This window comes from Nocardia thailandica NBRC 100428 (assembly GCF_000308795.1).
Classification (GTDB): Bacteria; Actinomycetota; Actinomycetes; order Mycobacteriales; family Mycobacteriaceae; genus Nocardia; species Nocardia thailandica.
This window is the reverse complement of the sequence record NZ_BAGK01000091.1, coordinates 1-55181: the sequence shown is the minus strand read 5'-3', so window position 1 is coordinate 55181 and position 55181 is coordinate 1. Positions and strand designations below refer to the sequence as shown.

Annotated in this window: 59 protein-coding genes, 1 tRNA gene and 2 pseudogenes; 23 read left to right on the top strand and 39 right to left on the bottom strand. The window is 71.8% G+C overall.

Features of this window, described 5'->3' with window-relative positions; genetic code table 11:
- Positions 1 to 93 precede the first annotated feature (93 nt).
- Positions 94 to 924, bottom strand: a complete 831-nt coding sequence (locus ON36_RS09415; RefSeq protein ID WP_043650452.1) for a helix-turn-helix domain-containing protein — start codon at positions 922 to 924, stop codon at positions 94 to 96.
- A gap of 89 nt (positions 925 to 1013) precedes the next feature.
- Here ON36_RS09415 and ON36_RS09410 point away from each other — a divergent pair, with 89 nt between their 5' ends.
- Entirely contained in the window at positions 1014 to 1481 is a 468-nt protein-coding gene (locus tag ON36_RS09410; RefSeq protein ID WP_043650450.1) for a VOC family protein, read from the top strand.
- Positions 1482 to 1486: 5 nt separating this feature from the next.
- On the opposite strand, the gene ON36_RS09405 is transcribed toward ON36_RS09410, so the two are convergent.
- Positions 1487 to 2446, bottom strand: a complete 960-nt coding sequence (locus ON36_RS09405) for a GlxA family transcriptional regulator (protein WP_043650448.1) — start codon at positions 2444 to 2446, stop codon at positions 1487 to 1489.
- A 107-nt stretch (positions 2447 to 2553) separates the two neighbouring features.
- Between ON36_RS09405 and ON36_RS09400 the strand changes: the two genes are divergently transcribed.
- Positions 2554 to 3186, top strand: coding sequence for a hypothetical protein (locus ON36_RS09400; protein WP_052313805.1), 633 nt, complete (start codon positions 2554 to 2556; stop codon positions 3184 to 3186).
- A 4-nt stretch (positions 3187 to 3190) separates the two neighbouring features.
- Here the strand turns inward: ON36_RS09400 and uvrB are convergent, their stop codons facing one another.
- Entirely contained in the window at positions 3191 to 5374 is a 2184-nt protein-coding gene (uvrB, locus tag ON36_RS09395; RefSeq protein WP_043650446.1) for an excinuclease ABC subunit UvrB, read from the bottom strand.
- Positions 5375 to 5610: 236 nt separating this feature from the next.
- On the opposite strand from uvrB, the gene ON36_RS09390 reads away from it, so the two are divergent.
- Together ON36_RS09390 and ON36_RS09385 are read left to right on the top strand one after the other, a co-directional pair.
- On the top strand, positions 5611 to 6219 hold the full coding sequence (locus ON36_RS09390; protein WP_083885023.1) for a ribonuclease FAU-1 family protein: 609 nt from the start codon (positions 5611 to 5613) through the stop codon (positions 6217 to 6219).
- 74 nt (positions 6220 to 6293) lie between these two features.
- Positions 6294 to 6818, top strand: coding sequence for a ribonuclease FAU-1 family protein (locus tag ON36_RS09385; protein WP_043650443.1), 525 nt, complete (start codon positions 6294 to 6296; stop codon positions 6816 to 6818).
- A 57-nt stretch (positions 6819 to 6875) separates the two neighbouring features.
- Here the strand turns inward: ON36_RS09385 and ON36_RS09380 are convergent, their stop codons facing one another.
- Positions 6876 to 7301 carry a hypothetical protein gene (locus tag ON36_RS09380; protein ID WP_043650440.1) on the bottom strand — a complete coding sequence of 142 codons (426 nt, stop codon included), beginning with the start codon at positions 7299 to 7301 and terminating at the stop codon, positions 6876 to 6878.
- A 142-nt stretch (positions 7302 to 7443) separates the two neighbouring features.
- Positions 7444 to 8592: a dephospho-CoA kinase gene (coaE, locus tag ON36_RS09375; RefSeq protein WP_043650439.1), complete on the bottom strand. Its 1149-nt coding sequence runs from the start codon at positions 8590 to 8592 to the stop codon at positions 7444 to 7446.
- 172 nt (positions 8593 to 8764) lie between these two features.
- Here coaE and ON36_RS09370 point away from each other — a divergent pair, with 172 nt between their 5' ends.
- Positions 8765 to 8974: a hypothetical protein gene (locus tag ON36_RS09370; protein ID WP_043650438.1), complete on the top strand. Its 210-nt coding sequence runs from the start codon at positions 8765 to 8767 to the stop codon at positions 8972 to 8974.
- 345 nt (positions 8975 to 9319) lie between these two features.
- Here the strand turns inward: ON36_RS09370 and rpsA are convergent, their stop codons facing one another.
- Complete coding sequence (gene rpsA / locus ON36_RS09365; protein ID WP_043650436.1) at positions 9320 to 10786, bottom strand: 30S ribosomal protein S1; 1467 nt, start codon at positions 10784 to 10786, stop codon at positions 9320 to 9322.
- Between the two features lie 288 nt (positions 10787 to 11074).
- Between rpsA and ON36_RS09360 the strand changes: the two genes are divergently transcribed.
- The gene (locus ON36_RS09360) at positions 11075 to 11947 is read left to right on the top strand and encodes a class I SAM-dependent methyltransferase (RefSeq protein ID WP_043650434.1); all 873 of its coding nucleotides are present in this window, start codon (positions 11075 to 11077) and stop codon (positions 11945 to 11947) included.
- On the opposite strand, the gene ON36_RS09355 is transcribed toward ON36_RS09360, so the two are convergent.
- The 4 genes from ON36_RS09355 to ON36_RS09345 form a co-directional block, all read right to left on the bottom strand.
- Entirely contained in the window at positions 11931 to 12542 is a 612-nt protein-coding gene (locus tag ON36_RS09355) for a hypothetical protein (RefSeq protein ID WP_245558019.1), read from the bottom strand. The two genes, ON36_RS09360 and ON36_RS09355, sit on opposite strands and share 17 nt — an antisense overlap.
- 95 nt (positions 12543 to 12637) lie before the next feature.
- On the bottom strand, positions 12638 to 12808 hold the full coding sequence (locus ON36_RS34640; RefSeq protein ID WP_157224824.1) for a type II toxin-antitoxin system antitoxin: 171 nt from the start codon (positions 12806 to 12808) through the stop codon (positions 12638 to 12640).
- A 12-nt stretch (positions 12809 to 12820) separates the two neighbouring features.
- On the bottom strand, positions 12821 to 13705 hold the full coding sequence (locus ON36_RS09350; RefSeq protein WP_043650429.1) for an SPFH domain-containing protein: 885 nt from the start codon (positions 13703 to 13705) through the stop codon (positions 12821 to 12823).
- Positions 13706 to 13734: 29 nt separating this feature from the next.
- Complete coding sequence (locus ON36_RS09345; RefSeq protein ID WP_052313803.1) at positions 13735 to 15123, bottom strand: FAD-binding oxidoreductase; 1389 nt, start codon at positions 15121 to 15123, stop codon at positions 13735 to 13737.
- Positions 15124 to 15193: 70 nt separating this feature from the next.
- Here ON36_RS09345 and ON36_RS09340 point away from each other — a divergent pair, with 70 nt between their 5' ends.
- On the top strand, positions 15194 to 16105 hold the full coding sequence (locus ON36_RS09340) for a LysR family transcriptional regulator (RefSeq protein WP_043650428.1): 912 nt from the start codon (positions 15194 to 15196) through the stop codon (positions 16103 to 16105).
- Positions 16106 to 16111: 6 nt separating this feature from the next.
- Here the strand turns inward: ON36_RS09340 and ON36_RS09335 are convergent, their stop codons facing one another.
- From ON36_RS09335 to ON36_RS09320, 4 genes are all read right to left on the bottom strand, one after another.
- Positions 16112 to 16864 carry an amino acid ABC transporter ATP-binding protein gene (locus tag ON36_RS09335; protein WP_085999595.1) on the bottom strand — a complete coding sequence of 251 codons (753 nt, stop codon included), beginning with the start codon at positions 16862 to 16864 and terminating at the stop codon, positions 16112 to 16114.
- Positions 16865 to 16872: 8 nt separating this feature from the next.
- Complete coding sequence (locus ON36_RS09330) at positions 16873 to 17790, bottom strand: amino acid ABC transporter permease (protein WP_043650423.1); 918 nt, start codon at positions 17788 to 17790, stop codon at positions 16873 to 16875.
- The gene (locus tag ON36_RS09325; protein ID WP_052313802.1) at positions 17790 to 18695 is read right to left on the bottom strand and encodes an ABC transporter substrate-binding protein; all 906 of its coding nucleotides are present in this window, start codon (positions 18693 to 18695) and stop codon (positions 17790 to 17792) included. Before ON36_RS09325 ends, ON36_RS09330 begins: the two co-directional genes overlap by 1 nt.
- Before the next feature lie 92 nt (positions 18696 to 18787).
- Entirely contained in the window at positions 18788 to 19855 is a 1068-nt protein-coding gene (locus ON36_RS09320; RefSeq protein WP_043650505.1) for an isocitrate/isopropylmalate dehydrogenase family protein, read from the bottom strand.
- Positions 19856 to 19934: 79 nt separating this feature from the next.
- Here ON36_RS09320 and ON36_RS09315 point away from each other — a divergent pair, with 79 nt between their 5' ends.
- Together ON36_RS09315 and trxA are read left to right on the top strand one after the other, a co-directional pair.
- A complete protein-coding gene (locus tag ON36_RS09315; RefSeq protein WP_043650421.1) occupies positions 19935 to 20447 on the top strand; it encodes a 2'-5' RNA ligase family protein in 513 nt (170 codons plus the stop codon).
- Between the two features lie 53 nt (positions 20448 to 20500).
- On the top strand, positions 20501 to 20881 hold the full coding sequence (gene trxA / locus ON36_RS09310) for a thioredoxin (protein WP_043650419.1): 381 nt from the start codon (positions 20501 to 20503) through the stop codon (positions 20879 to 20881).
- Between the two features lie 113 nt (positions 20882 to 20994).
- On the opposite strand, the gene ON36_RS09305 is transcribed toward trxA, so the two are convergent.
- On the bottom strand, positions 20995 to 21417 hold the full coding sequence (locus ON36_RS09305) for a 2-isopropylmalate synthase (RefSeq protein ID WP_043650416.1): 423 nt from the start codon (positions 21415 to 21417) through the stop codon (positions 20995 to 20997).
- 341 nt (positions 21418 to 21758) lie between these two features.
- On the opposite strand from ON36_RS09305, the gene ON36_RS09300 reads away from it, so the two are divergent.
- A complete protein-coding gene (locus ON36_RS09300; protein WP_043650504.1) occupies positions 21759 to 22088 on the top strand; it encodes a DUF6191 domain-containing protein in 330 nt (109 codons plus the stop codon).
- A gap of 46 nt (positions 22089 to 22134) precedes the next feature.
- On the opposite strand, the gene ON36_RS09295 is transcribed toward ON36_RS09300, so the two are convergent.
- Positions 22135 to 22905, bottom strand: a complete 771-nt coding sequence (locus tag ON36_RS09295) for an acyl-[acyl-carrier-protein] thioesterase (protein WP_043650415.1) — start codon at positions 22903 to 22905, stop codon at positions 22135 to 22137.
- Between the two features lie 203 nt (positions 22906 to 23108).
- On the opposite strand from ON36_RS09295, the gene ON36_RS09290 reads away from it, so the two are divergent.
- Positions 23109 to 23468 (top strand): group I truncated hemoglobin, encoded by a 360-nt coding sequence (locus tag ON36_RS09290; RefSeq protein WP_043650412.1) that lies wholly within the window; start codon positions 23109 to 23111, stop codon positions 23466 to 23468.
- On the opposite strand, the gene ON36_RS09285 is transcribed toward ON36_RS09290, so the two are convergent.
- Positions 23469 to 23810, bottom strand: coding sequence for a hypothetical protein (locus ON36_RS09285; RefSeq protein ID WP_043650411.1), 342 nt, complete (start codon positions 23808 to 23810; stop codon positions 23469 to 23471).
- A gap of 100 nt (positions 23811 to 23910) precedes the next feature.
- Positions 23911 to 26646 (bottom strand): DNA polymerase I, encoded by a 2736-nt coding sequence (gene polA / locus ON36_RS09280; RefSeq protein WP_043650409.1) that lies wholly within the window; start codon positions 26644 to 26646, stop codon positions 23911 to 23913.
- Between the two features lie 174 nt (positions 26647 to 26820).
- On the opposite strand from polA, the gene efeU reads away from it, so the two are divergent.
- From efeU to efeB, 3 genes are read left to right on the top strand one after another with little or no spacing between them, the layout of a single operon-like run.
- Positions 26821 to 27717 carry an iron uptake transporter permease EfeU gene (gene efeU / locus ON36_RS09275; protein WP_043650503.1) on the top strand — a complete coding sequence of 299 codons (897 nt, stop codon included), beginning with the start codon at positions 26821 to 26823 and terminating at the stop codon, positions 27715 to 27717.
- Positions 27718 to 27730: 13 nt separating this feature from the next.
- Positions 27731 to 28861 carry an iron uptake system protein EfeO gene (efeO, locus tag ON36_RS09270; protein ID WP_043650407.1) on the top strand — a complete coding sequence of 377 codons (1131 nt, stop codon included), beginning with the start codon at positions 27731 to 27733 and terminating at the stop codon, positions 28859 to 28861.
- Positions 28845 to 30122, top strand: a complete 1278-nt coding sequence (gene efeB / locus ON36_RS09265) for an iron uptake transporter deferrochelatase/peroxidase subunit (RefSeq protein ID WP_043650405.1) — start codon at positions 28845 to 28847, stop codon at positions 30120 to 30122. Before efeO ends, efeB begins: the two co-directional genes overlap by 17 nt.
- A 44-nt stretch (positions 30123 to 30166) precedes the next feature.
- Here the strand turns inward: efeB and ON36_RS36065 are convergent, their stop codons facing one another.
- From ON36_RS36065 to ON36_RS09235, 7 genes and pseudogenes are all read right to left on the bottom strand, one after another.
- On the bottom strand, positions 30167 to 30862 hold the full coding sequence (locus ON36_RS36065) for an ABC transporter ATP-binding protein (RefSeq protein WP_245558021.1): 696 nt from the start codon (positions 30860 to 30862) through the stop codon (positions 30167 to 30169).
- A gap of 120 nt (positions 30863 to 30982) precedes the next feature.
- Positions 30983 to 31936 (bottom strand): annotated as a pseudogene (locus ON36_RS36060) (ABC transporter ATP-binding protein); the annotation flags it as partial.
- Positions 31933 to 33342 carry a branched-chain amino acid ABC transporter permease gene (locus ON36_RS09255; RefSeq protein ID WP_043650402.1) on the bottom strand — a complete coding sequence of 470 codons (1410 nt, stop codon included), beginning with the start codon at positions 33340 to 33342 and terminating at the stop codon, positions 31933 to 31935. The pseudogene ON36_RS36060 and the gene ON36_RS09255, both read right to left, overlap by 4 nt.
- Positions 33339 to 34376: a branched-chain amino acid ABC transporter permease gene (locus tag ON36_RS09250; protein ID WP_043650399.1), complete on the bottom strand. Its 1038-nt coding sequence runs from the start codon at positions 34374 to 34376 to the stop codon at positions 33339 to 33341. Before ON36_RS09250 ends, ON36_RS09255 begins: the two co-directional genes overlap by 4 nt.
- Positions 34377 to 34463: 87 nt before the next feature.
- Entirely contained in the window at positions 34464 to 35690 is a 1227-nt protein-coding gene (locus tag ON36_RS09245) for a branched-chain amino acid ABC transporter substrate-binding protein (RefSeq protein ID WP_373281789.1), read from the bottom strand.
- 222 nt (positions 35691 to 35912) lie between these two features.
- The gene (locus ON36_RS09240) at positions 35913 to 36530 is read right to left on the bottom strand and encodes an ANTAR domain-containing response regulator (RefSeq protein ID WP_043650394.1); all 618 of its coding nucleotides are present in this window, start codon (positions 36528 to 36530) and stop codon (positions 35913 to 35915) included.
- Between the two features lie 257 nt (positions 36531 to 36787).
- Positions 36788 to 36874, bottom strand: a tRNA-Leu gene (locus tag ON36_RS09235).
- Between the two features lie 311 nt (positions 36875 to 37185).
- Between ON36_RS09235 and ON36_RS09230 the strand changes: the two genes are divergently transcribed.
- Together ON36_RS09230 and ON36_RS09225 are read left to right on the top strand one after the other, a co-directional pair.
- A complete protein-coding gene (locus tag ON36_RS09230; protein WP_043650391.1) occupies positions 37186 to 37803 on the top strand; it encodes an arsenate reductase/protein-tyrosine-phosphatase family protein in 618 nt (205 codons plus the stop codon).
- Between the two features lie 155 nt (positions 37804 to 37958).
- The gene (locus tag ON36_RS09225) at positions 37959 to 38330 is read left to right on the top strand and encodes a hypothetical protein (RefSeq protein ID WP_083885021.1); all 372 of its coding nucleotides are present in this window, start codon (positions 37959 to 37961) and stop codon (positions 38328 to 38330) included.
- Between the two features lie 336 nt (positions 38331 to 38666).
- Here the strand turns inward: ON36_RS09225 and ON36_RS09220 are convergent, their stop codons facing one another.
- The 9 genes from ON36_RS09220 to ON36_RS09180 all read right to left on the bottom strand — a co-directional run bounded on the left by ON36_RS09220 (position 38667) and on the right by ON36_RS09180 (position 48470).
- Positions 38667 to 39566 (bottom strand): acyl-CoA thioesterase, encoded by a 900-nt coding sequence (locus ON36_RS09220; protein ID WP_373281788.1) that lies wholly within the window; start codon positions 39564 to 39566, stop codon positions 38667 to 38669.
- Between the two features lie 2 nt (positions 39567 to 39568).
- Positions 39569 to 40987 (bottom strand): pyruvate kinase, encoded by a 1419-nt coding sequence (gene pyk / locus ON36_RS09215; RefSeq protein WP_174377554.1) that lies wholly within the window; start codon positions 40985 to 40987, stop codon positions 39569 to 39571.
- 172 nt (positions 40988 to 41159) lie between these two features.
- Positions 41160 to 41600, bottom strand: a complete 441-nt coding sequence (locus ON36_RS09210; protein ID WP_052313800.1) for a TM2 domain-containing protein — start codon at positions 41598 to 41600, stop codon at positions 41160 to 41162.
- A 225-nt stretch (positions 41601 to 41825) separates the two neighbouring features.
- Entirely contained in the window at positions 41826 to 43073 is a 1248-nt protein-coding gene (lgt, locus tag ON36_RS09205; RefSeq protein WP_083885019.1) for a prolipoprotein diacylglyceryl transferase, read from the bottom strand.
- Positions 43074 to 43146: 73 nt separating this feature from the next.
- Positions 43147 to 43947, bottom strand: coding sequence for a tryptophan synthase subunit alpha (trpA, locus tag ON36_RS09200; RefSeq protein WP_043650382.1), 801 nt, complete (start codon positions 43945 to 43947; stop codon positions 43147 to 43149).
- The gene (gene trpB / locus ON36_RS09195) at positions 43944 to 45209 is read right to left on the bottom strand and encodes a tryptophan synthase subunit beta (protein WP_043650379.1); all 1266 of its coding nucleotides are present in this window, start codon (positions 45207 to 45209) and stop codon (positions 43944 to 43946) included. Before trpB ends, trpA begins: the two co-directional genes overlap by 4 nt.
- Positions 45206 to 46027, bottom strand: coding sequence for an indole-3-glycerol phosphate synthase TrpC (gene trpC, locus ON36_RS09190; RefSeq protein WP_043650371.1), 822 nt, complete (start codon positions 46025 to 46027; stop codon positions 45206 to 45208). The genes trpB and trpC overlap by 4 nt, the downstream gene beginning before the upstream one ends.
- 164 nt (positions 46028 to 46191) lie before the next feature.
- Positions 46192 to 46926: a TIGR02234 family membrane protein gene (locus ON36_RS09185; RefSeq protein ID WP_083885018.1), complete on the bottom strand. Its 735-nt coding sequence runs from the start codon at positions 46924 to 46926 to the stop codon at positions 46192 to 46194.
- Positions 46923 to 48470, bottom strand: a complete 1548-nt coding sequence (locus ON36_RS09180; RefSeq protein WP_043650368.1) for an anthranilate synthase component I — start codon at positions 48468 to 48470, stop codon at positions 46923 to 46925. Before ON36_RS09180 ends, ON36_RS09185 begins: the two co-directional genes overlap by 4 nt.
- Positions 48471 to 48605: 135 nt before the next feature.
- Here ON36_RS09180 and ON36_RS09175 point away from each other — a divergent pair, with 135 nt between their 5' ends.
- The 4 genes from ON36_RS09175 (at position 48606) to ON36_RS09160 (ending at position 50681) form a co-directional block, all read left to right on the top strand.
- Entirely contained in the window at positions 48606 to 48881 is a 276-nt protein-coding gene (locus ON36_RS09175) for a hypothetical protein (RefSeq protein ID WP_052313799.1), read from the top strand.
- 102 nt (positions 48882 to 48983) lie between these two features.
- Complete coding sequence (locus ON36_RS09170) at positions 48984 to 49451, top strand: peroxiredoxin (RefSeq protein WP_043650486.1); 468 nt, start codon at positions 48984 to 48986, stop codon at positions 49449 to 49451.
- A 69-nt stretch (positions 49452 to 49520) separates the two neighbouring features.
- Positions 49521 to 50096 (top strand): hypothetical protein, encoded by a 576-nt coding sequence (locus ON36_RS09165; protein WP_043650366.1) that lies wholly within the window; start codon positions 49521 to 49523, stop codon positions 50094 to 50096.
- A 174-nt stretch (positions 50097 to 50270) separates the two neighbouring features.
- A complete protein-coding gene (locus tag ON36_RS09160) occupies positions 50271 to 50681 on the top strand; it encodes a MarR family winged helix-turn-helix transcriptional regulator (RefSeq protein ID WP_083885024.1) in 411 nt (136 codons plus the stop codon).
- Here ON36_RS09160 and hisI read toward each other — a convergent pair.
- Both hisI and ON36_RS09150 read right to left on the bottom strand, forming a co-directional pair.
- Positions 50678 to 51022, bottom strand: a complete 345-nt coding sequence (gene hisI / locus ON36_RS09155) for a phosphoribosyl-AMP cyclohydrolase (RefSeq protein WP_043650356.1) — start codon at positions 51020 to 51022, stop codon at positions 50678 to 50680. The two genes, ON36_RS09160 and hisI, sit on opposite strands and share 4 nt — an antisense overlap.
- Positions 51019 to 51453, bottom strand: a complete 435-nt coding sequence (locus tag ON36_RS09150; protein ID WP_218001182.1) for a MarR family winged helix-turn-helix transcriptional regulator — start codon at positions 51451 to 51453, stop codon at positions 51019 to 51021. The genes hisI and ON36_RS09150 overlap by 4 nt, the downstream gene beginning before the upstream one ends.
- 70 nt (positions 51454 to 51523) lie before the next feature.
- On the opposite strand from ON36_RS09150, the gene ON36_RS09145 reads away from it, so the two are divergent.
- Both ON36_RS09145 and ON36_RS09140 read left to right on the top strand, forming a co-directional pair.
- Positions 51524 to 51868: a DMT family transporter gene (locus ON36_RS09145; RefSeq protein ID WP_043650351.1), complete on the top strand. Its 345-nt coding sequence runs from the start codon at positions 51524 to 51526 to the stop codon at positions 51866 to 51868.
- A gap of 28 nt (positions 51869 to 51896) precedes the next feature.
- Positions 51897 to 52214, top strand: coding sequence for a DMT family transporter (locus ON36_RS09140; protein WP_043650348.1), 318 nt, complete (start codon positions 51897 to 51899; stop codon positions 52212 to 52214).
- Between the two features lie 49 nt (positions 52215 to 52263).
- On the opposite strand, the gene hisF is transcribed toward ON36_RS09140, so the two are convergent.
- The 3 genes from hisF to priA are packed head-to-tail and all read right to left on the bottom strand — an operon-like array spanning position 52264 to position 54597.
- A complete protein-coding gene (gene hisF / locus ON36_RS09135; RefSeq protein ID WP_043650345.1) occupies positions 52264 to 53037 on the bottom strand; it encodes an imidazole glycerol phosphate synthase subunit HisF in 774 nt (257 codons plus the stop codon).
- Positions 53034 to 53861, bottom strand: a complete 828-nt coding sequence (locus ON36_RS09130; protein ID WP_043650483.1) for an inositol monophosphatase family protein — start codon at positions 53859 to 53861, stop codon at positions 53034 to 53036. Before ON36_RS09130 ends, hisF begins: the two co-directional genes overlap by 4 nt.
- A gap of 4 nt (positions 53862 to 53865) precedes the next feature.
- Entirely contained in the window at positions 53866 to 54597 is a 732-nt protein-coding gene (gene priA / locus ON36_RS09125) for a bifunctional 1-(5-phosphoribosyl)-5-((5-phosphoribosylamino)methylideneamino)imidazole-4-carboxamide isomerase/phosphoribosylanthranilate isomerase PriA (protein ID WP_043650342.1), read from the bottom strand.
- A gap of 265 nt (positions 54598 to 54862) precedes the next feature.
- On the opposite strand from priA, the pseudogene ON36_RS09120 reads away from it, so the two are divergent.
- Positions 54863 to 55181, top strand: a pseudogene (locus ON36_RS09120) (hypothetical protein); the annotation flags it as partial.

The window sequence follows — 55181 nt, the reverse complement described above, 5'->3', positions numbered from 1 at the left end:
TAACCGGTTCTACCTGGGCGGACACTGCCGGACCTGCGGCGCGCTGTGACCTACCCCAAAGTAACCAACGGTGCTCCGGCCGTACGGCATTCGTCACATCCCGGCCGCGCGCCCGCCCGCTCCGCGCGCGTATTCGAGGGGCGGCACGCCGATCTCCGCGGCGAATTCCCGGCTGAAATGCGCCTGGTCGAAATAGCCGAGGTCGGCGGCCAGCCGGGCCAGATCGGTGACCTCGCCGCCCGCGAGCAGGTCGGCGCCGTCCTGGAGGCGGTAGCGGCGCAGCACCCACTTGGGGCCCGCGCCGATGTAGCGGCGGAACAGCCGCTGCAGGGTGCGCATGGGCACGTCGAACTCCTGCGCGACCTCGTCGACGCGGGTGAACCGCTGCGGTTCGGCCATCGCGGCCACGATCCGGCGGACCAGCAGATACTGCGGATCGTCGCCGCTCGCCCGGACCGCGAGCGCCGCCTCGACGACCGCGCGGCGGCCCTCGTCGTCGCCCACCGCGAGCACCCGCGCGCACAGGTCGTCGCCGAGGCCGGGCAGCACCCGCGCGAGCGGGGCCGAATCGTCGCGCAAGACAGCCACATCGATCCCGGTGAACGCGCCGAACCCGCCCGGCGCGAAGCGCAGGCCGAAGGTCTCCCCCTCCCCGGTCAGCTCCCGGACGTAGCGGTGGGTGCACACGCCGGTGACCCAGGCCCCGCTGCGCTGGGCGCTGCGTTCGAAGGTGATGTTCACGCACGGATGCGACAGCACCTGGGCGGCAAAGGGTTCGCGCTCGCGCAGGTCCCAGCGCACGCTCCAGTACCAGTCGGCGAACGGGGCGAGCGCGGGCCCGACCGGGATGCGGCGCAGGCCGGTGCGCGCGGCCTGCGCCCGCGGATAGAGGATCCCCTTCACCTCGGGACCGGGGCCGTTCACGCCGCGCCCGCCCGGTCCCCGCGCCCATCCGGCGCCGCTGTCGCGTTCTTACAAGACCGCGGGGCGGGTGGCCGGGCAGGCTGGGTGTCATGAGCGACGTATCCCCCATCCCCGAGAACTACCACTCCATCACCTGTTTCCTCGCGGTCCCCGATGGCAACGCGGCGATCGAGTTCTACCGCGCCGTCTTCGGGGCGACCGTCGTCTCCCGCAACGATCTGCCCGACGGGCAACCCGCGCACGCCGAACTGCGGATCGGCGATTCGACGCTGCAGCTGGGCATGCCGATGCCCACGAACGGGGTGCTCGCTCCCACCGGTGACTGGGTCCACACCAGCATCGTGCACTACTGCCCCGACGTGGACGCGGTGGTGGCCCGGGCCACGGCCAACGGCGCGCGGTCGGTGGAGGAACCGCAGACCTTCGTCACCGGCGACCGCTTCGGCGTGGTGATCGACCCGTTCGGCCATCGCTGGGCGGTCATGACCCGGGTCGAGGAGGTCTCCCCCGAGGAGGCGCACCGCCGCGTCGAGGAGTGGATGGCCACCCAGGGCTGAGCGGCTCACCGGCGGCGCGCGCCCGCCCGGAACCGGCTCGGCGCGACGCCGTAGGCGGCGGTGAACGCCTGGCGCAGCGTCTCGGCCGAGGCGAAGCCGCAGTCGGCGGCCACCCGCTCGAGCGCCAGGTCGCCGGTCTCGAGCAGGTGCGCCGCCGCCTCCAGCCGGACGGTGCGCACGTACCGGGCGGGCGAGGTGCCGAGGTGCTCGGCGAACAGCCGGGTCAGCTGGCGTTCGCCGACCCCGGCGACCGCGGCGAGCCCGGCGGTGCTGAGGCGTTCGGCGAAATGGGCGGCGACGTGGTCGGTGGCGGCGCGCAAGGCGTTGTGCCCCACCGGCTCCCGCCGCGTGAACATGCTCATCTGGGCCTGGTTGCCGGGCCGCTGCAGGTAGGTGACCAGCCCGCGCGCGGCGTCGCGGGCCAGCGCGGGCCCGTGATCCTCGGCCACGAAGTCGAGCATGAGGTCGATACCGCTGGTCACGCCCGCCGCGGTGGAGACGTGCTCGCCGCGGATGAACACCGGGCGCGGGTCGACGGCGACCCGCGGGTGTTCGGCGGCGAGGCGGTCGGCATAGATCCAGTGCGTGGTCGCCCGCTGACCGTCGAGCATGCCCGCGGCGGCCAGGATCCCCGCGCCGGTGCACACCGAGGCGACCCGGCGGCTGTCACGGCCGAGCCTGCGCACGTGGGCGAGCAGGCGCGGATCCGCCGCCGCCTCGGCGTGCCCGAGCCCGCCCGCGACGACGAGCGTGTCGAACGGGCCGCGCGCCCGCTCCAGCGCGCCCTGCCCCTCGAGGCGGAAACCGTTGTCGCAGGTGATGGTTCGCCCACCCCGGGTGAGCAGCTGGAACCGGTAGGGCGGATCGGCCCCGAACCGGTTCGCGGCGTCGAGGGGCCCGGTGATGCCCGCGATGTCGAGCATCTCCGCCCCGTCGTAGGCCACCACCGCGACCCTGCGTTCCATGGGCCGAGCGTATCGGCGCCCCAGCCGGGCGGACGAGTATCCCAGCGCAACGGACACGACCGTGACCGGAGCGTGTCCCCGGACCGGCCGGACCCGACGCTGGACGGATGAGCGACGAGATCTCCGGCGCGCGCGGTCCGTCGACCACGCGCGGACCCCTGACCGATGGCAGCGGCGAGCGCGCGTCCGGCACGACGCGGCGGGTGCCGTGGTCCGTCCGGCTGCTCGCGCGGTGGCCCGCCGCGCTCGGCGTCGGCCTGGTGCTGCTGATGGGCCCGCACGGGGACCCGGCCCTGGTGCCGGTGCTGGCCGAGTTGCTCGTCGTCCTCGCGCTGATCTACCTGTGCACGGCCGTGCTGGGGCGACCCGACCGCACCTGGGTGGTTCTCGCGGCCCTGTTCGCGCTCTTCGCGGCGGCGCGGATGCAGCCGTGGGTCCCGCCCGTGGCGCTCCTGCTGGGACTCGGCGCGGCGGTCACCGCGGCGGCGGCCGCGGCGGGCCGGCTCGACCGGGGCGTCGGGCCGCAGGTGGCCGCCACCGCCGGATTCGGCGCGCTCGCCGTCACGGCGCTGCTCGCCGGGCCCGGACCCGCCCGCCTGCTGGTCGCGGCGGGCTGGATCGGGCACGGGCTGTGGGACCTCGCGCACCATCGCGCGAACCGCACCGTCGCCCGGTCGTTCGCCGAGTTCTGCGCGGTGGCCGATCTCGGCGTCGGCCTCGGCGTGCTGGTGCTGCCGTGACCGCTCAGCTCAGCCCGGCCGCGTCCATGCCGCGCAGTTCCTTCTTCAGATCGGCGATCTCGTCGCGCAACCGGCCCGCCAGCTCGAACTGCAGCTCCCGGGCGGCGTTCATCATCTGGGCCGTGAGCTCCTTGACCAGGTCGGCCAGTTCGGCCCTCGGCATGGACTTCACGTCGCGGTCGACCACCACGCCGGCGCTCACCGCACGGCCCGGCTCGCCCTGGGCGCGGCGGCCGCGGCTGGCGTTGCGGCCCGATCCGCCGACGGCCACCTCGTCCTCGGCCTCCTGGTAGACCTGGTCGAGGATGTCGGCGATCTTCTTGCGCAGCGGCTGCGGGTCGATCCCGTTGGCCTCGTTGTAGGCGATCTGCTTGGCCCGGCGGCGGTCGGTCTCCTCGATCGCGTGCCGCATGGAGTCGGTGACCTTGTCCGCGTACATGTGCACCTCGCCGGAGACGTTGCGCGCCGCGCGGCCGATGGTCTGGATGAGGCTGGTGCTCGACCGCAGGAAGCCCTCCTTGTCCGCGTCGAGGATGGCGACCAGCGACACCTCGGGCAGGTCGAGACCCTCGCGCAGCAGGTTGATGCCGACCAGCACGTCGTACTCGCCCAGCCGCAGCTGGCGCAGCAGCTCGACCCGGCGCAGGGTGTCGATCTCGGAGTGCAGGTAGCGCACCCGGACCCCGAGCCCGAGCAGATAGTCGGTGAGGTCCTCGGCCATCTTCTTGGTGAGGGTGGTCACCAGGACGCGCTCGTCGCGCTCGGTGCGCACCCGGATCTCGTGCACGAGGTCGTCGATCTGGCCCTTGGTCGGTTTCACGACGACCTGCGGGTCGACCAGGCCGGTCGGGCGGATGACCTGCTCGACCACCTCACCGCCGGTCTGCCCGAGCTCGTACGGGCCGGGCGTGGCCGACAGGTAGACCGCCTGCCCGATCCGGTCGGCGAACTCCTCCCAGGTCAGCGGGCGGTTGTCCACCGCCGACGGCAGCCGGAACCCGTACTCGACCAGGTTGCGCTTGCGCGACATGTCGCCTTCGTACATGCCGCCGATCTGCGGCACCGTCACGTGCGACTCGTCGATGACGAGCAGGAAGTCGTCGGGGAAGTAGTCGAGCAGGGTGGCGGGTGCGGAGCCCGCCGGGCGCCCGTCGATGTGGCGCGAGTAGTTCTCGATGCCCGAGCAGAAGCCGACCTGTTTGATCATCTCCAGGTCGTACTCGGTGCGCATGCGCAGCCGCTGTGCCTCGAGCAGCTTGCCCTGCTTCTCCAGGTCGGCCAGGCGCTCGGCGAGTTCGGCCTCGATGTCGGTGACCGCGCGGGCCATCCGGTCGGGGCCCGCCACGTAGTGGGTGGCGGGGAAGATGCGCAGCGCGTCGACCTTGCGGACCACGTCGCCGGTGAGCGGGTGCAGGTAGTACAGCGCCTCGACCTCGTCGCCGAAGAACTCGATGCGGACGGCGAGCTCCTCGTAGGAGGGGATGATCTCCACGGTGTCGCCGCGCACCCGGAAGGTGCCGCGGGTGAAGGCCATGTCGTTGCGGGTGTACTGCACGTCGACCAGCAGCCGCAGCAGGGCGTCGCGGTCGATCTCCTGGCCGACCTCGAGCTGCACGGAACGGTCCAGGTAGGACTGCGGGGTGCCGAGGCCGTAGATGCACGACACCGAGGCGACCACGACCACGTCGCGGCGCGAGAGCAGGCTCGAGGTCGCCGAGTGCCGCAGCCGTTCGACGTCGTCGTTGATCGAGCTGTCCTTCTCGATGTAGGTGTCGGTCTGGGCGATGTAGGCCTCGGGCTGGTAGTAGTCGTAGTACGAGACGAAGTACTCGACCGCGTTGTGCGGGAGCATCTCGCGCAGCTCGTTGGCCAGCTGGGCGGCCAAGGTCTTGTTCGGCGCCATCACCAGCGTGGGCCGCTGCAGCCGCTCGATCAGCCACGCCGTGGTGGCCGACTTGCCGGTGCCGGTGGCGCCGAGCAGCACCACGTCCTTCTCCCCCGCGGTGATGCGCCGCTCCAGCTCGGCGATGGCCGCGGGCTGGTCACCGGCCGGATTGTGCTCGCTGACCACCTCGAACCGGCCACCGGTGCGCTCGATCGCGCCGACGGGGCGATGCTCGGAGTGGGCCAGGGGCGTACTCCCCCGCTCCTCGTAGCCCTCGGTGGGGACCTCGGTTGCGAATGCCATGACACCAGCCTAGGCGCGCCCACCGACAAATCCGCCCGGCCGAGACCCCGGCCACGACGGCGGGCTGCGGCCACCGGGGCGCCCGGTCGCGCCGCGCTGTCGGGGTTCGTCCGGAATGTCTGGTGTGGCAACGAAATTCACGCGCGCGGCCGGTGCACGTACCGCGCGGGACGCCGACCTCGCGCGTACCCTGGAGAGGTCGTCCGCCTGAGGGTGATCGTCGTAAGGAGAAGGCCATGAGCGTCCTGCTTCCCTTGCTCGCCGCCGCGCCCGCGGTGACCGGCCTGGCCGGTTACTACGCCCGCGACATCCGCGGCCCGCAGACCCTACCGGCGGCGCCCCCGACGGCGCGTCCCCTGGTCGAGTACTTCGATCTGGCCGATCTCACCAGCACCGACACCCGCGGATTCGTCCGGCCGGTGGAACGCTACGAGGTCCAGCCGTGGGGGCTCTACGTGTCGCGGGTCACCCCCGATCCGCGGCAGCGCTACGTCGAATCGTGGCTGCTGCCCGCCCAGGGCGTGCGGGCCACGGTCGCCCACGAGCGGCCCGGGCACCACCGTGCCCGCGACCTGGTGCTCGACATCGGCGACTACGAGCAGGTCGGGCCCAAACGCTGGCGGGCGACGGACCACTACCTCGACGTCGCCGTGCGGCACGGCCACTCCTCGCGCCTGCGCGGGTCGAGCGAGCTGCTGGCCGCCCACGCGGCGGGCGCGGTCGACACCGCGCGGGCCGACCGCGCGTTCGCCCTGGCCACCGCCGTGCTCGAGGGACTCTCCGCGCACGGCCACGACGTCGACCGCTGGCTCGGCGCCCACGGCATCGCCCTGACCTGGATGTGACCGCCCGCCGGCGGCCGGCCCTCCGCCGGTCGCCGGGCGGTGCGCGCGGGCGGATGCCGGTAGATTCTGCGGCTATGACGCAGGCCGCCACCGTGGATGTCCACCCGCCCAAAGTCGAGATCTTCGACGTCGCCGCCTACACCAACATCGACCCCAAGGGGTTCGTGCGCGCCGTCGAGGTGTATCGGGAGGAGCCGTGGGGGCTCTACATGGGCAGGCACTCCGACCACCGGGAGTTCCACTACCTGGAATCGTGGCTGCTGCCCGCGCAGTCGCTGCGGGTGACGCGGTTCCACGACACCCCCGGCCACGGCCGCCACTACGCGTTCTACCTCGACGTCGGCACCTTCACCCGCGAGACGCCGCAGCGCTGGCGGTCCGTCGACCACTATCTCGACCTGCTGGTCTCCCCCGGCCGCGCGGTGGAGCTCGTCGACGTCGACGAGTTGTTCGCCGCGCACGCCGCAGGCCTGCTCACCCTCCCCGAGGCCCAGCGGGCCGTCGCCACCGCGACCGCGACCATCGAAGGTCTTGCCGCGCACGGCTATTCGCTCGACGCGTGGCTGGCCGAGGCCGGCATCACCCTGACCTGGCGCTGAGACGCGAAACCGCCCGGAACCCGAGGGAGGGGGTTCCGGGCGGTCGCGCCGGCTCGTCTAGCCCGCCGAGCCGGGGATCAGGTCGCCCAGGCCACCGCCGCAGGTGGCCGAGCCGGTGCCGTCGGAGGCGGCCACCGTCACGGTGACCGAATCGCTGATGAGCAGCTGCCGCGCCTCGATCTTGTGCTGACCGGCGGTGGTCGGCTTCCAGGTGATGCTCACGGTGCCCGAGAGCAGCGACGGCGACACCGGGCTGCCCGGGATGTCGGCGCCGTTGTCGGTGAACTTCACCGAGGTCAGCCGGTCGACCTCCACCGAGGCGGTGACCTTGTAGCTGCAGCCGACCTTGTGGTTGGTGCCGGAGACGGCGACGTTGCCGACCCACGCCGAGGCATGAGGGGCGGCGAGCACGAGGCTCGCACCGATCGCGCCGAGAGCGGTGATCCCGAAGCCCGCGCGGCCCAGGTGACGATGTGTAGTCATACGCACTTCAACTTCCCTGTGAATCGAGCCACTCCTTGGTGACTCGCCACAATCTACACAGCGCGCCCGGCCGCCCGGCCATTTTTTGAAACATCGTTGTTTAACAAATTTGTCTCGGGATCCGGACCCGGCCGGAATCCTGTCACGCCTCGACGCGAGCGCGCACCGATTCGCACCATTCCCGCTCGACGGCGCGGTACGCCTTCGCCGCCTGCGCCCCGCTCAGCCCGGCCGCGGCGGCCTCGGCCGCGCGCTCGGCGCCGGCGTAGTCCGCGCGCAGCTCCGCGTCGGCGCGCAGCCGATCCCGCAGCGCCAGGGCGAACCGCTGAGCCGGGGTGTCGCGGACCCGCACGTGGACGACGGCCGGGCGGCCGGGGTCGGCGCTGCCGTGCAGAAGCCCACCGGCCTCGGCCGGGTCGGCGTCGCCGTCGGCGACGGGCGGGAAGCCGGCGGCGGTCAGACCGGCGGCGAGCGCGGCCGCCGCCGGAGCGTCGGCGACGGTGATCTGCAGGTCGAGGATGTCGGGGGCGTCCAGGCCGGGCACCGCGGTCGGCCCGACGTGGTCGATCGCGACCGCGCCCGCGCCGCAGGCCAGCCACAGCCGGGCCGTCACGCGGCGGGCCTGCGCGGCCCACGCGTGCTCGGCGGAGACGACCCGATAGTCCGGCTGCGCGGCGACCCCGGCACGCAGGTTCGCCTCGAACGGGACCAGCCGCTCGGTCCACAACGCGCGCACCCGTTCCTCCACCCGGCCGGGCTCGCCGCCGTTGTCGAGCCACACGTCGGCGGCCGCGCGCCGCTGGTCGTCGGTGGCCTGGGCGGCGATGCGCGCCCGCGCGTCGGCCTCGTCGACCCCGCGCGAGGTGACCAGCCTGCGGACCCGCTCCTCCTCCTCGGCGTGCACGATCAGCACCAGATTCATCAGCGGGGCGAGCCCGTTCTCCACGAGCAGCGGAACATCCTGCACCACAACGGCATCCGCGGGCGCCGCGGCGATCAGTTCCGCGGTCCGCGCGCCGACCAGCGGGTGCACGATCCCGTTGAGCCGGGCGCGGGCCGCGTCGTCGGCGAAGGCGACGGCGGCCAGCGCGGGCCGGTCGAGGCTGCCGTCGTCGGCCAGCACGCCCGGGCCGAACGCCTCGGCCAGCGCGGCCAGACCCGGGGTGCCGGGTGCCACCACCTCCCGGGCGATGACATCCGAATCGACCAGCACCGCCCCGAGCCGCACCAGCTCACGCGCCACCGTCGACTTGCCCGCTCCCATGCCTCCGGTGAGGCCGACCCGCAACATGGGCCCAGTCTCGCATCCCGGCCGCGCCGCCGGGTGAGCCCCCCGGCGCGCCGACCGGCCCGCGTCCGACACGCCGGAGTGTCCGGAGCCGCTCAATCCGGGGTTCGGCCACCGCGGTCGGATACTGTCGCCTCGGCGAGAAGGCCGGCAACCTGCGAGCGAAGGAACACTCATGAGCACCAGCGACCACCGGGCGGCCCGCCACCGCCTCGGCCTGCCGGGAGGCGTGCACTGCCTCGAGATCCCCGCCGTCGCGGCGATCTTCTCCGAACGTCGCCGCTCCTGGTTCGCCGCGTGGTTCACCCCCGCCCGCCACGCCGCGGGCGCCCGCCCCGCCGTGTCCGCGCCCGCCCCGCAGTGGGTCCCGGTCACCGCGAGCTGACGCCTCGACCGGGTTCGCCCCGTCTGCGGCCCGCCGTCGCGCGATCCCCTCGGCCGCAACCGATCCGGTGCCGCCCGGTTCGTCGTTCCCCGAGCACGCGACCGGCCTGACCGGCCCGATACGGCCCGACCTCTACACAAAGGAACGGCAGCACGTTCCCGCCCGGCCGCCGCACCGGATTCCTCGGCGCAGAACGATCTTCGCTGCTCCACCGCGGGGTAGCGAGCGTGCCGAACCTGCGGGCGCGCCCACCCCTGGCGGAACGACCTCGGCCGCGCCCACCCCCGAAAAGCCCGAAGGCCCCGATCCGTGCGGATCGGGGCCTTCGGTCGTACTGCGTGCGTATCAGGCGTTGCCCGACAGCTTCTCGCGCAGCGCCGCCAGCTGGGCGTCGCTGGCCAGGGAGCCACCGGCCGACTCGGCCGCACCGGAGGACGCCTGCGAACCGCTCTCGGAGGAGTAGTTCGAGGAGCCGCCGCCGTTCGCGGCCTCGGCCGCGGCGTCGGCCGCCATCTTCTCCATCTGCGCGGTGTGCATCTTGTGGCGACGCTCCGCCTCGGCGTAGCGGCCTTCCCACTCCTCGCGCTGCTTGTCGAAGCCCTCGAGCCATTCGTTGGTCTCGGGATCGAAGCCCTCGGGGAAGATGTAGTTGCCCTGCTCGTCGTAGCTGTCGGCCATGCCGTACTTCGACGGGTCGAACTCGGCGTGGTAGTCCTCGTTCGCCTGCTTCAGCGACAGCGAGATCCGGCGACGCTCCAGGTCGATGTCGATGACCTTGACCATCGCGTCGTCGCCGACGGCCACGACCTGGTCCGGGACCTCCACGTGGCGCTCGGCCAGCTCGGAGATGTGCACCAGGCCCTCGATGCCCTCCTCGACGCGGACGAACGCGCCGAAGGGAACCAGCTTGGTGACCTTGCCCGGCACGATCTGGCCGATCGCGTGGGTGCGGGCGAACTGACGCCACGGGTCTTCCTGCGTCGCCTTGAGCGACAGGGAGACGCGCTCGCGGTCCAGGTCGACGTCGAGGACCTCGACGGTGACCTCGGTGCCGACCTCGACGACCTCGGACGGGTGGTCGATGTGCTTCCAGGACAGCTCGGAGACGTGCACCAGACCGTCGACGCCGCCCAGGTCCACGAAGGCACCGAAGTTGACGATCGAGGAGACCACACCCTTGCGGACCTGGCCCTTCTGCAGCTGGTGCAGGAACTCGCTGCGGACCTCGGACTGGGTCTGCTCCAGCCAGGCGCGACGCGAGAGAACCACGTTGTTGCGGTTCTTGTCGAGCTCGATGATCTTGGCCTCGATCTCCTTGCCGACGTACGGCTGGAGGTCGCGGACACGACGCATCTCGACCAGGGAGGCGGGCAGGAAGCCGCGGAGGCCGATGTCGAGGATCAGGCCGCCCTTGACGACCTCGATGACGGTGCCCTTGACGGCCTCGTCCTTCTCCTTGAGCTCCTCGATCGTGCCCCACGCGCGCTCGTACTGCGCCCGCTTCTTCGACAGGATCAGGCGGCCTTCCTTGTCCTCCTTGGTGAGAACCAGGGCCTCGACCTCATCGCCCACGGAAACGACCTCGTTGGGGTCGACATCGTGCTTGATGGAGAGCTCGCGGGACGGGATGACGCCTTCGGTCTTGTAACCGATGTCGAGCAGGACCTCGTCACGATCGACCTTGACGATGGTTCCCTCGACGATGTCGCCATCGTTGAAGTACTTGATCGTGGCGTCGATGGCGGCGAGGAAATCCTCGGCGGAGCCGATGTCGTTGACGGCTACCTGCGGCGAGGTGACGGTGGTGGGCATATGTGGGTTTGCTCCGGACGGATTGTGGTCGGTTGCGGACAATGGAACGGGTACTTTCGGTACGCTGCGTGATCACCGCGGCAGGACGGGCGATGGATACTATGAAAGTACCCCACCGACCGCGATCACCGCTGAGCGATCTCGGTGCGCCCACCCGCGAAACCGGACGATTGACGACAAACGCCGACAATCGCAGCTGATCTCGGCGGACACGCGCGATCAACAGCGTACGCGAGTCGTCTCCGGCCGGGCAAACCACCCCCTCGGCGCGCCGATACCCTGATCCCCGTGCCGGAACAGTCTGCCACCCCCACCGACCCCGACGAGCGCCACGCGCAGGCCAACGCCCTGCTCGGCACCGCCGCCACCACCCGGACCCGGGTCTCCTCCGCCGACAGCGAACGGGCCAGCAGGCGCTGGTGGGACGCCGACGCCGACCAGTACCACCGCACCCACGCCGACTTCCTCGGCGTCGACTCCCCCGGCGGCGAGTTCGTCTGGTGCCCGGAGGGGCTGCACGAGGGCGACTACGGCTTCCTCGGCGACGTGACCGGCAAGCGGGTGCTCGAGATCGGCTGCGGGTCGGCGCCGTGCTCGCGCTGGCTGGCCGGCCGGGGCGCGTACCCGGTGGGGCTCGACCTGTCGATGGGCATGCTCGCGCGCGGCGTGGCCGCCATGGAGCGCGGCGGCCCGGTGGTGCCGCTGGTGCAGGCGGGCGCGGAGGCGCTGCCCTTCGCGGACGCTTCGTTCGACCTGGCGTGCTCGGCCTTCGGCGGCGTGCCGTTCGTCGCGGATTCGGCGCGGGTGATGCGCGAGGTCGCGCGGGTGCTGAAGCCGGGCGGGCGGTGGGTCTTCTCGGTCAACCACCCGATGCGCTGGATCTTCCCCGACGATCCGGGCGAGAAGGGCCTGGTCGCGTCCATCCCCTATTTCGACCGCACCCCCTACGTGGAGGTCGACGGCGACGGGGTGCCCACCTACGTGGAGCACCACCGCACCGTGGGCGATCGGGTGCGCGAGATCGTCGCCGCCGGGCTCACGCTGGTCGACCTCGTCGAACCCGACTGGCCGGAGTGGCTCGACCGCGAATGGGGTCAGTGGTCGCCGCTGCGCGGGGAGATCTTCCCGGGCACCGCCATCTTCGTCACCGAGAAGCGCTGAGCTCGGCGGGCGGCACGAATGCGGGCAGCGAGGCGAAGCCGGGATCGACCCGCACGGCGGGCACGGTGTCGGCGATCCAGCGCCGGGCCCGGGTCAGCGGGTGGTCGGGGAAGACCTCGTCGAAGCGCAGGTCGTCGGCCAGCGTGTAGGGCAGCCGACCGCGCAGCCCGGGCGCGTACGGGTGGGCCGGGAACATCTCGTCCCGGCTGACCCGGCCGCCGATCGCCGCCTCCCGCGCGCCGGGCCTGCCGGTCTCCGGGCAGATGATCTGGAAGACCGCGCTGCATCGGTCACGCGGCACGACGATCGAGGCGGCGAAGACCTGGCCGGGACGGCCGCCGGGCATGGGGGTCTTCTCGACCCGCAGCAGCGCGGGCAGCCGGTCCACCCAGACCACGAACGCCTCGATGAGACAGCCGGTGCGGCTGTGGTGTTCGGCCAGCCGCCTGCGCAGCCGCGGCAGGTCCTCGAGCCGGGCGGGCAGGTCGGGAACGGTGTCCACATAGGTCAGGGCGACCACGTCGCGCGTGGCCGGATCGCCCCAGGTGGTGGCGTCCAGCTGATGCATTCCCCTGATGTCGAAGGATATGGGCACCGTCACACTGTACTGGCCGGTACCGAGTTGCCCTGCGCCCCTGGATCATCGAGGACCGCGGCCGCCCGCACCCGGGCGTCGGGTGCGGGCGGGGGTCAGTCCGTCTTCGGCGCGCGGCCGGCCTGTTTGAGCGCCATCCGCAGGGCGTATTCGATCTGGGCGTTGACGCTGCGCAGATCGTCGGCCGCCCACCGCGCGATGGCTTCGTGGACGGCCGGGTCGAGCCGCAGCAGCACCTTCTTCGGGTCCTTCTTCGGCGCTGTCATGGCGGATGAACCCTACGAGTACAGCGATCCGGCGTTCACCACGGGCTGGGTCGCGCGGTCCCCGCAGAGGACGACGAGCAGGTTGGAGACCATGGTGGCCTTGCGTTCCTCGTCCAGTTGCACCGTGCCCTGCTCGGCGAGGCGATCCAGCGCGAGCCCGACCATGCCGACCGCGCCCTCCACGATCCGGGTCCGGGCCGCGACCACCTGCGCGGCCTGCTGGCGGACCAGCATGGCCTGGGCGATCTCCGGCGCGTAGGCGAGGTGGGTGATGCGGGCCTCGATGATCTCGATGCCCGCGGTCTCGGTGCGGTCGCGCAGCTCGGTGGTGAGTTCCCCGGCGACCTCGGCGCCGTCGCGCAGGCTGGTGCGGTCCGGGTCGTGGGCGTCGTAGGGGTGCGTGGTCGCCAGGTGCCGCACGGCGGCCTCGGACTGGGTCTCCACGTACTCCTCGTAGTCGTCGACGGCGAAGGCGGCCTTGAAGCTGTCGACCACCTTGTAGACCACGACGGCCGCGATCTCGACCGGGTTGCCGTCGGCGTCGTTGACCTTCAGCTTCTGGGTCTCGAAGTTGCGCACCCGCAGCGAGATGGTCTTGTTCTCGGCCAGCGGAACCACCGAGACGAACCCGGGTTCGCTCACCGAGCCGACGTAGCGGCCGAAGAACGTGACGACCTTGGCCTCGTTGGGGGCCACCACGATCAGGCCGGTGCAGCCGATCAGCACGGCGAGCACGAGCACCGACGCGACGATCCCGCCCGCGATCGCGAGCGGCCCGCCACCGTGGGCGGCGCCGATGAACGCGGCGGTCGCGGCGCCGCCGAGCGCGAGCGCGAGCACCAGGCCCGCTCCCGCGACCAGGAATCCGTTGACGTGTGTGGCGGGCCGAAGCTCCATGACATCCTCCCGATATCTGAGTGATATCACTATGCTAGCGGCTCGGGCCCGCTCGCGGCAACAGTCCGGGCGGGGCGGATGTTGCGGTTGCACCGGAACAGGTTGCGCGGGTCGTGTTCCGCCTTCAGGGCGGCGAGCCGGGCGTAGGTGGCCGGGGCGTAGCCGGCCCTGGTCTGCGCCTCGTCCGCGGCGGCGCCCGCGCCGTAGAGGAAGTTCAGGCTGTGCCCGATCGTCCACGGCGCCAGCGCCTCCCGGACCCGGGCGAGCCCGGCGGGCGCGCGCTCGCCCTCGGCGCCGGTGATGACCCGCACCGCGTAGGCGGCGTCGCGATGGTCGACGGCGAGGCGGGCCGGGCCGCCGCGCAGCGCCCCGCCGAGGTGGCGGATGTCGACGACCGCCTCGACCTCGCGACCCGGCGCGGTCGTGTCACGCAGCGCCGCGACGGTTTTCGCGGTCAGCTCGGACAGCAGCGCGTTGGTGGCGGCGTAGGCGTGCGGGAAGTCGGGGTCGCTGTAGATGGTGTGCGAGTCGGCGTAGGGCAGCACGCGCAGGTCGTCGCGCAGGCGCTCGCCGACGGCGCGCAGCGGCGCGACCAGGCGCTCGCCCTCGGCCGCCGGGCCGTGGAAGGCGACGCGGATCGCGGCGACGTGCCTGCCGCGCAACGGCTCCGGCAGCGCCGGGAGGTCGGGAAAGGTGAGCACGGCGACCGACGAGGTGAGCGTGTCGGGCACGGCGGCGGTCCAGACGCGCCAGGCCTCGAGGGCATCCTCGACCAGGTCCGTGTCGAAGATCAGCTGCCCGCCGTAGATCTCGGACACGGGAAGCAGGTCCAGCTCGACGCCGGTGACGACGCCGAAATTGCCGCCGGAACCGAGGACGGCGCCGAAGAGCTCGTCGGCGGGGGTCAGCGTGCGGCGGCGCGCGTCGGCGGTGACCAGCTCGACGGACCGCACGTGGTCGGCCGCGTACCCGAACTCCCGCGCGAGCAGGCCGAGCCCGCCGCCGAGCAGGTAGCCGACGACGCCGACCGACAGCGAGGAACCGTTGAGCGGCGCGAGGCCGTGCGCCGCGGCGGCCGTGACGAGCGCGCCCGCCCGCACGCCCGCACCGACGCGGGCGGTTCGGGCGACCGGGTCGACGGCGACGGTGTCCATCCGGCCGGTGGTGATCAGGACACCGTCGCGGACGGGCACCGACAGGCCGTGCCCGGTGGCCTGGACCGCGATCGGCAGCCGGTGCCGCGCCGCGAACGCCACCGCGGCGCGCACGTCCTCCGCGTGCGCCGCGCCGACGACCAGCGCGGGCCGGTGCGTGTAGGCGGTCTGGAATCCGGCGATCTCCTCGGCGTAGCCGGGGTCGCCGGGACGGAAGAGCGGGCCGGTGGTGACGGGCAGGTCGGTGAGCGGGTTCTCGGTCATACCTCGACCCTGCCGCCCGGCGAGTGAGAAGTGAAACAGATAGTTCTTCGCGATGCCATAATCCACTGTTATGGAACTGCGGCAGCTGCGCTACTTCGTCACCGTCGTCGAGGAGGGCGGCTTCACCCGGGCCGCCGAGCGGCTGCACCTCACCCAGCCGGGGCTCAGCGCCCAGATCAAGCAGCTCGAGCGGGCCCTCGGCCAGCAGCTCCTCGATCGCGGCCCCCGCACCGTCACCCCGACCGCCGTCGGGGCGGCGGTCCTCGAGCACGCGCGCGCCGCCCTCGCCGCCGCCGACCGGATCGAGGCCACGGTGCAGGAGTTCACCGGGCTGCTGCGCGGACACGTGCGCCTCGGCGTCATCTCCGGCGCGGCCGGCGAGGAGTTCGACGTGGCCGCGGTGCTCGCGGGATTCCACACCGATCACCCGGCCGTCGGCATCAGCCTCACCGAGGACACCGCCGAGGCGATGCTGGCCGCCCTCGATCGCGGCGACCTCGACATCGCCCTCGTCGGGCTGACCGGGGCGGCGATGGCCCCCACGGTCGGCGTCGAGACCGTCCTCGAGACCCCGCTCGTCGCCGCCGTCGCCGCGGACGCACCGCCGGGTCCGGGCGAGCACGCGGGCACGATCCCGCTGCGGGCCCTGCGCGAGCACCGCCTGATCTGCCTGCCGCCGGGCACCGGCCTGCGCGGGGTCTTCGAACGCGCCTGCGCCGCCGCCGGTTTCACCCCGGACATCGCCTTCGAGGCCGCCGCGCCCCCGCTGCTGCTCCGCCTGGCCGCGCACGGCCTCGGCACCGCCGTCGTCCCGGGACTCACCCCCGCCGAGGCCACGGCCGCCGGCGTCCGCGCCCTCGACCTCGTCGACCCGCCCCTGCGCGGCAGGCTGGCGCTGGTGTGGCGGACCGACCGCACGGGCAATCCGGCGGCCCGTGCCCTGCTCGGCCAGCTCCGCCTCGCCCTGGCGCCCCGCCCCTGACGCGGCCTACAGCAACCGGGACAGGAACGCCTTGGTCCGTTCGTGTTCCGGGTTCGCCAGCATCTCGCTCGGCACCCCCGCCTCCACGACCACGCCGCCGTCCATGAAGACGAGCTGGTCGGCGACCTCGCGGGCGAAACCCATCTCGTGGGTGACCACCACCATGGTCATGCCCGAGGCGGCGAGTTCGCGCATGACGGTGAGGACCTCGCCGACCAGTTCGGGATCGAGCGCCGAGGTCGGCTCGTCGAAGAGCATGAGTTTGGGGTCCATGGCCAGGGCGCGGGCGATGGCGACGCGCTGCTGCTGACCGCCCGAGAGCTGGGCGGGATAGGCGCCCGCCTTGTCCGCCAGGCCGACCCGGTCGAGGAGTTCCTCGGCCCGGCGCACCGCGTCGGCCTTGCGGACCTTCTTCACCTGCGTCGGCGCCTCGATGACGTTCTCGAGGGCGGTGCGGTGCGGGAAGAGGTTGAAGTGCTGGAACACCATGCCGATGTCGCGACGCTGGCGCGCGGCCTCGCGCGGGTGCATCTCGTAGAGCTTGCCGTTGCGTTCGGTGTAGCCGACCAGCTCGCCGTCGACGTAGAGCCGGCCCGCGGTCACCTGTTCGAGATGGTTGATGCAGCGCAGGAAGGTGGACTTGCCTGACCCCGAGGGCCCGATCAGGCACAGCACGTCCCCCGGACTCGCTTCCAGGGTGATGCCCTTGAGCACCTGGAGGGCCCCGAAGCTCTTGCACACCCGGTCCGCCCGGATCATCGGTTCGCTCATTTCGCCTTCACCGCCGCCTGTGCCGCGGCCAGTTCCTGCAGCTGTTTGGCCGACAGCTGGCGGGACGCGCCGCGGGAGAAGTGCCGTTCCAGGTAGTACTGCCCGACCATCAGGATGCTGGTGATCGCCAGGTACCAGGTGGCGGCGACCAGCAGCAGCGGGATGGGTTCGAAGTTCACGCCGTAGATGTCGCGGGCGCGGCCGTAGAGGTCGGTCGAGAGCGGGATCGCCGCGACCAGCGAGGTGGTCTTGAGCATGCCGATCAGTTCGTTGCCGGTCGGGGGGATGATCACCCGCATGGCCTGCGGCAACACCGTGCGGCGCATGGTCTGCGACCAGGACATGCCCAGCGCGGTGGATGCCTCGTACTGGCCCTCGCCGACCGAACCGATGCCGGCGCGCACGATCTCGGCCATGTAGGCGGCCTCGTTGAGGCCGAGCCCGATCACCGCGAACAGGAACCCCGCCTGCAGGTCCTGCACGTCGATGTGGAAGAACTGCGGCCCGAACGGGACACCGAGGTCGATGTTCTTGTACAGCGAGGGCACCAGGCCCCAGAACACGAGCTGCACGAACACGGGCGTGCCACGGAAGATCCACAGGTACACCCAGGCCACCCACCGCAGCACCGGGTTGGGCGACAGGCGCATCACCGCCAGCACCGTGCCGAGCACCACCGCGATGAGCATGGCCAGCACCGTGAGCTCGAGGGTGACCACCGCGCCCTGGCTGATGCGCTCGTCGAACAGGTACTTGGCGTAGACGTCCCAGCGGTAGGCCGGATTGGTGATCGCGCCGTAGACGAACAGGCCGACCAGGATCAGGATGACCGCCGCGGCGATCCAGCGACCCGGCCTGCGCAGGGGGACCGCCTTGATGGGTTCCGGCTCGGACGCCGGTTGTCGTGTCGTCATCAGCTCACCGCACCGTTGATCACCGAGGTGCTGATCGCACCGTCCTGGACTCCCCAATTGCGGGTGATCTGCAGGTAGACACCCGTGTCGATCAGATGCTGCAGGGCCTGCTGCAGCGGCCGCGCCAGCGGCGAACCCTTGGCCACGGCCCAGCCGTAGGGCGCGGATTCGAAGACCGGGCCCGCGGGCTCGATGCGCCCCTCGGTCCGCTTGATGGCGTAGGCGGTGACCGGCGAATCGGCCGACATCGCGTCCACCTGACCCAGCACCAGCGCGTTGGTGGCGCCGCTCTGCTCGTCGAAGGCCTTCATGTCGATCGGCGGCCTGCCCGCCGCCACGCAGGCCGCGGACTTGGCCGGGACCTCCTCGGTGTGTTCGACCGTGGTCGACTGGACCGCGACCCGCTTGCCGCAGGCGTTCTCCGGATCGACCGGCTCGTCCGGCCGCTGCGCCCACTGGATCCCGGCGTTGAAGTAGGTGACGAAGTCGACCTGCTTCTCCCGCTCCCGGGAATCGGTGATCGAGGACATGCCCATGTCGTAGGTGCCTGCCTGGACTCCGGGAATGATCTTCTCGAACGAGGACTCCACGAACTGGGCGCGCACCCCGAGGACCCCGGCGACCGCGTCGACGAGATCGACGTCGAATCCGACGATCTGGCCCTTGGCGTTGCGGTATTCGTTGGGCTGATACGGCACGTTGACCCCGACGACGATCCGCCCCGACGATCGCACGGAGTCGGGTAGCGCGGCCGCGATGTCGGGCACCACGGTCACCGGAACCTTGGGCACGGGCGGATCCTCGTCGTCGGTGTTGTCGACGCAGCCGCCGACCGCCAGCACCGCGACAACGGCCAGGCACAGCGACCAGCGCGACCGCGCCCGTCGCGCGGGGCGAGCACCCACACCAACCTCCGATCCGCGCCGAGCGGGCCACCGAGCGAACTGCGTGTTCTCGCACCCTAGACCACCAGGGGCGGCCCGGGGCGGAACCGCGCTCAGCGGCGGTGCACGCGGGCGCGGACCTGTTCGGTGAACTCGGAGGTCGAGGCGAGGCCGCCCAGGTCCGCGGTCGCGACCCCGGCCGCCAGGGTGGCGGCCAGCGCCCGATCGATGCGGTCGGCGGCCTCGGTCAGCCCGTGGTCGCCGCGGCGGGCGCCGAGCCAGCGCAGCAGCATCGCCGCCGAGGCCTGCAGCGCCACCGGGTTGGCGCGGTTGCGCCCGGCGATGTCGGGCGCGGCGCCGTGGACGGCCTGGGCCATGGCCACGGTGTCGGAGCAGTTGATCGACGGGGCCAGCCCGAGCGAGCCACTGAGCTCGGCGGCCAGATCGGACAGGATGTCGCCGAAGAGGTTCTCGGTGACCAGCACGTCGTAGTCGTCGGGGTCGCGCACCAGGTGCGCGGCGACGGCGTCGACGTGCTCGTCGTCCACGCGCACGTCGGGGTAGTCCGCGGCGACCGCGTAGCAGACGTCGCGGAACAGGCCGGTGGTCATCGGCAGCACGTTGGCCTTGTGCACCACGGTGACCCGCTTGCGCCTGCCCCGGGCCAGCCGCAGCGCCTGGTGGGCGATGCGCTCGCACGCCTGACGGGTGATCAGCGCGACGGCCATGGCGACGTCCTCGGTCGGCCGGAACTCCCCCGAGCCGGCGAACATGTTGCGGTCGGCGTAGAAGCCCTCGCTGTTCTCCCGCACGATCACCAGGTCGATGCCCGGCGCGGTGGCCCGCACACCCGGGAACGCCCTGGCCGGACGGATGTTGGCGTAGAGCCCGAAGTGCTTGCGGATGGCGCCGCCCGGGGCGACGCGCAGATGCTCGGGATAGGAGGCGTTGTCGTGCGGGCCGAGGATCCAGCCGTCGACGGCGGCGAGCCCCGCGCGGGTCTGCTCGGGCAGCGGGTCGCCGAACTCCTCGATGGCGGCATGCCCCATCAGCAGCGGCACCCAGTCCACCGGCGCCAGGCCCGCCGCCGCGACCGCCTCGTCCACCACCGCCCTGGTCGCGGCCACCACCTCGGGGCCGATTCCGTCACCGTCGATCACACCCAGCCGCACACCGTTCACCGCATCATCCTCGCGCGCGGCCGCGCCGATCGGTCCGCCCGCCCCCGCGGACACGCCGTCCGCCGGTAGATTCGCCCGTGTGGCGCAGTCGGTGGAACTGCTGGTCGACCAAGAGACCGAGGCGTGGGTCCGCGGTCAGTGGCGCGCGCTGGCGGCGGCGGGGGTCGGCAGGCCGGGCACCGCCACGCACCGCCCGCACATCACCGTCGCGGTGGCCGCGCGGATCCCGTCCGCGCTGGACCCGGCGCTGGCCGGCCTCGACGTCGCCCCGCTGCCCGTCCGGATCGGCGGGCTGCTGCTGTTCGGCGCGCACCGCCCGATCCTGGTGCGTGCGGTCGTGCCCTCGGCGGGGCTGCTGGCGTTGCAGCGCGCGGTGCACGACATCGTGGCGGAGTGCCCGGGCCTGGTCGAGAACACCGCCCCGGATTCCTGGACGCCGCATGTGACCCTGGCGCGCCGGGTGACGCCGGAACAGCTCGGGGCGGCCGTACACGCCGTGGCCCGCGAGCGCGATTTTCCCGGCACTGTGGTGGGTATACGCCGCTGGGACGGCGACACCCGGACCGAGCGGATCCTCATCGGGGGAAGATAGAGGGACGTATCGGCGTTACCAGACGACGAGACCGACTTATTCGAGAGGACGTCATGGCCACCCAGACGCTGACCCAGCAGAACTTCGACGAGGTAGTCACCGGGAACGATGTGGTTCTGGTCGACTTCTGGGCTTCGTGGTGCGGCCCGTGCCGCAGCTTCGCCCCGACCTTCGAAGCCTCGGCGGACAAGCACCCCGACGTGGTGCACGGCAAGGTGGACACGGAGGCCGAGCAGGGCCTGGCCGCGGCCGCCAACATCCGCTCCATCCCGACCATCATGGCCTTCCGCGAGGGCGTGCTGGTCTTCGCGCAGCCCGGCGCGCTGCCACCGGCCGCGCTCGAGGATCTGGTCACCCAGGTCAAGGCCCTCGACATGGACGAGGTGCGCAAGCAGCTGGCCGAGCAGCAGGCGGGCCAGCCCGCCTCGGAGTGACTCCGCATGACTCGCATGGCTCGGATGATTCGGAATGATCCGAGCGCCCCGTGCGGCGCGGAAGCACAAGGGCCCGTTCACCTTCCGGTGAGCGGGCCCTTCGCGTAGGAGGATCAGGCGGCGAGCAGGTTGACGCCGGCGATCATGGCGCGGACGGTCGACTCGGCGCTGTCGGCGGCGAGTGCGGCGGCCCAGCCACGACGTCCGTTGAATTCACAGCGGACGAAGGTCGCGGTGCCCGCGCCGGTGTGGCGCTGGTGGAACCGCAGGATCTCGATGGGGTAGCCCTCGTCGTAGAGGGCCGAGGTGAGCGCGGCCACGGGGCTGCCCGTCGCGACGACGGTGCGCAGGTGGTCGCTGAATTCCAGCGTGGCCGCGTAGTCGGCCCCGGCGTGGGACCAGTCACCGAGGGTGATCGGCCCGTCGTGGGTGACGTAACGGTCGTGGAACTCGGCCGGGGTCAGGTCGGCGGATTCGGCGCGCAGCTCCCGGGGGGCGGCGGCGAAGAAGGCAGGATCCAGTGTCAGCAGTGTCATTGCAGGTGAGGTCTTCCCGAAGAGAGTCTTCGTCAGAGGATGGGGACCAGCAGAACAATGAGAAACAGCCCGCAGCGAGGGGGCCGGTCCGAATCAGACCCCGCTACGGCGGGTTACTACGAGAAGGAGTCGCCGCGATGCCCCCAGCGCGATCGGCGCTGCGATACGCACTGCGCTCAGCGCAGTAGCGGGGCGGTCGGCAGGATTCGGCACGCGGTCGAGGATAGTGGTGAATTCACGCGATCGCAACCTCCCGCACTGTCCGTTTTGCGTACCGGTGAGTATCATCGGCCCAGCTCACGACCGGTCGCTGTCGGACACGCGACGCTACGATGAACGGCATGGGTCTGCTTGTCTTCCTGACGATCCCCGGGCTGGCGCTGCTGCTGATCGCGCTGGCCGGGCTGGAGGTGGCCTTCGGCAGGCTCACCGGTTCCCGGGTGCTGCCCTGGAGCAGGGGCCGCTCGGGCACGCCCGTGGCGGCGGCCGGATTCGAGGAGGTCACGGCCGTCTTCCAGGGCGCCAAGCACCACGAGTTCGAGCAGCGGCGCACGACGCTCATGCACCGGGAGGACCTCGCGGACGGCGCGCCCCCGCGCGACGAGATCGACCTGTCGGCGGGCGCGGCCCGCCTGGTCGTCCGGCCCGCCCGCGACGGCGCCCCCGCCTGAGCCCGGCGGCCCGGCGCGGGTCCGCGCCCGGCCGCTGTGCCCTTCGTTACTGTGACGGAGCGGACAGCGGCCGCACCTCGGCCAGCGCCCTCGGCTCGCCGTCCACCTCGAGCTGCAACCGCAGCGACCGCTCCCCCACCACGGTGCGCACGGTCACCTTGTCCGCGGCCATGACCGGGCCGACGTGCTCGACGACGGCGCGATACGGCGTGGCGTGCCACTCCGGGTGCGCGGCCAGCGCCTCCTCCACCGCGATCCAGTACACGGCGTTGTTCACGTGTCCCAGCCGGTCGACGTCGCTGACCCGCAGCGGGAACGCGGTGAGCTCGGCGTCGAGGGTGGTCAGCGGGGTCAGCGCCGCCTTCCATCGCAGCCGGTGCTCGGTGGTCGCGGCGAGCATGGGGGCCATGAACCGGTCGCTCATCCGCGCCGGGCGGCCCGCGACCGGGTCGACGTGGATGAGGAAGGCCTGCGCCTCGAGACGGCCGCCGCGTTCCCCCGTCACCCGGATGCGCATGTCGCACCAGCGGTTGGACAGGGCCGCGGGCCAGCGCCGCAGGTGCGCCCGGTCGCCGAAGGTCAGCGGCTCGTAGACGTCGATGACCGTGCGCCGCACGATCCAGCCCTGATGGGTGTCGCCGTCCTCGACGGCGCCGAGGTGCTCGAACCCGATGTCCTGCAGATAGCGGGCGGCCGCGTCCAGGCGCAGCCGGTCCTCGGCGTCGGTGTCGCCCAGACGGACCGGCCAGGACACCGCGAACGCGCGGTCGAGGTCCGGGCAGGGGGGCAGCGGGTCGGGCAGCACCTCGTCGGTCATCGTTGTGATGCTGCCACAGCGCGGCACCCGGCGCGGGTCGCGCGGCCCGCGCGCCCCGGTTTCCGGTCCGGAAAATCCGCGCCGACCGGCCGAACTGCGCGATCGTCCCGCACCGCCGTTGGCCCCGGTGACACCGCCCGCGGCCCGTCCTACGGTGAGGCGTCCACGGGCCGCGACGGGCCCGCCGGACCCGGGGAGCCGCCATGTCCAGCATCTACGACCGCCTCGGCGGCCACGACACCCTGCACCGGCTCGTCACCGACCACTACCGCCGGCTGTTCACCGATCCCCTGCTGGCCGACTACTTCTCCGCCGCGAACCCGAACCGGCTCGTCGAGGCGCAGGTGCGGTTCCTCGGGCAGGCCCTGGGCGGCCCCGAGGTGTACGCGGGCGAGCCGCTGCGCGCCGCGCACGCCGGATTGTCCATCACCCGGGCCGATTTCGAGCGGGTGGCCGCGCACCTGGCCGACGCGCTGCACGCGGCCGGGATCCCGGCCGCGACCGCGGGCGAGGTGCTCGACGCGCTGGCGCCGCTGTCGGGGGAGATCGTCGAGACGGACTGATCAGGTCGTCGCCCGGGCGCCGGTGTCCTGCCAGACCCGGCGCCAGGCCGCGAGATCGGTCAGCTCGGCGGGCACCGGCTGCCCGCAGGCGCGCGCCCGGTCGATCAGCGTGAGCAGCACCGGCAGGAAGGTCTCGAACCGCGCGGGCACGCACACCCCGCGCCGCCAGTCGCTGATGCGCTGCAACCGGACCGCGCCGTGGTCGTGGCGGCATCGCGCCGCTCTGGTGCGTTCGCGCGCGGCGGCCGCGACCCCTTCCAGGGTGGGTCGCCCGGCGCACCGGTAGAGCGCGTCGAGGCGGCGCGCGAACTCGGCACGGGCCCTGGGTTCCACCGCGGTCATCGTTCCCCCGATCGTCCGGGCCGGGCGGCCGGCCCGGCGGTCGTTCGATTGTCCGCCGCGGCAACGACTCCCGCGGCGGACTCGGGTCACGAGGCGGTCACTAGTGCGCGGCGGCGTCCCAGCTGCGGCCGGTGCCGACCGAGACATCCAGCGGCACCGACAGTTCGATGGCCGAGGCCATCTCCTCGCGGACCAGCGCCTCGAGCCGCTCGCGCTCCCCCTCGGCGACCTCGAGCACGAGTTCGTCGTGGATCTGCAGCAGCATGCGCGAACGCAGGCCCGCGGCCTGGATCGCGTTCTGCACGTTGATCATCGCGACCTTGATGATGTCGGCGGCGGTGCCCTGGATCGGGGCGTTGAGCGCCATCCGCTCGGCGGCCTCGCGGCGCTGGCGGTTGCTGGAGTCCAGGTCGGGCAGGTAACGGCGGCGGCCGAACAGGGTCTGGGTGTAGCCGACCTTGCGGGCCTGGTCCACGACGTCGGCCAGGTAGTCACGGATGCCGCCGAACCGGTCGAAGTAGACGTCCATCTGTTCCTTGGCCTCGGCCGTGCTGATCCGCAGCTGCGCGGACAGGCCGTAGGAGCTCAGCCCGTAGGCCAGGCCGTAGGACATGGCCTTGATCCGGCGCCGCATCTCCGGGGTGACCTCGGTGAGCGGGATGTCGAAGGCCTTGGAGGCGACGAAGGTGTGCAGGTCCTCGCCGGAGTTGAACGCCTCGATCAGGCCCGCGTCGCCGGACAGGTGCGCCATGATGCGCATCTCGATCTGGCTGTAGTCGGCGGTCATCAGCTCGGCGTAGCCCGGGCCGACGACGAAGGTGTCGCGGATCTGGCGGCCCGTGTCGGTGCGGATGGGGATGTTCTGCAGGTTCGGCTCGGTGGACGAGAGCCGCCCGGTCGCGGCGATGGTCTGGTTGAAGGTGGTGTGGATGCGGCCGTCGTCGGCCACCGCCTTGAGCAGGCCGTCGACGGTGACCTTGAGCCGGGTGGCGTCGCGGTGCGCGAGGAGGTGCTCCAGGAACGGGTGGCCGGTCTTCTCGAACAGCGATTCCAGCGCGTCGGCGTCGGTGGTGTACCCGGTCTTGGTCCGCTTGGTCTTGGGCATGTCGAGCTCGTCGAACAGCACCACCTGCAGCTGCTTGGGCGAGCCGAGGTTGATCTGCTTGCCGATCACGCCGTACGCGGCCTCGGCGGCCTCGGCGACCCGGTCGGCGAACTGGCGCTGCAGGGCCTCCAGCTGCGCGACGTCGACGGCGATGCCCGCGTCCTCGAGGGTGGTGAGCACGTCGAGCAGGGGCAGTTCCATCTCGTCCAGCAGCGCGGTGGACTCGATGGCGGCCAGCTCGGTGTCCAGGGCGTCGGCCAGGTCGGTGACGGCGCGGGCGCGCAGCATCTCGTCGCGGGCCGTCTCGGCGGCGACGGTGTCCTCGTCGTCCAGGAGCGAGAGCTGGGTCTCCCCGGTCGACTCGGCGCGCAGTTCGCGCTTGAGGTAGCGCAGCGACAGGTCGTCGAGGTTGAAGCTGCGCTGACCCGGGCGTACCAGGTAGGCGGCGAGCGCGGTGTCGCTGCTCAGTCCGCCCAGTGCCCAGCCGCGCCCGCGCAGCGCGTGCCGGGCGGCCTTGGCCTCGTGCACCGCCTTGGGCACCGCCGGGTCGGCCAGCCAGTCGCCCAGCGCCGCTTCGTCTCCGGGGGTCAGCACGGTGACGTCGATGTAGCCGCTCTCGCCGTCGCCGGCGGCGATCGCCAGCGCGCGCACGTCGCCGTGCGCGGGCGTGCCGTTGCCGACGATCGAGACGCCGTGGCGCACACCGGCTTTCGCGTGCTCGGCCAGCCAGTCCGCGACCGCGCCGACCTCCAGGGCGGCCCCGCTGATCTCGAACCCGGACTCGGCCTCGGGCTCGGCCGAGCCCAGGGTGTCGAACAACCGGTCGCGCAGGACCCGGAACTCGAGGTCGTCGAAGAGCTGGTGGATCTTCTCCCGGTCCCAGGGCGCCTTGGCCAGCTGGTCGGGGGTGTAGGGCAGCGGAACGTCGCGCACCATCTCGGTGAGCTGACGGTTCAGCACGACGCCGGACAGGTTGGCGCGCAACGCGTCACCCACCTTGCCCTTGACCGTGTCGACCTTGTCGACGAGCGTGGCCAGGTCGCCGTACTCGCGGATCCACTTGGCCGCGGTCTTCTCCCCGACGCCGGGGATGCCGGGCAGGTTGTCGCTCGGGTCGCCGCGCAGGGCCGCGTAGTCGGGGTACTGGGCCGGGGTCAGCCCGTACTTCTCCTCGACGGCGGCGGGGGTGAACCGGGTCAGGTCCGAGACACCCTTGCGCGGGTAGAGCACCGTGACGTCGTCGTCGACCAGCTGGATGGCGTCGCGGTCGCCGGTGACGATGAGCACCCGGTAGCCCTGGGCCCTGGCCTGGGTGGTGATGGTGGCGATGAGGTCGTCGGCCTCGTAGCCCTCGATGGCCATCACCGGGATACCGAGCGCGCCGAGGACGTCCTTGGTGAGTTCGACCTGGCCGCGGAACTCGTCCGGGGTCGCGCTGCGATTGGCCTTGTACTCGGGGTACGCCTCGGTGCGGAAGGTCTTGCGGGAGACGTCGAACGCGGCCGCGACATGGCTGGGCTGCTCGTCGCGCAGCAGGTTGATCAGCATCGAGGTGAAGCCGTAGACGGCGTTGGTGGTCTGGCCGGTCACCGTCTTGAAGTTCTCCGCGGGCAGCGCGAAGAACGCGCGGTAGGCCAGCGAGTGCCCGTCCAGGAGCAGCAGCGTGGGCCGGGCGCCGTCGGCGCCGGAGGTGGTCGTTGTCGATGCCTGGACACTCGTCGGTGAACTCACGCCGATGAGTCTAGGGACCGGCACCGACACCGGCGAACGCCGCCGCGCCGGACACCGCGCCGCCCGGACGGGGTGGATACCCGCAGCTGGGAAACCGGACTGTGCGAGACTAGGCATGCCTTACCGAAGTATGGTCAGCCTTTCCCAACCCCAGGAGTCACCGTGATCGACCGGATGGCCGCGGCCGGACTGCCGTCGGTGACCGCGCAGCTGTTCGGCAGCGGACTGATCGGCCTGCGTGAGGGCCTGGAAGCCGGCATCGTGGTGATGATCCTGGTCGCCTTCCTCGTCAAGGCCCAGCGCCGCGACGCGGTCAAGTGGGTGGCCACGGGGGTGGGCGGCGCGGTCGCCATGGTGGCGATCATCTTCCTCGGCGTGCACTACGGCACCTCGACGATCACCGGCCTCGCCGCCGAGCTCGTCGCGGGCCTCGCCTCGCTGGCGGCGGTGGCCATCGTGACCTGGATGGTGCTGTGGATGCGCACCGCCGCGCGCACGATCTCCGGGGAGCTCAAGGCGGGGATGGAGCGGGCGCTGGTGGTCGGCCCGACCGCGGTGTTCACCCTGGCCTTCCTCGCCGTCGGACGCGAGGGCGTCGAGACCGCGCTGCTCATGGTCGGTTACGCGGAGAACGCGGGGGGCAGCCAGTGGCCCCTGATCGGGCTGCTGCTCGGGATCGCGCTCGCGGTGGTGCTGACCGTCGCGCTGTACTACGGCGCCGTCCGGATCAACTTCGCGGTCTTCTTCAAGGTCACCGGCGTGCTGCTGATCGTCGTGGCGGCGGGCATCCTCGCCTACGGCGTGCGCGCGTTGCAGACCGTGGGCTGGCTGCCCGGGCTCGGCACGGGCGCGTTCGACATCTCGTCGTGGTTCGACACCTCGAGCTGGTACGGGACCATCGCCCAGGGCATCTTCAACTTCCGTCCCGACCCCACCGTGCTGCAGGTGGTGGCGTGGACGGGCTATGTCGCCGTCGTCACCGCGCTGTTCCTGCGCCCGGTGAACGAGCCCGGCGACCGGGGTGGGACACCGACACCGGCTGCCGAATCGGCAGCCCGCACGGACAAGTGAAAGGTCTGCCCCTGTGCGAGCACATGTAGTCGCGACGCTCACCGCGCTGTCGCTGCCGCTGGCGCTGGTCGCCTGCACCAGCAAAAGCGAGAGCGCCGCCGGTGACATCACCGTCACCGCCGACGACAGCACCTGCGCGCTCTCGCGCGACACCGCCGAGACCGGCACGGTGACCTTCCGCATCACCAACGGCGGCAGCAAGGTCACCGAGTTCTACGTCTACGACAGCGCCGAGCGGGTCGTCGGCGAGATCGAGAACATCGGCCCCGGCCTGACCCGGCAGCTGATCGTGTCGGTCGGCGAGCCCGGGACCTATCGCACCGCGTGCAAGCCCGGCATGGTCGGCGACGGCATCCGCCACGACTTCACCGTGACCGGCGCCGCCAAGCCCGCCAACGCCTCGCCGGAGCTGGCCGCGGCCGCCGCCGCCTACAAGCAGTACCTGACCGCCCAGATCGCCACGCTGCAGGACTCGACCAAGTCCTTCGTCGACGCGGTCCGCCGCGGCGACATCCCCGCCGCCAAGCAGCTGTTCCCGGTCAGCCGCACCTACTGGGAGCGCATCGAGCCCGCCGCCGAGGCCTTCCCCAACGACCTGGATCCGCGGGTCGACCAGCGCGAGGCCGACCTGTCCCCCGGCGACGCCTGGACCGGCTTCCATCGCCTGGAGAAGGACCTGTGGGTGCAGGGCCTCCAGCCCGACACCACCGCGATCGCCGACCGGCTGCAGGCCGACATCTCCGAACTCGCGGGCGGCGTGAACGCCAGCGGCTACGTGGTCGACCCGGTGCAGGTCGCGGGCGGCGCGCAGAGCCTGCTCGACGAGGTGGCCCGGACCAAGATCACCGGCGAGGAGGACATCTTCTCCCACACCGACCTGTGGGACTTCCAGGGCAACGTGGAGGGCTCGAAGGCGGCGATCGCCAGCGTGCGGCCGATCCTGGACGCGCGCAACCCCGATCTCGGCACGCAGATCGATCGCCGCTTCGCCGAGCTGGAGGCGGAACTCGCGAAGTACCGGGCGGGCGCCGGCTTCGTCTCCTACGACACCGTCACCGCCGACCAGCGGGCCGCACTGGCGCGGCACATCGACGCGCTCTCGGCCGTCGTCAGTCAGGTGCAGGGCATTGTCGCCCAGTCCTGAACGCGGGCAGGGTCTCTCGCGCCGCGGCCTGTTCGCGGGCGCGGGCGTCGGGGTGGCCGCCGCGGGCGCGGGCGTGCTGGCGGGCAGGCTCTCGGCCGGGTCCGGCGACGCCGCGCCCGCCACGGTGCCGTTCCGCGGCGCCCACCAGGCGGGCATCGTCACCCCGGTGCAGGATCGCCTGCACTTCGCCACCTTCGACGTGCAGACCCGGTCGCGGGCCGAGCTGATCCGGCTGCTCGAGACCTGGACGGCCATGGCCGAGCGGATGACCGCGGGCCAGGAGGCGACGCCCGGCGGTGCCGTCGGCGGGGCGCCCTACACCCCGCCGACCGACACCGGCGAGGCCCTGGATCTGGCGCCCTCGCGGCTGACGCTCACCCTCGGCTTCGGGCCGTCGCTGTTCGTCACCGCCGACGGCACCGACCGGTTCGGCATCGCCGAGCGCAAACCGAAGGCCCTGGTCGACCTGCCGAAGTTCAGCGGCGACATGCTCGACCCCGCGCGCTGCGGCGGCGACCTCGCGATCCAGGCGTGCGCCGACGATCCCCAGGTGGCCGTGCACGCGGTCCGCAACCTGGCCCGCGCCGGGTTCGGCGTGGTGTCGGTGCGCTGGTCGCAGCTGGGTTTCGGCCGCACCTCGTCCACCTCGACCAGCCAGGCGACCCCGCGCAACCTGCTCGGTTTCAAGGACGGCACCCGCAACATCAAGGCCGAGGACACCGCCACCGTCGACCGGTTCGTCTGGGTCGATCCCGCCGACGACCAGGCGTGGATGGCGGGCGGCTCCTACCTGGTCACCCGCCGCATCCGCATGCTCATCGAGCCGTGGGACCGCACCAGCCTGCACGAACAGGAGCGGGTCATCGGCCGGACCAAAGGTACGGGCGCGCCGCTGGGCGGCCGCGACGAGTTCGACGAGCTCGACCTGCAGTCGGCCGGCCCGTCCGGCCCGCTGATCGACGCCGACGCGCACGTCCGGCTTGCCTCGGCCGAGGAGCTCGGCGGGATCCAGATCCTGCGCCGCGGCTACAACTTCACCGACGGCTCGGACGGTTTCGGCCACCTCGACGCCGGCCTGTTCTTCATCGCCTACTGCCGCGATCCGCAGAAGCAGTTCGTGCCGATGCAGCACAACCTGGCCCGCCGCGACGCCCTCAACGAGTACATCCGGCACGACGGGTCCGCGCTCTTCGCGGTGCCGCCCGGCGTCGCGGACGGGTCCTATTGGGGCGCTTCGCTGTTCGAGTCCGGACATCCCTGACCCGCGCGGCCCGGCGCCGAGCCGGGCCGCGCGGCGGGGGCCGCTCAGTCCACGCCGAGGTAGGCCGATTTCACGGCCGGGTCGTGCAGCAGTGCCGTGCCGGCGCCGGACTTGGTGACCCGCCCGGTCTCGAGGATGTAGGCGCGGTCGCTGCGGGTCAGCGCCTGCTGGGCGTTCTGCTCGACCAGCAGCACGGTGGTGCCCTGCTGGTTGATCTCGGTGATGATCTTGAAGATCTGCTGGATCACCATCGGCGCCAGCCCCATCGACGGCTCGTCGAGCAGCAGCAGGCGCGGCCGCGCCATGAGCGCGCGCCCGATGGCCAGCATCTGCTGCTCGCCGCCGGACATGGTGCCCGAGACCTGCTTGCGCCGCTCGGCCAGCCGGGGGAACAGCTCGAACACCCAGTCCAGGGTCTTCTGGTACTCGGCCTTGGTGTCGAACGGGCGTCCGTAGCAGCCCATGTCGAGGTTCTCCAGCACGGTCATGCCGGGGAACACCCCGCGGCCCTCGGGCGACTGGATCAGCCCCGCGACCACGCGCTCGTGCGCCTTCATGGTGCTGATGTCGCGGCCCTGGAACAGGATCTGTCCCGCGCTCAGCGGCAGCAGCCCCGACAGCGCGCGCATCGTGGTGGTCTTGCCCGCGCCGTTGGCGCCGAGCAGGGTGACCATCTCCCCCTCGCGCACCGACAGCGAGATCCCGTGCAGCGCCTGGATCCGGCCGTAGCCGACCGCCATGTCACGCACCTCGAGCAGCGGCGCCTCGGACGCGGCGGGGGCCTGCGACGCGGCGGCGCCGGCGGTCGCGGCCACCCCCTCGGCGGCGGCCGCGACCGCCTCCTCGCGGACCTCCGCGACCGAATCCGCGTCCGGCACACCGAGGTAGGCGGCGATGACGGCCGGGTCGTCGCGGATCTCGGCGGGCAGCCCGTCGGCGATCTTGCGGCCGAACTCGAGCACGACGATGCGGTCGGTGACCCCCATGACCAGCCGCATGTCGTGCTCGATGAGCAGCACGGTGTAGCCGTCGTCGCGGATCTTGCGGATCAGGTCCATCAGCGCCGACTTCTCGCTGGGGTTGAAGCCGGCCGCCGGCTCGTCCAGGCACAGCAGCTTGGGCTCGGTGGCCAGCGCGCGGGCGATCTCCAGGCGGCGCTGGTCACCGTAGGAGAGATTGCGGGCCTTCTCGACCGCCCGCGGGGCGATCCCGACGAACTCGAGCAGGGCCATGCCGCGCTCGATGGCGTCGTGCTCCTCGCGCCGGTGCCGGCCCGTGCGGAAGACCGCGCCCGGCACCGAGGTGCGGTGGCGGGCGTCGGTGCCGACGACGACGTTCTCCAGCGCGGTCATCTCCCCGAACAGGCGCACGTTCTGGAAGGTGCGCGCGATGCCGAGGCGGGTGATCTCGTTGCGTTTGGTCTTGCCCAGCGGCCTGCCGTCGAAGGACACGGTGCCCGCCGAGGGCCGATATACCCCGGTGATCGCGTTGAAGCAGGTCGTCTTGCCCGCGCCGTTGGGGCCGATCAGGCCGAGGATCTCCCCGCGCCGGATCTCGAAGGACACGTCGTCCAGGGCCGTGAGGCCGCCGAAGCGGACGGTCAGGCCGTCGGTGCGCAGCAGCGGTTCGCCGATGCCGGTCTCGATCTCGCGGTGCGGGGCGACCACGTCGGCGACCGCCTCGGCGTCGCCGAGCACCGGCAGCACCGCGGTGACGTCGACGTCGCCCGCGGTGGGCTGCGGCGGCGGCGCGGCGTAGCCGGCCGACATGTCCTCGTTGTCGTAGAGCGCGTCACCCGCGCCGGGGCCGGTCATCGTCGAGCTCCGATCGCTTCGGCCCGCGCCGGGCGGCGCACGGCCTGGTACACCTGCCGCCCGTAGGTCAGCAGTTTCTGGCGGGCCGGGAACAGGCCCTGCGGGCGCAGGATCATCATGACCACCAGGGCGATGCCGAAGTAGAGGTACTTCAGGTCGCCGAGGGTCTGGGCGCCGCCGGGGCGGAAGAGCAGGACGCTGCCGGCGAGGAGGGCGCCGAACACACCGGTGCCGACCAGGCCGGTGATCAGCCCTCGCCGCGGCCAGGCGCCGAGCGTCCCGGCGAACTTCTTCCACACCACCAGCAGCGCGACGAAGACCGCCACGTCGACGGCGAGCAGCAGGTAGCCGGTGGTCTCGTTGTCGACCAGCTGCACCGACTGCAGCCGCTTGGGCAGGTAGGCCACGATGAAGGCGCCGACGATGACGCCGAGCTTGTTGCCCTGGCCGCCGATGACGACCATGCACAGGAACAGCATCGAGTTGATGATGTTGAACTGGGCGGGATTCACGAACTGCACCTGCCCGGCGTACATGGCGCCCGCGACGCCGCCGATGCCCGCGCCGATGACGAAGGCCCACAGCTTGAACCGGAAGGTCGGCACGCCCATGATCTCGGCGGCGTCCTCGTCCTCGCGGATGGCGACCCAGGCGCGGCCGACCCGGCTGCGCTCGAGATTGCCGACCACGACCAGCACCACGACCACGAATCCCATGGCCAGCCAGTACCAGTAGGTCCCGTAGCCCGCCCGCTCCAGCGGGTTCCAGCTGGACGGATCGCCGGTGTTCTTCACCCCGAACACGCCCTCGGGCTGCGCGGCGGACTCGCCGACGCGCGGGTACTGCACCTGCGACAGGCCGAGGCTGCCGTTGGTCAGCGGCACCAGGTTGTCGGCGAGCAGGCGCACGATCTCGCCGAAGCCGAGGGTCACGATGGCCAGGTAGTCGCCGCGCAGGCGCAGGGTCGGCGAGCCGAGGATCAGGCCCGCCGCGGCGGTGAAGATCACCGCGAGCGGCAGGCAGAACCACCACGCCCACCGCACGTCGAGCCAGGTGTCGGTCTGGTTCCAGGGGCTGTTCGGGCTGGTCAGCAGGCCGACGGTGTAGGCGCCGACGGCGAAGAAGCCGACGTAGCCGAGGTCGAGCAGGCCGGCCTGGCCGACGACCACGTTCAGGCCGATCGCGATCAGCGCGAACATGGCGACCTCGAACATGGTGAGCCCGAAGCTGTAGGAGGTGGTCGCGACGCCCGGCGGCGGGAACACCGGGAGCAGGGCGAGCAGGGCGATGATCGGCACGCCGACCAGCCACTGCTGCTGCCGGGTCAGCCCGTCCCACCAGTCGCGGAGGCCGTCGCCGAGGCCGCGGTGCGGCGCCGGGGCGGCGGTGGTCGTGGTCTGGCTCATGCGCGGGCCCTCCCGAGGCTCTCCCCCAGGATGCCGGTCGGGCGCACCATCAGCACCAGCACGAGCACCACGAAGGCGACGACGTCACGCCACTGCTCGCCGAGCAGGGCCTGACCGTAGTTCTCGGCCAGCCCGAGCAGCAGCCCGCCCAGCAGCGCACCGCGCAGATTGCCGATGCCACCGAGCACCGCGGCGCTGAAGGCCTTCACGCCGAGGATGAAACCGCCGTTGAAGATGATGCCGCTGGGGATCTTCAGCGCGTACAGCGTGGCGGCGGCGCCCGCCAGCAGGCCGCCGATGAGGAAGGTGACCATGATGACCCGTTCCCGCGAGACGCCCATCAGGGTCGCGGTGTCGGGGTCCTGGGCGACCGCGCGGATGCCGCGGCCCAGCTTGGTCCGGTTGATCAGCAGGTCCGTCGCGGCGGCCAGCGTGACCGCGGAGACCACGATGATGATGGCGACGTTGGTGACGTCGGCGCCGAAGAAGCTGAACTGCACCGTCGGCGCGACCAGCTTGATGGGGTCCTGCGCGCTCGGCCCGCCCATGCCGGGCCACAGCTTCGGCAGCACGAACGCCACGAACTGCTGGAGCACGAAGGACATGCCGATGGCGGTGATCAGGAAGCTCAGCGGTTTGGCCCCGCGTTTGCGCAGCGGCCGGTAGGCCACCCGCTCCAGGCCGACCGCGGCGCCGCCGGCCACGGCCATGCCGATGGCCATGGCGACGCCGAGATAGACCACCGTGAGCACGACGCCCTGCTGGTAGACGTTGGCGTTCGGCGAGAACCCGAGCAGCATGAGCCCGGCGTACTGGCCGAACAGGCCGAGCATGAAGATCTCCGAGTGCGCGAAGTTGATCAGCCGCAGCACGCCGAAGACCAGGGTGTAGCCGACGGCGACCAGTGCGTAGACCGAGCCGTAGGTCAGCCCGTCCACGGTCAGTCGCCAGAATCCGTCCACGACGGCCGAGACGTCGAATTCTATTGTCGAGTCCGCCAGCGGTATCGCGCTGAGCAGTGCCGTTGCTGTCATCCGTGTTGCGCCCTCATGGTTTTCGTCTCAGACGAACGGCACGGGCGCCGGCCACGTCGGGCCGGCGCCCGTGCCGTCCGGGGAGTGTTACTTGACCTCGTAGATCCAGATCTGCGCCGTGGTGAGCTCGCCGTTGGGCGCCCACTTGTACTGGCGGGCCAGACCCTGACCGTCGTAGCCGCGCACGTAGGACAGCAGGTCGGCGCGGGTGGTCTTCCCCGACGCGATGCCCTTCAGCAGGATCGTGGTCAGGTCGTAGCCCTCGACCGAGTAGACGCCGGGCGCCTGGGAGAACTTGGCCTTGTAGTCGGAGGTGAACTTCTCCGGGCCGGGGCCGCAGGGGCAGGTCAGGATGGCGTCCTTGGCGGAGTTGCCCGCCTGGGAGACGAACTTCGGGTCGTTGACGCCGTCCGGGCCGACGAACTTGGCGGTGACGCCCGCGTCGCGCAGCTGCTGCACCAGCGGGGCGGCCTCGTTGTAGTAGCCGGAGTAGAAGATGCCGTCCGGGTTGGCCGACTTGATCTTGGTGACGGTGGCGGCGAAGTCCTTGTCACCCTTCTTGATGCTGGCCGCGCAGTTCGGGTCGGCCGAGCCGCCGAGGCCCTCGGTGATGGACTTGGCCAGGCCGACGCCGTAGTCGGTGTTGTCGGCGACCACGCAGACCTTCTTCAGCGCCAGCTTGTTGGTCAGGTACTTGGCGACGGCGGGTCCCTGCACGTCGTCGTTGGCCAGGCCGCGGAAGAAGGAGGTCCAGCCGTTCTGGGTCAGGGTGGCGTTGGTGGCCGAGGCGGTCAGCGCGGGCAGGCCCTTGTCGCTGATGATCTGGCCGGTCGCCTTGGTCTCGCCGGAGAACGCGGGGCCGATCAGGCCGATGATCGACGGGTCGTCGGTGATCTGCGGGATGACCTGGGAGGCCTTCTGCGGGCTGCCCTCGGTGTCGAACTTCTTGAGGGTGATCTTGCAGCCGGGGTTGGCGGCGGTGAACTGGTCGAGCGCGAGCTGCACACCGTTGACGATGTTGATGCCGAGGGCCGCGTCGTCACCGGTCAGCGCGCCCGCCATGGCGATCGACAGGCCGGGCGGACAGGTCGCCGTGCCGTCGCCCGCCGGGTCGGCGGGCGTGGCGGCGGTGGCCTTCGGAACCTCGGCACCGCTGATGTCGACCTGGTACACCGGGGAGATGGACAGGCTGCCGCCCGAGGCTCCGCCATCGGATGACTTGTCGCCGCAACCGGTCAGCATCGCCGCCGCGGCGACGGCCATCGCCACGGCGCCCCCCTTGACCAGCACGCCACGCGTCGAACGACTGCGCAATGTCGAACTGTGCACGTTTCACCTCTATGTCCTGTACTCCCCGGCCAGGAGCCGGGGAGGCCGACTCCGTCAGCCCGGTCAGAACATAGCCCCGGTAGGTTAGATCCGCATCACATTCACGTCATGTCGAGGGGTTCGTGTCGAACATCGGCCGACGACATTGTTTCGGCGACGTAAATAATGTTCCGCACCCGGCGAATACCGGCGCGCGGATTCATCCGATCATTGCGGGGTGAGGTTCTCCAGCACCACCTCGGCAACGGCCTTCATGGTGGTGCGGCGATCCATCGCGGTGCGCTGAATCCATTTGAACGCCTGCGGTTCCGTGAGCCCCTGGGTCTGCATCAGCACACCTTTGGCGCGCTCGACCAGCTTGCGCGTCTCCAGCCGGTCGGTGAGATTGGCGACCTCGGTCTCGAGCGCGGCGATCTCGTGGAAGCGGCTGGCCGCCAGCTCGATCGCCGGCACCAGGTCGGACTTGGTGAACGGCTTGACGAGGTAGGCCATGGCGCCCGCGTCGCGGGCCCGCTCCACCAGGTCACGCTGGCTGAAGGCGGTCAGGATCACCACGGGCGCAACACGTTTCGAGGCGATCTCGGCGGCGGCGTCGATACCGTCGCGGCGCGGCATCTTGACGTCCATGATGACCAGATCCGGGCGCAGCGACTCGGCCAGATCGACGGCCTGCTGCCCGTCGGCGGCCTCGCCGACGACGTCGTAACCCTCCTCGGAGAGCATCTCGACCAGATCCATACGGATGAGCGCCTCGTCCTCGGCGACGACGACGCGCTTGGCCGCGGCCTCGCGCGTCGCGCCGTCGGCCCCTGTATTCGTGCTCATAGGTTCGACCCCTTATGGATTCCGCATGCCGGTCGGCGCCACCACCGCCGGTGACGGCCGCGGAACAACCGTCACCCACCGCGGGTAACCGAGTGATGTAGAGCGTACCTTTCGTCCCTGCAGCGATGGCCTCGCTGCGGCCGGGACGACCGGAATACGCGGGCGGGTCGACCTCACCGCCCAACCCCCGGGTCGGTGAACCGGCGCGACCGCCGAGACCTCACCGCCGGCGTGCGCGGCCGGTGCGCGCACCGCCGTGGTGCCGAGTGTGGGACTCGAACCCACACGTCCTTTCGGACAACGGTTTTTGAGACCGTCGCGTCTGCCAGTTCCGCCAACCCGGCGCACCGCGGTCACTATAGCGTCTCGACACGCCGGGAAGCGAACCGCGGGTACCCCGGGCGCCCGCGGGCGGGCGGCGGCGCCGCGCCCGCCCGGCCCCGCGCGGGAAATGCCACACATTTCCATCGTGACCCGGAACACAATTGTCGGGGTGTTTACCTCTCCGATCACACGGGTATCACGGTGAGGCAAGGGATTTCATCGCGTCGATTCGTGTACGGCCGTCGACCTGCAGATGAATATCTCGTTCCCGGGCTGTGATGGTTGCGATCACGACCCACTACGGCACAATCCGCGCCATTACGGTGTGTGCATGCACGTCCTGTTCGTCTGCAACTCCAATGTCTGCCGGTCGGTGATCGCCGAGCGGTTGACCCGGGCCTTCGCAGCCGAACACGGGCTGCCGGGGCTCACCGCGGAAAGCGCGGGGACGCGCGCCCTGGTCGGTTTCCCGCCCGAACCGCTGGCCGCCGACACCGTCGCGGGCCTCGGCGGCGACGCGACCGGTTTCACCGCCCGCAAATTGCGCCCGGAAATGGTCGACCGCGCCGATCTGGTGCTGACCATGACCGAGCAGCTGCGCGAGCAGGTGGGCGAACTGGCCTTCGGCGCCGCCCCGCGCACCTTCACCCTGCTGGAGGCGCATCGCATCGCCAAGGTCACCGGCGCGAAGTCCATCGCCGGGCTGCACCGGGCCCGCAACGATCTGGCCATCGTGGGCCGGGAGAACATCGCCGACCCCATCGGGCTGTCGCCCGCCGCTTTCGTCGAGGTCGGCGACCGCATCGCCGAGGCGCTGTTCCCGTTGCTGCACGCGCTGGCGCCGCACGAACAGACCCGATTGTCGGGCGACGAGCGGGGCGGGCTGATCATCGAACCGCGCGGGCAGGCGCCGCTGGCGACATTCCTGGCCGCGCACCGCACGCGCTGAGCGGGTCACCGCCGTATCACGATCTCGTCGCGGCGGTAATCGCCGGACTCCCACAGCGATTAGACTCCGCGCGGGTAGTTTCCCGGCGCAGCACCGACCCCCGACAGGACAATGACATGCCGAAACGCATTTCGGATGTTTCGCTCCATGTTCATGTGACACCTCCCGACCTGGAGCGGATCGTGACCGCCGTCCGCGCGGTCCTCGACGACCATCTGGCCGACCGCGACGTCTTCGCCTGGCGCTTCACCCTCCCCGTCGAGGACACCGACCCCATCCACCTCGACCTCGAATCCCGGTGGCACGCAACGCGTCCCGGCCGCGCATCCGAGGCGACGAGCACCTCCGAGATCGCCCTGAGCCTGGTCGGCGCCGCCGACGACCTCACCGACGACGACATCGCCGACCTCGAACACGCCCTCATCCTGGCCGTGTACGCCCTGGGCGACCCCGAGTCCCCCATCCCCTTCACCCTGCGCACCGACCACAACCGCCCCGCGTCCGAACTGGACCACCTCCCCCACTGACACCCGCGCCCGAAGGCGTCCCCCGTCTCCGGAGCCACCTGCCACCGGTTCCGGACGGCCGCGCCGCCGACGGCCGCTCGCCGACGCGGCCCGGGCGGCGTCCCCGACCACCCCGCACCGCGCACAGGGCGACTCACCCGACGACACCCACGCCTCGCTGCGATCCGCCGTCGCGACCACCACCGAGCTGACCGCGAGGGGCCCCGGCACGCAGCGGCGATGCCGACCGCCCCGACGCAACGAGACCCGAGACCCACCCCTGACCGCGCCCCCCAACGAAACCACCCCCGGGCCGACCCCGAAGGGCCGCGACTCGAGCGCGCCAGCGCTCCAACACTACGGAAAGTGCCGGATCAGCCCCTCCTGGACCGTGGTGGCGAGCAGTTCGCCGCTGCGGGAGTAGAAGCGGCCGGTGGCCAGGCCCCGCGAGCCCGCCGCGACGGGTGATTCGGTCGCGTAGAGCGTCCAGTCGTCGAAGCGGAAGGGGCGGTGGAACCAGATGGAGTGGTTGACCGTGGCCGCGATGATGCGGTCCAGGCCCCAGGAGAGGCCGTGGGTGGTGATGATCGAGTCGAGCACCGTGGTGTCGGAGGCGTAGGCGAGCGCGGCCACCTGCAGCAGCGGGTCGTCGGGCAGGCTGCCGTCGGTGCGCATCCACACGCGGTTGTGGTTGAGCTTCGCGCCGGTGCCCTTGAGGATCCAGGCCGGATCGTTGGTGTAGCGCATGTCGATCGGGTGCGGGGCGTTGATGAACATCGTCAGCTTGTCCTCGAAGCCGGCGAAGCTCTCCTCGATCCGCGGCAGGGTCTCCGGGTCGGGGACCTGGGGACCCTCGTGCGCGTGTTCGAGGCCCTTGCCCCAGTCCTGGAAGGCGGCGAGCATGACGAACAGTTCGGCCCCGTCCTGGCTGGCGGTGACCGTGCGGTTGGCCAGGTTGCGGCCGTCGCGGTGGCGTTCGACGTGGTATTCGATGGGCTTCTTCACGTCGCCGCCGCGCACGAAGTGCGCGTTGACGGCGTGCAGGGGCCTGCCGTTGGCGGTCCGGCCGGCGGCCACGATCGCCTGGGAGACGAGCTGGCCGCCGAAGGTCCTGCTCCACACCTTCTCCGGGTGCCGGCCGAGGTAGGTGTCCTCGCCGGTCTCCTCCAGGTCCAGCAGGTCGAGGAGGACCCGCAGGTCGGGCGAGGGGTCCCGGTGCGCGGTGTCCACGGCCGAGCCGCTTGCCGAACTGCTCACTGTCAGTGGTCCTCCTCGCCGATGCGGTGCACGTGGATCAGGTTGGTGGAGCCGACGGTTCCCGGCGGGGAGCCTGCCACGATGACCACGAGATCACCCTTACGGTACCGATCCATCGACAGCAGCGCCTGGTCCACCTGGTGGATCATCCGGTCGGTCGAGTCGACCATCGGCACGATGAACGTCTCGGTGCCCCAGGTGAGGGCGAGCTGGCTGCGGACCTCGGGCAGCGGGGTGAAGGCCAGCAGCGGCAGCGGGGTGTGCAGGCGGGCCAGGCGGCGCACGGTGTCGCCGGACTGGGTGAAGGCCACCAGCGCCTTGGCGTTGAGGCGCTCGCCGATGTCGCGGGCGGCGTAGGAGATCACGCCGCGCTTGGTCCGGGGGACGTGGGTCAGCGGCGGCACGCGCGGCGATTCGGTCTCGACCGCGTGCACGATGCGGGCCATGGTGCGCACCGTCTCGATCGGGTACTTGCCGACCGAGGTCTCGCCCGAGAGCATGACGGCGTCGGCGCCGTCGAGCACGGCGTTGGCGACGTCGGAGGCCTCGGCGCGGGTGGGGCGGGAGTTCTCGATCATCGACTCGAGCATCTGGGTGGCCACGATGACCGGCTTGGCGTTCTCGCGGGCCATCTGGATGGCGCGCTTCTGCACGATCGGGACCTGCTCGAGCGGCAGCTCGACGCCGAGGTCGCCGCGGGCGACCATGATCGCGTCGAAGGCGAGCACGATGGCTTCGAGATTGTCGACGGCTTCGGGCTTTTCGAGCTTGCCGATGACCGGCACCCGGCGGCCGACGCGGTCCATCACGTCGTGCACGAGCTCGATGTCCGAGGGCGAGCGCACGAAGGACAGGGCGATGAAGTCGACGCCGAGCTTCAGCGCGAACTCGAGGTCCTCGATGTCCTTCTCCGACAGCGCGGGCACCGAGACGTCCATGCCGGGCAGGGACAGGCCCTTGTTGTTGGACACGGGGCCGCCCTCGGTGACGCGGCAGACCACGTCGGAGCCGTCGACCGCCTCGACGGTCAGGCCGACCTTGCCGTCGTCGACGAGCAGGCGGTCGCCGGCCTTGGCGTCGTCGGCGAGCTGGGCGTAGGTGGTGGACACGCGGTCGTGGGTGCCCTCGACGTCGTCGACGGTGATCCGGACCTGTTCTCCGGTGGCCCATTCCGTGCGGCCCTCGGTGAAGCGGCCGAGACGGATCTTGGGGCCCTGTAGGTCGGCGAGGATGCCCACGGCGCGTCCGAGCTGATCGGACGCCGCACGAACCTTCTTGTAGTTCTCGGCGTGGTCGGCGTGTTCGCCGTGGCTGAAATTGAGCCGGGCTACATCCATGCCGCTTTCGACGAGTTCGCGAATCCGGTCCTCGGTGGCAGTGGCCGGTCCGAGTGTGCACACAATCTTCGTCCGTCGCATCACGCCCTAAAGCCTAGACCCGCCGCCGCGCCACGCCCCGCCGCGGTGTGGTGAATCTGCGGTGAACGTGTGCTCACCGCGCCGCGCGGCCGCGGCGGCGGGTCCGGGCACCCGCCGGAAACGGGGAACGGGCCTCCCCACAGTCGTGGGGAGGCCCGTCCGGGTCGGTGCGCGGTCAGTCGCGCAGCGGACGGCCCTGCGAGTCCGGGACCTTGCCGGTCAGGATCATGATGCCGTCGATCAGCGGCCAGATGGCGCCGATGCCGCAGGTCAGCCAGGTCACCGCGATCTGGGCGACGGCGAGGCCGTTGTAGCCCAGGTAGAAGCGGCCGACACCGAAGCTGCCGAGCAGGATCTGCAGCAGGCCCGCGGTCAGCTTCTGCTTGTCCGAGAACGGGACGCCGTACATGTCGCGGCCGTACGGCGCCTCGGGGTCACCGAAGCCCGGGCCGCCCGGGAACTGGCCGGCCGGCGGGTAGCCGGGCTGCTGCGGCTGGCCGTACGGGTCGACCGGCGCGCCGTACTGCGGCTGGCCGGGCACCGGCTGCTGCGCGTACGGATCCGACGGCTGGCCGTACTGCGGCTGGCCGGGATGCGGGTTGTAGGGGTCGGTCACTCATGTCCTCCATCATTCGTGCGGGTACCCGTGCTGGCCCCCGTGCGTTCGTGCGTCGTGACGGTGCGTCCGTCGGCGATCACGGGCGTCATTCTCGCCGCCGCGGCGCCGCTTGTCGCATCGGGGGCGTGCCCCGGGCCACTCGGGGGACTATCGCAGGCGCGGGCCCCGATGTGAACAGCTACGTCGGATCCGGTCCGATCAGGCGCTTCGGAGCGCGGCCGCTCAGGACTTGTCGGTGCGGACCGCGGCGGGGTCCGCGGGGGCCGGGTCGCCGTCTGCGGGCTCGGCGTCCTCCGCCGTGGCGGTGGCGCTACCGGGCTCGGTGTCCGCCGACGCGGCGGCGCCGCCCGACGCGGTGCCCGACGCCGCCGTGACACTGCCGGGCTTCGCCTCCGTCGACGTGGCGGTGGCGCCGTCCGGGTCCGTGTCCGCCGACGCGGCGGCGGGTGCGCCGTCCGGGTCGTCCTTCGCGCCCTCGGAGGCGGCGTCCGGCGCGGACGCCGCGGCGGCTTTCCCGTCGGCGGCGGGCTTCGCCGCGGAGCCCGCGGCACCGGCCGCGCCCGCGGCGATCAGGGCCTTGATCTGCCAGGGCCACGGCCGGTCCGCCACGCCGGGCTGCAACTGTTCGGGCGTCTCGCGGCCCTTGGTCGCGAGCACGAAATAGGCCATGGCGCAGAGGAACACGACGACCGCGGTGAACAGGTTGATGCGCAGGCCGAGGATGTGGGTCGCCTCGTCGTCACGCATGAGCTCGACGAAGAAACGGCCGAAGCTGTAGCCGGCCACGTAGAGCGCGAACAGGCGGCCGTGGCCGATGGTGAAGCGCTTGTCGAGCTGGACCAGCAGCACGACGACGAGCAGGTTCCACACCATCTCGTAGAGGAAGGTCGGGTGCACGACGGTCTGCACCTGGCCGGTGGAGACGCCGTTCATCATGTCGAGGGCGCCGGTGTCGGGGTTGTAGCGCTCGTAGATCTCGAGGCCCCACGGCACCTCGGTGGCGCGGCCGTACAGCTCCTGGTTGAAGTAGTTGCCGAGGCGGCCGATCGCCTGCGCCAGCAGGACCGCCGGCGCGATGGCGTCGCCGAGCGCGGGCAGCGGGATCTTGTAGACGCGGCAACCGATCCAGGCGCCGATGCCGCCGAGCAGGACCGCGCCCCAGATGCCGAGTCCGCCCTGCCAGATGTAGAGGGCCTCGATCGGGGACTTGCCGGGTCCGAAGTACTTCTGCCAGTCCGTGGCCACGTGGTAGAGCCGCCCGCCGACCAGGCCGAACGGCACCGCGAACATCGCCACGTCGAGCACGGTGCCGGGCTGACCGCCGCGCTGCTGCCAGCGCTTGTCACCCCACCAGATGGCGACGATGATGCCGGCGATGATACACAGCGCGTAGGCACGCAGCGGGAGCGGTCCGAGGTGCCAGACACCCTGCGGCGGACTGGGAATGTAGGCCAGGACTGGAGGGTTCACGGGCCCCACGTTAGTGGACCCGGTCACCGCGCCGCCGCCTCGACCCGGACGGTGCCGGAGCCGCGGGCGGCGATCAGGAACGGACGGTGGCCGACCGCACGCCCTCGGCGAGCTCGGTGGTGAGCGCCCGCACCGCGTCCAGGCTCTCGCCCGCGGCGCTGACCAGCGCCGAACCGACGATCACGCCGTCGGCGTACCCCGCGATCTCGGCGGCCTGGGCGCCCGAGCGGACACCGAGACCGACGCCGATCGGGATGTCGCTGTGCGCCCGCACCCGCGCGCACAGCGCGGGCGCCGCCGAGGACACCTCGTCGCGGGCGCCGGTGACGCCCATGGTGGAGGCGGCGTAGATGAATCCGCGGGAGGCCTCGAGCGTCTTCACCAGGCGCTCCTCGGTGGAGGAGGGCGCGACCAGGAAGATCCGGTCCAGGTTGTGGGTGGCCGAGGCGACGAACCAGTCGTCGGCCTCATCCGGGATCAGGTTCGGGGTGATGATGCCCGCGCCGCCCGCGGCGGCCAGGTCGCGCGCGAAGGCGTCCACGCCGTAGCGGAGCACGGGGTTCCAGTAGCTCATGACCACGGCCTGGCCGCCGGCGTCGGCGACGGCCTGCACCACGGTGAACACGTCGCGCACCCGGACCCCGGCGCGCAGCGCCTGTTCGGCGGCGCGCTGGATGGTCGGGCCGTCCATCACCGGATCGGAGTAGGCGACGCCGACCTCGACGATGTCGCACCCGGATTCGACCAGCGCGCGCACGGCCGCCACCGAACCGTCGAGGTCCGGGTAGCCGGCGGGCAGGTAGCCGATGAGCGCGGCGCGGTTCTCCGCGCGCGCGGCGGCGAAGGTGTTGGCCAGACGGGACTGCTGACTCACTGGCCGGGCTCCTCGGTCGCCTCGTCGAACAGGCCGAACCAGCGGCCCGCGGTGTCCATGTCCTTGTCGCCGCGGCCGGACAGGTTCACCAGGATGATCGCGCCCTCGCCGAGCTCGGGGCCCAGCTTCAGCGCGCCGGCGACCGCGTGCGCGGACTCGATGGCGGGGATGATGCCCTCGGTGCGGGAGAGCAGCAGCAGCGCGTCCATGGCCTCGGTGTCGGTGACCGGGCGGTACTCGGCGCGGCCGATGTCCTTGAGGTGGGCGTGCTCGGGGCCGACGCCCGGGTAGTCCAGGCCGGCCGAGATCGAATGCGATTCGATGGTCTGGCCGTCCTCGTCCTGCAGCAGGTAGGAGTAGGCGCCCTGGAACGCGCCGGGGGTGCCGCCGGTGAACGTGGCGGCGTGGCGCCCGGTCTCGACGCCGTCGCCGGCCGCCTCGTAGCCGATGAGGCGCACGGCCGTGTCGGGGATGAAGGCGTGGAAGATGCCGATGGCGTTGGAACCGCCACCGACGCAGGCGGTCACGGCGTCGGGCAGCCGGCCCGTGCGCTCCTGGATCTGCGCGCGGGCCTCCAGGCCGACGACGCGCTGGAAGTCGCGCACCAGCAGCGGGAACGGGTGCGGGCCCGCGGCGGTGCCGAAGCAGTAGTAGGTGTCGTCGGCGTGGGACACCCAGTCGCGCAGGGCCTCGTTGATGGCGTCCTTGAGCGTCTGCGAGCCGGTGGTGACCGAGACGACCTCGGCGCCGAGCAGCCGCATGCGGGCCACGTTGAGCGCCTGGCGGGCGGTGTCGACCGCGCCCATGTAGATGACGCAGTCGAGGCCGAGCAGGGCGCACGCGGTCGCGGTCGCGACGCCGTGCTGGCCGGCGCCGGTCTCGGCGATGACGCGCGTCTTGCCCATACGCTGGGCGAGCAGGGCCTGGCCGAGCACGTTGTTGATCTTGTGCGACCCGGTGTGGTTCAGGTCCTCGCGCTTGAGGAAGATGCGGGCGCCGCCCGCGTGCTCGGAGAGCCGGGTGCACTCGAAGATCGGCGACGGGCGGCCGGTGTAGTCGCGCTGGAGCCGGTCGAGCTCGTCGAGGAAGGTGCGGTCGGTGCGGACCTTCTCGTACTCGGCGGTGACGTCCTCGATGACCGACATGAGCGCCTCGGGGACGTGGCGTCCGCCGTAGAGGCCCCAGTGTCCGCCCGCGTCGGGCTCGAAGTCGCTGTGCTGGGCGACACCGGCGCTGGCCGGGGGCAGCTGGTCGGGGCTCACCGGATGCTCCGGCGGGCCGGCTTCGGGCAGGACGGGTGGGTGCCCGCGGTGACCAGCTCCGACACGGCCGCGCGGGGGTTGCCGCTGGTGACCAGGCCCTCGCCCACGAGCACGGCGTCCGCGCCCGCGCCGGCGTAGGCCAGCAGGTCGGCGGTGCCGCGGATGCCGGATTCGGCGACCCGGATGACCTCCGACGGCAGGCCCGGCGCGATGCGGGCGAACACGTCGCGGTCGACCTCGAGGGTCTTGAGGTTGCGCGCGTTGACGCCGATGACCGAGGCGCCCGCCTCGAGCGCGCGGTCGGCCTCCTCCTCGGTGTGGACCTCCACCAGGGCGGTCATGCCGAGCGACTCGGTGCGGTCGATGAGCGCGGACAGGGTGTCCTGTTCGAGGGCGGCGACGATCAGCAGGATGACGTCGGCGCCGTGGGCGCGGGCCTCGTGGATCTGGTACGGGCCGACGACGAAGTCCTTGCGCAGGATCGGGATGTTCACCGCGGCGCGCACGGCGTCCAGGTCGTCGAGCGAGCCGCCGAAGCGGCGCTGCTCGGTCAGCACGCTGATGATGCGCGCGCCGCCGTCCTCGTAGGCCTTGGCCAGCACGGCGGGGTCGGGGATGTCGGCCAGCGCGCCCTTCGACGGGCTCGCGCGCTTCACTTCCGCGATGACACCGATACCGTCCTCGTGCAGCGCGGCGCGCGCGTCGAGCGGCGCCGGAGCGGCGGCCGCGGCGGCCTTGATCGCCTGAAAATCGAGAAGGGCTTCCCGAGCGGCCACATCCGCCCGGACCCCGTCGAGAATCGAGTCGAGTACCGTCATCTGGCTCGAATCCTTTCTGGGGAGACGGACTTTCTGCCTGAGAATCGACCCAGGCGCTGTCTCACCGATGCTTGTCAACAATAAATGGGGGTCCCGCGCGCGGTGACGGCGGGGTTGGGTCGGCCGGGGCGGCCGCGGCTGTGGGCCGCGCCACGTGCCGCGGATCACCTCGGCGCGGGCCGGTCGCCCGGCTGTTCGGGGGCGGGTGGCTCCCCGTCGTCGTCGGCGGTCGGGTCGGTGCCCGCGTCGATCGCGTCCCACAGGACCCGTTCCGACAGCGGCGCCGAGCCCTTGTCCCCGCGCTGGGCGGTGACCTGTTCGGTGGCCGCCGCCTTGCGCGCGGCGGGGGCGTCGTACCTGCCCGACAGCGAGGTCGGCTGCTCACGGCGCATGGTCAGCAGCGCGCCCGCCACCAGGGCCAGCGCCGCCGCGACCAGCGAGAGCAGCGCGGGCGCGACGTGGGTCTGCACCGAGGTCACCACGGCCCGCGCGGGCAGCTCGGCCAGGGTGCCCGCGCGTTCGGCGGGCCTGCCCGCGCCGACCACGACGGCGAAACCGGGCACGGCGGCCACGGCGGCGACGACCGCGATGAGCACGCCGAGCACCTGCCGCAACGCGCCCTTGACCGCGAGCACGGCCGCGATCGAGGCCAGCAGCACCAGCGCCAGCGGCGTGAGCGCGCCGAACCAGGTGCTGCCGTTCAGCTCGTCGGTGCGGGGTTCGGTCAGGCCGTCCGAGGACTGCACCGTCACCCAGGTCATCCGGGACGAGGCCCACAGGCCCGCCGCGGCGACGGCGAGCAGCGCGACCGGGAGCACCGGCGAACGCCGGCCGGCGCCGCGCTTCGCCGGCACCGCGCCCGTCCCGGCGGCCGCGTCGTCCCCGCCCGCGCCGCTCATACGGCGGGCCCGCCCTCGGCGCCGTAGGTGCGCACGGTGTCCGCCGCGGCGATCGCCTTGAGCACGGCCATGGCCTTGTTGCGGGCCTCGGTGTCCTCGTAGACGGGGTCGGAGTCGGCGACCACGCCCGCGCCCGCCTGGACGTAGGCGGTGCCGTCCTTGAGCAGGGCGGTGCGGATGGCGATGGCGGTGTCGGCGTCGCCGGCGAAGTCGAGATAGCCGACGACGCCGCCGTAGATCCCGCGCCGGGTCGGCTCGAGCTCCTCGATGAGTTCCATGGCGCGCACCTTGGGCGCGCCCGACAGCGTGCCCGCCGGGAAGCACGCCTGCACCGCGTCCAGGGCGATCCGCCCGGGCAGCAGCTGACCGGACACGGTCGACACCAGGTGCATGACGTGGCTGTAGCGCTCGATGTGGCGGTACTCGGTGACCCGCACGGTCCCCGGCGCGCACACCCGGCCCAGGTCGTTGCGGCCCAGGTCGACGAGCATGAGGTGCTCGGCGTTCTCCTTCTCGTCGGCGAGCAGGTCCTTCTCGAGCAGGATGTCGTCCTCCTCGGTGGCCCCGCGCCAGCGCGTGCCCGCGATCGGGTGCGTGGTCGCGATGCCGTCCTTCACGGTGACCAGCGATTCGGGGCTGGAGCCGACGATGGAGAACGCGATGCCGCCGTCCCCGTCGGGAATGTGCATCAGGTACATGTACGGGCTCGGGTTCGAGGCGCGCAGCATGCGGTACACGTCCTGGGCGCTGCCGCGGTAGTCCATCTCGAAGCGCTGGGACAGCACCACCTGGAAGGCCTCGCCCGCCTCGATCTCCTTGATCAGCCTGCGCACGTCGGCACCGAACTCCTCGGTGCTGCGCTGCCTGCGGAACACCGGGTCGGGCCGGTCGAACACCGACACCGTGGACGGGGCGGGCGCGGCGAGGGCGGCGGTCATCCGGTCGAGCCGGGCGACCGCGTCGTCGTAGGCCTCGTCGACGCGGTCGTCGGTGCCGTTCCAGTTGACGGCGTTGGCGATGAGTGTGATCGCGCCCTCGTGGTGGTCGAAGGCGGCCAGGTCGGTGGCCAGCATCAGGACCAGCTCGGGCAGCCGCAGGTCGTCGGCGGCCAGCTCGGGCAGGCGCTCGATGCGGCGCACGGCGTCGTAGCCGAGGTAGCCGACCAGGCCGCCGGTCAGCGGCGGCAGCCCGGGCAGGCGTTCGGTCTGCAGCAGGCGCAGCGTCTCGTGCAGGGCCCGCAGCGGGTCGCCGCCGGAGGGGGCGTCGGCGGGGACGGTGCCCAGCCAGGTGGCCTCGCCGTCGGCGACGGTCAGGGCGGACGGGCTGCCCGCGCCGATGAACGACCATCGCGACCAGGACCGCCCGTTCTCGGCGGACTCGAACAGGAACGTGCCCGCCCGGTCGCCTGCCAGCTTGCGGTAGGCCGAGAGCGGAGTTTCGGAGTCCGCCAGCACCTTTCGGGTCACCGGGACGACCCGGTGCTCGGCCGCGAGCGTCCGGAACTGCTCGCGGGTCGTGGTGGTGGGAGTCGACGCGCCGTGCATTTCCCCATCATTCCAGGCGTGCCGGGGACCGCGCCCGGCGGTCCCGGCCCCGCCGTTGGCGCCGGGGTGACCGGCATCACTACACTCGCGCGCGTTCCATGTCGCATGCGGTAGACCCCACGAGAGGAGCACAGGTTGTACCCCAACCATCCGGGCGGCCACGACGGGCAGCGTCCCGTCCCCACCCAGCAGCATTTCGGCGCCGGTCAGCGCGCCGCGTCCGCCAGCGCGCTGACCACCTTCGTCACCTACGCGAAGGAGCTGCTGGAACTGGATTCCGAGCGCTACCCCGATGAATACGCCGCGCACAGCGACCGCATCCGCCAGATCGAGCCGATGCTGCGGGTGCACGGCATTCTCGACGTGATGCAGATCCGCGACCCGAAGATCGCCGCGCTGCTGGAGAAGTGAGACGCGCGCCGGTGCGTGGTGGTGCCGACCTGTCGGGGGTGGTGCCGCGCGCATCGGCGCGAGCACTGTGCCGGGGCCGCCGCGCTGTCTAGGGTGGGCCTCATGTCCGCTCGACTCGCCCCGCAGTTCACCCTCCCCGACCAGACCGGTACCCCGCGCTCGCTCGACGACCTGCTCGCAGGCGGCCCGCTGGTGCTGTTCTTCTACCCGGCCGCCAACACCCCCGTGTGCACGGCCGAGGCCTGCCATTTCCGCGACCTGAGCGCCGAATTCGCCGCCGTCGGCGCGTCGTGCGCCGGGATCAGCACCGACAGCGTCGACACCCAGTCCGGTTTCGCCGCCGCCCAGCGCCTGGACTACCCGGTGCTCTCGGACGCCGACGGCGCGGTCGCCGAGGCCTTCGGCGTGAAACGCGGCCTGCTGGGCCGGATCTCGCCGGTCAAGCGGCACACCTTCGTCATCGACACCGACCGCACGATCCTGCGGGTGATCACCGGCGAGCTCAAGGCCAAGGTGCACGCCGACGAGGCGCTGGCGTTGCTGCGCAGCCGCGCCACCACGACCGACTGACGGTTTCCCGCAGGACACGGCCCGCCGCGCTCGCGGTGACGGCGGTTTGCCGGGCATACGCTGGTCCCCATGACTTCCGGTGATGCGTACCCGACCGAACGCAAGTCCACCGCCGTCACCTGGCGCAACCGGGCCATCATCACGGTGGCCACCGCCGTCGTGCTGGTGATCACCTATTTCGTGCTGGCCTCGTTCATCCCCCGCTGGTGGGCGCAGCAGATCGGCCGCACCGTGCACGGCAGCTTCACCCAGGGCATCTGGTGGGGCCTGGTGTACGGGTTCGTGTGCACGGTCGTGCCGCTGCTGCTGGTCCTGCTCGCGATCCGGGTGTGGAAGCGCAAGGGCGGCAAGTTCCTTGCGGGCGCGGCCATCCTCGGCGCCGTGGTCGTGGCGATACCGAACCTGATGACGCTGGGCATCGTCCTCGGCGGCAACAACGCCGCGCACGCGGGCGAGCGCATCCTCGACGTGGACGCGCCCGCCTTCCGCGGCGCGACGCTGGTCGGCGTGATCGTCGCGGTCGTGGTCTTCGCGCTCGTGCTCGCGCTGATGGGCAGGCGCGGTCTGCGCCGCCGCAAGGCCGCCAAGGCGGCCACCGTCCCCGCCGAGCCGACCGCTCCCCCGGCCGAGCCGCCGCTGTCCTGATGTGAATGACCTCACGCGCGGACCAACTCGCCCCGGCCCGAGCGAAGCCGTGGCAAACTCGATGACGTGACAGATCGACCGTGCCACCCCCACCACCCGGACCGGAAGTAGCCTGCGGTGACCCAGTGGCTCGATCCCGTGGAACAGCGGGCCTGGCAGTCGATCGTCGCGCTCATGACCCGCATGCCGAGCGCTCTCGACACCCGCATGCAGCGCGAATCCGGGCTCACCCATTTCGAGTTCCGGGTGCTGACCCTCCTCTCGGAGGAGGCCGGGCACCGCATGCAGCTCAGTGACCTCGCCCACAAGGCAAACGCGTCGCTATCGCGGTTGTCGCACGTGATCTCCAAGCTGGAGCGCACCGGCTGGGTGCGCCGTGACAGCACCTCGGGCAAGCGCGGCGTGCACGCGGTGCTCACCGACGCCGGTTTCGACAAGGTCGTCGCGGCCGCGCCCGGCTACGTCGACACCGTGCGCAAACTGGTCTTCGACGGGCTGGATCCGGCGCAGACCGCGGCCCTGGCCACGCTCGGGGAGATCCTGTCCGCCCGCGTGGAGCGGGTGCTCGACGAGGGGCCCTGCTAGTCCGCGGCGAGCAGTACGTCGCCGTCCCAGCAGGTGTGCGTGCCGGTGTGACAGGCCGCGCCCTCCTGATCGACGACGAGCAGCAGGGTGTCGCCGTCGCAGTCCAGCCGCACCTCGTGCACGTACTGGGTGTGCCCGGAGGTCTCGCCCTTGACCCAGTACTGCTGCCGCGAGCGGGAGTAGTAGGTGGCCTTGCGGGTGGCGAGGGTGCGCGCGAGGGCCTCGTCGTCCATCCAGGCCATCATGAGCACGTCGCCGGTGGAGCGTTCCTGCGCGACGGCGGCGATCAGCCCGGCCTCGTTGCGCTTGAGGCGGGCGGCGATGGCGGGATCCAGACTCATCCGTCCGTTATAACAGCCGCGCCGAACGCCGCCCGCAGCGCGGTGGCGACCTCGCCGGCCTCGTCGAGGGCCGCGGTCAGCGCGGCGCGGTAGGCGGGCTCGGCGGCGCGGTAGGCGGCCCGGCCGGCGGGGGTGACGACGGCGTACACGCCGCGCCGGTCGTCGGGGCAGACGTCGCGCAGGGCAAGTCCGGCGGCGTCGAGCCGGCCGACCAGGCGGGTCACCGAGCTCTGTTCGAGGCCGAGCCGCTCGGCGAGTTCCTGCATCCGCAGCTCGCCGTCGGCTGCCGCCGCCAGGTGGCCGAGCGCGCGATATTCGGAGAGGCCCAGACCGTGGCCGCGCTGTACCGCGACCCCCAGCCGCTGCTCGACACGGGTGTGCAGGGCCGAGAGCCGGGACCACATCCGCTCGTCGGGAACGTCGGTTGACACCATTTATTTGTACATGCATACTTCTGTCCCGGCAAGTTATTTGCACGTACATACAAATGAAGGAGCCGTCATGGCCTGGCTGTATCTCCTCGTCGCCGCCGTCTTCGAGGTGGTCTTCGCGCTCGCCACCAACGCCACCCACGGGTTCACCGTGCTCGGTCCGTCCCTGCTGACCGCCGCGGCCGCCGCGGGCGGGATCTTCTTCCTGAGCCTGGCGCTGCGCACCCTCGACGTGGGCGTCGGGTACACGGTGTGGACCGGGATCGGGTCGGTGGGCACCGTCGTGTTCGGCACGCTCGTCTTCGGCGAGTCCCTCGGCGCGGGCAAGATCGCCGCGTTCGTCCTCATCATCGGCGGGGTGCTCGGCCTGAAACTCGCCGACGCGGCCGCCTCCCGCGAACCCGCCGCCGCCTGAATCCCCCACTTCCCCAAGGAGTTCCGTCATGGCCTGGATGTATCTCGGCATCGCGGTGATCTTCGAGATCGCCTTCGCGCTCGGCACCAACGCCACCCGCGGCTTCACCCGCCTGTGGCCCTCGGTGTTCACCCTCCTCGCCGCCGCGGGCGGCATCTTCACCCTGAGCCTGGCGCTGCGCACCCTCGACGTGGGCGTCGGCTACACGATCTGGACCGGGCTCGGCGCCATCGGCACCGTGGTCCTCGGCGCGCTGATCTACCGCGAGAAGATCACCGCCGCCAAGGTCGCCGCCTTCGGCGCGATCATCGCGGGCGTCCTGCTGCTGCGGCTCACCGCGGCCTGAGACGGCAACGGCGACCGGCCCGCGCGGACCGGTCGCCGTGCCGCGCGCGTCAGCGCACCACGACGCCGTCCTCGCGCATGGCGTCCTTGACCTCACCGATGGTGAGGTCGCCGAAGTGGAACACGCTCGCGGCCAGCACCGCGTCGGCCCCGGCGTGCACCGCGGGCGGGAAGTGGGCGACCGCGCCCGCCCCGCCCGAGGCGATCACCGGCACCGTCACCGCCGCGCGGACCGCCTTGATCATGGGCAGGTCGAAACCGGCCTTGGTGCCGTCGGCGTCCATGGAGTTGAGCAGGATCTCCCCCACGCCGAGCTCGGCGCCGCGCACGGCCCACTCGACGGCGTCGATGCCGGTGCCACGCTTGCCACCGTGCGTGGTGACCTCCCAGCCGGACGGGGTGTCGGGCTGCCCGTCGGGCACGGTGCGCGCGTCGACCGAGAGGACGATGCACTGCGAACCGAAGCGCTCCGACATCTCGCGCAGCACCTCCGGGCGGGCGATCGCGGCGGTGTTCACCGACACCTTGTCCGCGCCCGCGCGCAGCAGCCGGTCCACGTCGGCGACCGTGCGCACGCCGCCGCCGACGGTGAGCGGGATGAAGATCTGCTCCGCAGTGCGGGTGACCACGTCGATCATGGTGCCGCGGTCGCCGGTCGAGGCGGTCACGTCGAGGAAGGTCAGCTCGTCGGCGCCCTGGGCGTCGTAGGCCGCGGCCAGGGCCACCGGGTCGCCGGCGTCGCGCAGGTTCTGGAAGTTGACGCCCTTGACCACCCGGCCCGCGTCGACGTCCAGGCACGGGATCACGCGTACGGCCAGGGTCATCGGTTCTGTCCTCTTTCGTCGTCGCCGACCTGGGCGATCATGTCCAGGAGTTCTTCGTGCACGCCGGGCGCGGCGGCCAGCACCGAGCCCGAGGTGATGGTCCAGGGGGCACCGAGCAGGTCGGTGACCACGCCACCCGCCGCGCGGACCAGCGCCACCCCGGCCGCGTTGTCCCAGGGGTGATGGCCGAACACCACGGCACCGCCGAGCACGCCGGAGGCGGTGAAGGCCAGGTCGATGCCGGTGGCACCGTGCATGCGCACCCGCGAGGACAGCCTGCTCAGCGCCCCGAGCAGGTCGAAGCGGAACTGGCCGGGGATGCGGCCCGCGGAATCGAGGTTGAAGGCGCCGAACCCGATCATGGCGTCGGCCAGCTTGCCGCGTTCCAGCGGCGGCACCGCGACGCCGTCGACCAGCAGCGGCCCGCCCTCGACGGCGGCGTAGCGCCGGCCGAGCAGCGGCAGCCAGGTCAGCCCGATGACCGGGTCGCCGTCGTGGACCAGGGCGAGCAGGGTGCCCGACATCGGGTGCCCGGAGGAGTAGTTGAAGGTGCCGTCGATCGGATCGAGCACCCAGGCGGTACCCGAGGTGAGCGACGGACCGCCGAATTCCTCGCCGTGCACGGGGAATCCGGTCCGGCGTTCGAGTTCGGCCGAGATGGTGCGTTCCAGCTCGAGGTCGAGTTCGGTCGCGAAGTCGTTGCGGCCCTTGGTCACCGCGCTGGGGGCGCCGATACCTTCGACGAATCGCGCGGCCACCGAGTCGAGTACCTCGGTGGCGACGGCGAGCAGCGCGGTGCGGTCGGCGTGTCCCTGCGCGGTCATCACCTCAGCGCACCGCGGCCAGGGCTTCGGGCAGCGTGAACCGGCCTGCGTAGAGCGCCTTGCCGATGATCGCGCCCTCCACACCGTCCTCGACGAGCCCGGCGATGGCGACCAGGTCCGCGAGTTCGGAGATGCCGCCGGAGGCGACGACCGGCGCCTCGGCCGCGTTGGCGACCTGGGCGAGCAGGTCCAGGTTGGGGCCGGTCAGCGTGCCGTCCTTGGACACGTCGGTCACGACGTAGCGCGAACAGCCGTCGCGTTCGAGCCGCTCGAGGACCTCCCACAGGTCACCGCCGTCGGTGACCCAGCCGCGCCCGCGCAGGCGCCATTCGCCGTCGATCAGCTTGACGTCGAGGCCGACCGCGATCCGGTCGCCGTATTCGCCGAGCACCCGCGCGCACCACTCGGGGTTCTCGATCGCGGCGGTGCCGATGTTGACCCGCGCGCACCCGGTGGCGAGGGCGGCCTTCAGCGAGTCGTCGTCGCGGATGCCGCCGGAGAGTTCGACCTTCACGTCGAGTTCGCCGATGACGCCGGCGATGAGGTCGCGGTTGGAGCCCTTGCCGAAGGCGGCGTCCAGGTCGACCAGATGGACCCACTCGGCGCCCGCCTGCTGCCAGGCCAGCGCGGCGTCCCGCGGCGAACCGTAACCGGTTTCGCTACCGGCCTCCCCCTGCACGAGGCGCACGGCCTCACCATTGGCGACATCGACGGCGGGCAGCAGCACAAGACTCACCCGCCCAGACTACTGGGTCCGCACCGCGCCCTCCCGCAACGCCCTTCGCCGATGCGTCCCGGATCACGTACCGGACCTGCCCGCGCCCGCGATGCCGGGCACCGGCCGAAGGCCGCGCCAGCCGCGATCCGGCGACCGGCGACAATGGCGACACGATCTTCCACCGCCCCACCGCCCCACCGCACGGCTCGGGCGGTCTCCCACCGACAGGACACTCGTGGCCAAGCAGAACCGACGCCGACGCACCGGGCGCAGACCCGCCGCCGTGGGCGACCTTCCGGTCGAGGCCGCGCGCTCCGGCGACCCCGGGCGGGTCGCCGAGGCGCTGGCGACGGTCGCCGTCCTGGCGGCGCGCGGCGACACGACCGTGATCGAGCGGTTCACCGCGCAGGTGTCCGGCCAGGAGACCGCCGCGGGCGCCGACCTCGCGACGGCGCGCTTCCTCGACCGGGCGATCGACGGACGGCTGGTCACCCGCGGACCTCCACGCGGCGGTCGCTCCGCAGGCTGGGACGCGTTCGCGACCGGCTACCGTGACCGACCGGATGGCCGCGCACCGGACGGGCCACGCCGCGGACCCGGGT

Coding starts and splice junctions, on each gene's coding strand:
- ON36_RS09410 (WP_043650450.1), top strand. CDS start 1,014: ATGAGCGACGTATCCCCCATCCCCGAGAACTACCACTCCATCACCTGT.
- ON36_RS09405 (WP_043650448.1), bottom strand. CDS start 2,446: ATGGAACGCAGGGTCGCGGTGGTGGCCTACGACGGGGCGGAGATGCTC.
- ON36_RS09400 (WP_052313805.1), top strand. CDS start 2,554: ATGAGCGACGAGATCTCCGGCGCGCGCGGTCCGTCGACCACGCGCGGA.
- uvrB (WP_043650446.1), bottom strand. CDS start 5,374: ATGGCATTCGCAACCGAGGTCCCCACCGAGGGCTACGAGGAGCGGGGG.
- ON36_RS09390 (WP_083885023.1), top strand. CDS start 5,611: ATGAGCGTCCTGCTTCCCTTGCTCGCCGCCGCGCCCGCGGTGACCGGC.
- ON36_RS09385 (WP_043650443.1), top strand. CDS start 6,294: ATGACGCAGGCCGCCACCGTGGATGTCCACCCGCCCAAAGTCGAGATC.
- ON36_RS09380 (WP_043650440.1), bottom strand. CDS start 7,301: ATGACTACACATCGTCACCTGGGCCGCGCGGGCTTCGGGATCACCGCT.
- coaE (WP_043650439.1), bottom strand. CDS start 8,592: ATGTTGCGGGTCGGCCTCACCGGAGGCATGGGAGCGGGCAAGTCGACG.
- ON36_RS09370 (WP_043650438.1), top strand. CDS start 8,765: ATGAGCACCAGCGACCACCGGGCGGCCCGCCACCGCCTCGGCCTGCCG.
- rpsA (WP_043650436.1), bottom strand. CDS start 10,786: ATGCCCACCACCGTCACCTCGCCGCAGGTAGCCGTCAACGACATCGGC.
- ON36_RS34640 (WP_157224824.1), bottom strand. CDS start 12,808: ATGACAGCGCCGAAGAAGGACCCGAAGAAGGTGCTGCTGCGGCTCGAC.
- ON36_RS09350 (WP_043650429.1), bottom strand. CDS start 13,705: ATGGAGCTTCGGCCCGCCACACACGTCAACGGATTCCTGGTCGCGGGA.
- ON36_RS09345 (WP_052313803.1), bottom strand. CDS start 15,123: ATGACCGAGAACCCGCTCACCGACCTGCCCGTCACCACCGGCCCGCTC.
- ON36_RS09340 (WP_043650428.1), top strand. CDS start 15,194: ATGGAACTGCGGCAGCTGCGCTACTTCGTCACCGTCGTCGAGGAGGGC.
- ON36_RS09335 (WP_085999595.1), bottom strand. CDS start 16,864: ATGATCCGGGCGGACCGGGTGTGCAAGAGCTTCGGGGCCCTCCAGGTG.
- ON36_RS09330 (WP_043650423.1), bottom strand. CDS start 17,790: ATGACGACACGACAACCGGCGTCCGAGCCGGAACCCATCAAGGCGGTC.
- trxA (WP_043650419.1), top strand. CDS start 20,501: ATGGCCACCCAGACGCTGACCCAGCAGAACTTCGACGAGGTAGTCACC.
- ON36_RS09305 (WP_043650416.1), bottom strand. CDS start 21,417: ATGACACTGCTGACACTGGATCCTGCCTTCTTCGCCGCCGCCCCCCGG.
- ON36_RS09300 (WP_043650504.1), top strand. CDS start 21,759: ATGGGTCTGCTTGTCTTCCTGACGATCCCCGGGCTGGCGCTGCTGCTG.
- ON36_RS09295 (WP_043650415.1), bottom strand. CDS start 22,905: ATGACCGACGAGGTGCTGCCCGACCCGCTGCCCCCCTGCCCGGACCTC.
- ON36_RS09290 (WP_043650412.1), top strand. CDS start 23,109: ATGTCCAGCATCTACGACCGCCTCGGCGGCCACGACACCCTGCACCGG.
- ON36_RS09285 (WP_043650411.1), bottom strand. CDS start 23,810: ATGACCGCGGTGGAACCCAGGGCCCGTGCCGAGTTCGCGCGCCGCCTC.
- efeU (WP_043650503.1), top strand. CDS start 26,821: ATGGCCGCGGCCGGACTGCCGTCGGTGACCGCGCAGCTGTTCGGCAGC.
- ON36_RS36065 (WP_245558021.1), bottom strand. CDS start 30,862: ATGGCGGTCGGCTACGGCCGGATCCAGGCGCTGCACGGGATCTCGCTG.
- ON36_RS09255 (WP_043650402.1), bottom strand. CDS start 33,342: ATGAGCCAGACCACGACCACCGCCGCCCCGGCGCCGCACCGCGGCCTC.
- ON36_RS09250 (WP_043650399.1), bottom strand. CDS start 34,376: ATGACAGCAACGGCACTGCTCAGCGCGATACCGCTGGCGGACTCGACA.
- ON36_RS09240 (WP_043650394.1), bottom strand. CDS start 36,530: ATGAGCACGAATACAGGGGCCGACGGCGCGACGCGCGAGGCCGCGGCC.
- ON36_RS09230 (WP_043650391.1), top strand. CDS start 37,186: ATGCACGTCCTGTTCGTCTGCAACTCCAATGTCTGCCGGTCGGTGATC.
- trpC (WP_043650371.1), bottom strand. CDS start 46,027: ATGACGGTACTCGACTCGATTCTCGACGGGGTCCGGGCGGATGTGGCC.
- ON36_RS09185 (WP_083885018.1), bottom strand. CDS start 46,926: ATGAGCGGCGCGGGCGGGGACGACGCGGCCGCCGGGACGGGCGCGGTG.
- ON36_RS09180 (WP_043650368.1), bottom strand. CDS start 48,470: ATGCACGGCGCGTCGACTCCCACCACCACGACCCGCGAGCAGTTCCGG.
- ON36_RS09170 (WP_043650486.1), top strand. CDS start 48,984: ATGTCCGCTCGACTCGCCCCGCAGTTCACCCTCCCCGACCAGACCGGT.
- ON36_RS09165 (WP_043650366.1), top strand. CDS start 49,521: ATGACTTCCGGTGATGCGTACCCGACCGAACGCAAGTCCACCGCCGTC.
- ON36_RS09160 (WP_083885024.1), top strand. CDS start 50,271: ATGACCCGCATGCCGAGCGCTCTCGACACCCGCATGCAGCGCGAATCC.
- hisI (WP_043650356.1), bottom strand. CDS start 51,022: ATGAGTCTGGATCCCGCCATCGCCGCCCGCCTCAAGCGCAACGAGGCC.
- ON36_RS09145 (WP_043650351.1), top strand. CDS start 51,524: ATGGCCTGGCTGTATCTCCTCGTCGCCGCCGTCTTCGAGGTGGTCTTC.
- ON36_RS09140 (WP_043650348.1), top strand. CDS start 51,897: ATGGCCTGGATGTATCTCGGCATCGCGGTGATCTTCGAGATCGCCTTC.
- hisF (WP_043650345.1), bottom strand. CDS start 53,037: ATGACCCTGGCCGTACGCGTGATCCCGTGCCTGGACGTCGACGCGGGC.
- ON36_RS09130 (WP_043650483.1), bottom strand. CDS start 53,861: ATGACCGCGCAGGGACACGCCGACCGCACCGCGCTGCTCGCCGTCGCC.